Origin of the sequence: Paraburkholderia sp. BR14320 (assembly GCF_040948665.1) — a bacterium.
GTDB classification, from domain to species: Bacteria; Pseudomonadota; Gammaproteobacteria; order Burkholderiales; family Burkholderiaceae; genus Paraburkholderia; species Paraburkholderia youngii.
In genome coordinates this window covers 1-56514 of record NZ_JBFPKG010000044.1, presented here as the reverse complement: position 1 = coordinate 56514, position 56514 = coordinate 1, and the positions used below count along the sequence as shown (strand labels likewise).

51 protein-coding genes and 2 tRNA genes (1 of these 53 only partly in view) are annotated in these 56514 nt (G+C 64.2%); 32 read left to right on the top strand and 21 right to left on the bottom strand.

All coding sequences use genetic code 11. The features are described 5' to 3' along the window. On the top strand, positions 1-88 hold the 3' portion of the coding sequence (locus AB3X89_RS30135) for a hypothetical protein (RefSeq protein ID WP_368586537.1). It extends 65 nt beyond the left edge of the window; 88 of the gene's 153 nt are visible here — the last part of the coding sequence; its start codon lies beyond the left edge, outside the window; the stop codon is at positions 86-88. A 19-nt stretch (positions 89-107) separates the two neighbouring features. Here AB3X89_RS30135 and AB3X89_RS30130 read toward each other — a convergent pair whose 3' ends face one another. The 4 genes from AB3X89_RS30130 to wrbA are packed head-to-tail and all read right to left on the bottom strand — an operon-like array spanning position 108 to position 3549. Continuing rightward, the gene (locus AB3X89_RS30130; RefSeq protein ID WP_368586536.1) at positions 108-914 is read right to left on the bottom strand and encodes a metallophosphoesterase; all 807 of its coding nucleotides are present in this window, start codon (positions 912-914) and stop codon (positions 108-110) included. Between the two features lie 52 nt (positions 915-966). Continuing rightward, on the bottom strand, positions 967-2385 hold the full coding sequence (locus tag AB3X89_RS30125) for an FAD-binding oxidoreductase (RefSeq protein WP_368586535.1): 1419 nt from the start codon (positions 2383-2385) through the stop codon (positions 967-969). Positions 2386-2417: 32 nt separating this feature from the next. Beyond that, positions 2418-2936 (bottom strand): DUF2069 domain-containing protein, encoded by a 519-nt coding sequence (locus AB3X89_RS30120; RefSeq protein WP_368586534.1) that lies wholly within the window; start codon positions 2934-2936, stop codon positions 2418-2420. Positions 2937-2946: 10 nt separating this feature from the next. Further along, positions 2947-3549, bottom strand: coding sequence for an NAD(P)H:quinone oxidoreductase (gene wrbA / locus AB3X89_RS30115; RefSeq protein ID WP_368586533.1), 603 nt, complete (start codon positions 3547-3549; stop codon positions 2947-2949). Positions 3550-3691: 142 nt separating this feature from the next. On the opposite strand from wrbA, the gene AB3X89_RS30110 reads away from it, so the two are divergent. Next, the gene (locus AB3X89_RS30110) at positions 3692-5002 is read left to right on the top strand and encodes a YihY family inner membrane protein (RefSeq protein WP_368586532.1); all 1311 of its coding nucleotides are present in this window, start codon (positions 3692-3694) and stop codon (positions 5000-5002) included. Between the two features lie 34 nt (positions 5003-5036). Here the strand turns inward: AB3X89_RS30110 and AB3X89_RS30105 are convergent, their stop codons facing one another. From AB3X89_RS30105 to AB3X89_RS30095, 3 genes are all read right to left on the bottom strand, one after another. Continuing rightward, on the bottom strand, positions 5037-5357 hold the full coding sequence (locus tag AB3X89_RS30105) for an Mpo1-like protein (RefSeq protein ID WP_368586531.1): 321 nt from the start codon (positions 5355-5357) through the stop codon (positions 5037-5039). A gap of 117 nt (positions 5358-5474) precedes the next feature. Next, complete coding sequence (locus AB3X89_RS30100) at positions 5475-6308, bottom strand: alpha/beta fold hydrolase (protein ID WP_368586530.1); 834 nt, start codon at positions 6306-6308, stop codon at positions 5475-5477. Beyond that, positions 6305-7642 (bottom strand): O-acetylhomoserine aminocarboxypropyltransferase, encoded by a 1338-nt coding sequence (locus AB3X89_RS30095; protein WP_368586529.1) that lies wholly within the window; start codon positions 7640-7642, stop codon positions 6305-6307. The genes AB3X89_RS30100 and AB3X89_RS30095 overlap by 4 nt, the downstream gene beginning before the upstream one ends. Positions 7643-7929: 287 nt before the next feature. Between AB3X89_RS30095 and AB3X89_RS30090 the strand changes: the two genes are divergently transcribed. From AB3X89_RS30090 to aroC, 3 genes are all read left to right on the top strand, one after another. After that, positions 7930-8397, top strand: coding sequence for a CBS domain-containing protein (locus AB3X89_RS30090; protein ID WP_176108073.1), 468 nt, complete (start codon positions 7930-7932; stop codon positions 8395-8397). A 154-nt stretch (positions 8398-8551) separates the two neighbouring features. Then, the gene (locus tag AB3X89_RS30085) at positions 8552-10489 is read left to right on the top strand and encodes an MFS transporter (protein WP_368586528.1); all 1938 of its coding nucleotides are present in this window, start codon (positions 8552-8554) and stop codon (positions 10487-10489) included. Between the two features lie 139 nt (positions 10490-10628). Then, a complete protein-coding gene (gene aroC / locus AB3X89_RS30080) occupies positions 10629-11729 on the top strand; it encodes a chorismate synthase (RefSeq protein WP_008924141.1) in 1101 nt (366 codons plus the stop codon). 174 nt (positions 11730-11903) lie between these two features. On the opposite strand, the gene AB3X89_RS30075 is transcribed toward aroC, so the two are convergent. Further along, a complete protein-coding gene (locus AB3X89_RS30075) occupies positions 11904-13577 on the bottom strand; it encodes an electron transfer flavoprotein-ubiquinone oxidoreductase (protein ID WP_368586527.1) in 1674 nt (557 codons plus the stop codon). Positions 13578-13765: 188 nt separating this feature from the next. Between AB3X89_RS30075 and AB3X89_RS30070 the strand changes: the two genes are divergently transcribed. Further along, on the top strand, positions 13766-14542 hold the full coding sequence (locus AB3X89_RS30070) for an SDR family oxidoreductase (RefSeq protein ID WP_013089927.1): 777 nt from the start codon (positions 13766-13768) through the stop codon (positions 14540-14542). A 56-nt stretch (positions 14543-14598) separates the two neighbouring features. Next, the gene (locus AB3X89_RS30065; RefSeq protein ID WP_368586526.1) at positions 14599-15030 is read left to right on the top strand and encodes an acyl-CoA thioesterase; all 432 of its coding nucleotides are present in this window, start codon (positions 14599-14601) and stop codon (positions 15028-15030) included. Between the two features lie 48 nt (positions 15031-15078). Here AB3X89_RS30065 and AB3X89_RS30060 read toward each other — a convergent pair whose 3' ends face one another. After that, positions 15079-15624 carry a LuxR C-terminal-related transcriptional regulator gene (locus tag AB3X89_RS30060; RefSeq protein ID WP_176108078.1) on the bottom strand — a complete coding sequence of 182 codons (546 nt, stop codon included), beginning with the start codon at positions 15622-15624 and terminating at the stop codon, positions 15079-15081. Positions 15625-15852: 228 nt separating this feature from the next. Here AB3X89_RS30060 and AB3X89_RS30055 point away from each other — a divergent pair, with 228 nt between their 5' ends. From AB3X89_RS30055 to AB3X89_RS29985, 15 genes are all read left to right on the top strand, one after another. Then, positions 15853-16557, top strand: a complete 705-nt coding sequence (locus AB3X89_RS30055; RefSeq protein ID WP_368586525.1) for a CoA transferase subunit A — start codon at positions 15853-15855, stop codon at positions 16555-16557. A 2-nt stretch (positions 16558-16559) separates the two neighbouring features. Beyond that, positions 16560-17201: a CoA transferase subunit B gene (locus AB3X89_RS30050; protein ID WP_013089923.1), complete on the top strand. Its 642-nt coding sequence runs from the start codon at positions 16560-16562 to the stop codon at positions 17199-17201. A 227-nt stretch (positions 17202-17428) separates the two neighbouring features. Further along, a complete protein-coding gene (locus AB3X89_RS30045) occupies positions 17429-18343 on the top strand; it encodes an alpha/beta fold hydrolase (protein WP_368586524.1) in 915 nt (304 codons plus the stop codon). Between the two features lie 78 nt (positions 18344-18421). After that, positions 18422-18775 (top strand): RidA family protein, encoded by a 354-nt coding sequence (locus tag AB3X89_RS30040; RefSeq protein WP_018435253.1) that lies wholly within the window; start codon positions 18422-18424, stop codon positions 18773-18775. A 69-nt stretch (positions 18776-18844) separates the two neighbouring features. Next, positions 18845-21088 (top strand): bifunctional (p)ppGpp synthetase/guanosine-3',5'-bis(diphosphate) 3'-pyrophosphohydrolase, encoded by a 2244-nt coding sequence (locus tag AB3X89_RS30035; protein ID WP_368586523.1) that lies wholly within the window; start codon positions 18845-18847, stop codon positions 21086-21088. 105 nt (positions 21089-21193) lie between these two features. Then, positions 21194-21270, top strand: a tRNA-Val gene (locus AB3X89_RS30030). A gap of 252 nt (positions 21271-21522) precedes the next feature. Continuing rightward, positions 21523-23430 carry a threonine--tRNA ligase gene (gene thrS, locus AB3X89_RS30025; RefSeq protein WP_368586522.1) on the top strand — a complete coding sequence of 636 codons (1908 nt, stop codon included), beginning with the start codon at positions 21523-21525 and terminating at the stop codon, positions 23428-23430. 49 nt (positions 23431-23479) lie between these two features. Further along, positions 23480-24004 (top strand): translation initiation factor IF-3, encoded by a 525-nt coding sequence (infC, locus tag AB3X89_RS30020; RefSeq protein WP_075643713.1) that lies wholly within the window; start codon positions 23480-23482, stop codon positions 24002-24004. A 258-nt stretch (positions 24005-24262) separates the two neighbouring features. After that, positions 24263-24460: a 50S ribosomal protein L35 gene (rpmI, locus tag AB3X89_RS30015; RefSeq protein ID WP_006052501.1), complete on the top strand. Its 198-nt coding sequence runs from the start codon at positions 24263-24265 to the stop codon at positions 24458-24460. Between the two features lie 29 nt (positions 24461-24489). After that, positions 24490-24849 (top strand): 50S ribosomal protein L20, encoded by a 360-nt coding sequence (gene rplT / locus AB3X89_RS30010; RefSeq protein ID WP_006052502.1) that lies wholly within the window; start codon positions 24490-24492, stop codon positions 24847-24849. Between the two features lie 157 nt (positions 24850-25006). Continuing rightward, positions 25007-26020, top strand: coding sequence for a phenylalanine--tRNA ligase subunit alpha (gene pheS / locus AB3X89_RS30005; protein WP_018435256.1), 1014 nt, complete (start codon positions 25007-25009; stop codon positions 26018-26020). A gap of 179 nt (positions 26021-26199) precedes the next feature. Continuing rightward, a complete protein-coding gene (gene pheT / locus AB3X89_RS30000) occupies positions 26200-28635 on the top strand; it encodes a phenylalanine--tRNA ligase subunit beta (RefSeq protein ID WP_368586521.1) in 2436 nt (811 codons plus the stop codon). 69 nt (positions 28636-28704) lie between these two features. Then, complete coding sequence (locus AB3X89_RS29995; protein WP_176108086.1) at positions 28705-29115, top strand: integration host factor subunit alpha; 411 nt, start codon at positions 28705-28707, stop codon at positions 29113-29115. 43 nt (positions 29116-29158) lie between these two features. Then, positions 29159-29575 (top strand): MerR family transcriptional regulator, encoded by a 417-nt coding sequence (locus AB3X89_RS29990; RefSeq protein WP_368586520.1) that lies wholly within the window; start codon positions 29159-29161, stop codon positions 29573-29575. 77 nt (positions 29576-29652) lie between these two features. Then, positions 29653-29729: transfer RNA gene (locus AB3X89_RS29985), tRNA-Pro, on the top strand. 101 nt (positions 29730-29830) lie between these two features. Here AB3X89_RS29985 and AB3X89_RS29980 read toward each other — a convergent pair. The 3 genes from AB3X89_RS29980 to AB3X89_RS29970 are packed head-to-tail and all read right to left on the bottom strand — an operon-like array spanning position 29831 to position 34365. Further along, entirely contained in the window at positions 29831-30994 is a 1164-nt protein-coding gene (locus tag AB3X89_RS29980) for an acyl-CoA dehydrogenase family protein (RefSeq protein ID WP_368586519.1), read from the bottom strand. Between the two features lie 12 nt (positions 30995-31006). Continuing rightward, positions 31007-32215: an acyl-CoA dehydrogenase family protein gene (locus AB3X89_RS29975; protein ID WP_368586518.1), complete on the bottom strand. Its 1209-nt coding sequence runs from the start codon at positions 32213-32215 to the stop codon at positions 31007-31009. Positions 32216-32244: 29 nt separating this feature from the next. Beyond that, a complete protein-coding gene (locus AB3X89_RS29970; RefSeq protein WP_368586517.1) occupies positions 32245-34365 on the bottom strand; it encodes a 3-hydroxyacyl-CoA dehydrogenase NAD-binding domain-containing protein in 2121 nt (706 codons plus the stop codon). 127 nt (positions 34366-34492) lie between these two features. Here AB3X89_RS29970 and AB3X89_RS29965 point away from each other — a divergent pair, with 127 nt between their 5' ends. After that, the gene (locus AB3X89_RS29965) at positions 34493-35401 is read left to right on the top strand and encodes a LysR family transcriptional regulator (RefSeq protein WP_368586516.1); all 909 of its coding nucleotides are present in this window, start codon (positions 34493-34495) and stop codon (positions 35399-35401) included. A 10-nt stretch (positions 35402-35411) separates the two neighbouring features. Here AB3X89_RS29965 and AB3X89_RS29960 read toward each other — a convergent pair whose 3' ends face one another. Then, positions 35412-36278 carry a hypothetical protein gene (locus AB3X89_RS29960; protein ID WP_368586515.1) on the bottom strand — a complete coding sequence of 289 codons (867 nt, stop codon included), beginning with the start codon at positions 36276-36278 and terminating at the stop codon, positions 35412-35414. 322 nt (positions 36279-36600) lie between these two features. Between AB3X89_RS29960 and AB3X89_RS29955 the strand changes: the two genes are divergently transcribed. Further along, positions 36601-38277 (top strand): acyl-CoA synthetase, encoded by a 1677-nt coding sequence (locus AB3X89_RS29955; RefSeq protein WP_368586514.1) that lies wholly within the window; start codon positions 36601-36603, stop codon positions 38275-38277. A 49-nt stretch (positions 38278-38326) separates the two neighbouring features. Continuing rightward, positions 38327-38707: a DUF5594 family protein gene (locus AB3X89_RS29950; protein WP_368586513.1), complete on the top strand. Its 381-nt coding sequence runs from the start codon at positions 38327-38329 to the stop codon at positions 38705-38707. 118 nt (positions 38708-38825) lie between these two features. Here the strand turns inward: AB3X89_RS29950 and AB3X89_RS29945 are convergent, their stop codons facing one another. The 5 genes from AB3X89_RS29945 to AB3X89_RS29925 all read right to left on the bottom strand — a co-directional run bounded on the left by AB3X89_RS29945 (position 38826) and on the right by AB3X89_RS29925 (position 44498). Further along, positions 38826-40943, bottom strand: coding sequence for a phosphocholine-specific phospholipase C (locus tag AB3X89_RS29945; RefSeq protein WP_368586512.1), 2118 nt, complete (start codon positions 40941-40943; stop codon positions 38826-38828). Positions 40944-41063: 120 nt separating this feature from the next. Next, entirely contained in the window at positions 41064-41375 is a 312-nt protein-coding gene (locus tag AB3X89_RS29940; protein WP_368586511.1) for a hypothetical protein, read from the bottom strand. Between the two features lie 121 nt (positions 41376-41496). Next, the gene (locus tag AB3X89_RS29935) at positions 41497-42357 is read right to left on the bottom strand and encodes an alpha/beta fold hydrolase (protein ID WP_368586510.1); all 861 of its coding nucleotides are present in this window, start codon (positions 42355-42357) and stop codon (positions 41497-41499) included. Between the two features lie 11 nt (positions 42358-42368). Beyond that, positions 42369-43958 (bottom strand): benzoate-CoA ligase family protein, encoded by a 1590-nt coding sequence (locus AB3X89_RS29930; RefSeq protein ID WP_368586509.1) that lies wholly within the window; start codon positions 43956-43958, stop codon positions 42369-42371. A gap of 72 nt (positions 43959-44030) precedes the next feature. After that, positions 44031-44498, bottom strand: a complete 468-nt coding sequence (locus AB3X89_RS29925; RefSeq protein WP_368586508.1) for a DUF4863 family protein — start codon at positions 44496-44498, stop codon at positions 44031-44033. A 251-nt stretch (positions 44499-44749) separates the two neighbouring features. On the opposite strand from AB3X89_RS29925, the gene AB3X89_RS29920 reads away from it, so the two are divergent. The 5 genes from AB3X89_RS29920 to AB3X89_RS29900 all read left to right on the top strand — a co-directional run bounded on the left by AB3X89_RS29920 (position 44750) and on the right by AB3X89_RS29900 (position 51312). Further along, positions 44750-45748, top strand: coding sequence for a helix-turn-helix transcriptional regulator (locus tag AB3X89_RS29920; protein WP_368586507.1), 999 nt, complete (start codon positions 44750-44752; stop codon positions 45746-45748). A gap of 114 nt (positions 45749-45862) precedes the next feature. Further along, positions 45863-47542, top strand: a complete 1680-nt coding sequence (gene boxC / locus AB3X89_RS29915; RefSeq protein ID WP_368586506.1) for a 2,3-epoxybenzoyl-CoA dihydrolase — start codon at positions 45863-45865, stop codon at positions 47540-47542. A gap of 98 nt (positions 47543-47640) precedes the next feature. Continuing rightward, positions 47641-49068, top strand: coding sequence for a benzoyl-CoA 2,3-epoxidase subunit BoxB (gene boxB, locus AB3X89_RS29910; RefSeq protein WP_368586505.1), 1428 nt, complete (start codon positions 47641-47643; stop codon positions 49066-49068). Between the two features lie 77 nt (positions 49069-49145). Then, positions 49146-50384 (top strand): benzoyl-CoA 2,3-epoxidase subunit BoxA, encoded by a 1239-nt coding sequence (gene boxA / locus AB3X89_RS29905; RefSeq protein WP_368586504.1) that lies wholly within the window; start codon positions 49146-49148, stop codon positions 50382-50384. A 148-nt stretch (positions 50385-50532) separates the two neighbouring features. Continuing rightward, positions 50533-51312 carry an amino acid ABC transporter substrate-binding protein gene (locus tag AB3X89_RS29900; RefSeq protein WP_368586503.1) on the top strand — a complete coding sequence of 260 codons (780 nt, stop codon included), beginning with the start codon at positions 50533-50535 and terminating at the stop codon, positions 51310-51312. A 131-nt stretch (positions 51313-51443) separates the two neighbouring features. Here AB3X89_RS29900 and leuA read toward each other — a convergent pair whose 3' ends face one another. Continuing rightward, on the bottom strand, positions 51444-53150 hold the full coding sequence (leuA, locus tag AB3X89_RS29895) for a 2-isopropylmalate synthase (RefSeq protein ID WP_368586502.1): 1707 nt from the start codon (positions 53148-53150) through the stop codon (positions 51444-51446). Between the two features lie 330 nt (positions 53151-53480). Between leuA and AB3X89_RS29890 the strand changes: the two genes are divergently transcribed. Beyond that, entirely contained in the window at positions 53481-53813 is a 333-nt protein-coding gene (locus tag AB3X89_RS29890; RefSeq protein WP_368586501.1) for a hypothetical protein, read from the top strand. A 44-nt stretch (positions 53814-53857) separates the two neighbouring features. Here the strand turns inward: AB3X89_RS29890 and AB3X89_RS29885 are convergent, their stop codons facing one another. Continuing rightward, positions 53858-54484, bottom strand: a complete 627-nt coding sequence (locus AB3X89_RS29885) for a cadmium resistance transporter (protein ID WP_368586500.1) — start codon at positions 54482-54484, stop codon at positions 53858-53860. A 157-nt stretch (positions 54485-54641) separates the two neighbouring features. Here AB3X89_RS29885 and AB3X89_RS29880 point away from each other — a divergent pair, with 157 nt between their 5' ends. Beyond that, positions 54642-55085: a hypothetical protein gene (locus AB3X89_RS29880; RefSeq protein ID WP_368586499.1), complete on the top strand. Its 444-nt coding sequence runs from the start codon at positions 54642-54644 to the stop codon at positions 55083-55085. Positions 55086-55135: 50 nt separating this feature from the next. Here the strand turns inward: AB3X89_RS29880 and AB3X89_RS29875 are convergent, their stop codons facing one another. Next, positions 55136-56386 (bottom strand): DUF3443 domain-containing protein, encoded by a 1251-nt coding sequence (locus AB3X89_RS29875; RefSeq protein ID WP_368586498.1) that lies wholly within the window; start codon positions 56384-56386, stop codon positions 55136-55138. Positions 56387-56514: the final 128 nt, after the last annotated feature.

The window sequence follows — 56514 nt, the reverse complement described above, 5'->3', positions numbered from 1 at the left end:
TGATCTGTTGCGACGCATACGTGTACAGCAGCCGCGCCTCGTGCCGGTCGAGGTCGAGTCACAGGATGCGCCGCGGCGAGAGCGGTGAGCGGCCCCGCTAGAATCAGCTAGATCTCGACGACCTTGTTCCACGCAAACAGCGGATTTTCCCACTCGCGCTTGCGCCGGTCGAAATAGCCGCGCGGATTGCACACGACACGCGTGCCGTCCACCACATAGTCGAACGACGTATGCGTGTGGCCGTGAATCCATAACGCGACGGGCGCGCGCACGAGCTCCGGCAGGTGATTGACGAAGCCCGCCGACGCGCGGTCCTCGGCAAAGCGCTCGGCGAGACTCAGCCGATGCGGCGCATGGTGCGTGACCACGATCGTTTGGCCGGCGAACGGTTTGGTCAGCTCGCTTTCGAGCCACGCGCGCGCATGCTGGTGCAGCGCGAGCGAGTCGGCGGGCGTGAAGTCGCGCGCGGCGTCGCGCGGGTCGTGCGGCCAGTTCATCTGGATCAGCCCGCGATAGTCGAGCATGACGCGGCGCGCGGCGACGATCGATTCCTCGATAGCTTCGGGCGTCGCGCCGTACAGCGCGAAGTCGGTCCACAACGTCGTGCCGAGCACGCGCCAGCGCCCCTGGCTATCGACGAGCGTGGCGTTGTTCAGCACGTGCACGTTATCGACCTGCGCGGCCGCGTCGAGCGTTGCGCTCTCCAGCGCGCCGAACTCACCGTCGTAGTACTCGTGATTGCCGGGCACGTAGACGACCGGCACCGTGTCGTCGAACGCCTGTGCGGCCCAGCGCGGGCCGGCCCCATGGTTGTGAATGTCGCCCGCCAGCACGACCAGATCCGCCTGCGCATGCGGGATCAGTTCAGGCTCGTCGTTTTCCAGATGCAGATCGGACAGCACGCGAATCTTCACGGACGCGACTCCTGCGAAACGCCGCCGCGCCGGATCGCGGAGGCTTCAAACATTAGCGTAGCACCTTGCCCGGATTCATCAGGTTCAGCGGATCGAGCGCGTGCTTGATCGCGCGCATCATCCGCACCTCGACATCCTGCTTGTAGTGCGCGGCTTCGTCGATCTTCAGCTGGCCGAGTCCGTGTTCCGCACTGATGCTGCCGCGGTGCGCATTCACGCTGTCGTAGACGATCCGGTTGATCGGGCTCTGGTACTGCCGCAGAAACGCTTTCGCGTCGACGCCCTCGGGCGCCTGCACGTTGTAGTGCAGATTGCCGTCGCCCAGATGGCCGAACGTGACCATGCGCGCGCCCGGCGCGGCTTGCGCGATCGCGGCATCGGTCGCTTCGATGAAGTGGCCGATGCGTGAGATGGGCACCGCGATGTCGTGCTTGATGTTCAGCCCTTCCTCGGCCTGCGCGAGCGGAATGTGCTCGCGCAGATTCCAGAACGCGCGCGACTGCGCGAGGTTTTCCGCGACCACGGCGTCTTCGACGAGACCCTGTTCGAGCGCGGTTTCCATCAGCCCCTCGAACAGCGTGCGCGCGTGCTCTTCGCTTTCGCTGTCCGACAGTTCGAGCAGCACGACTTGCGCATGCGGCTCGGCGAACGGATAACGCATCTGTTCGAAATGCCGGCCGACGAGGCGCAGGCAGAAATCCGACATCAGCTCGAAGCCGGTCAGCAGCGGCCCGGCGACGCGTTGCGTGAGCGCGAGAAAATCGAGCGCCGCATGCGGCGACGCGAGCGCGGCGAGCGCCGTGACGCGCGCCGCCGGCTGCGGATGCAGCTTCATCACTGCCGCGGTAATCAGGCCGAGCGTGCCTTCCGCGCCGATGAACAGGTCGCGCAGATCGTAGCCGGTGTTGTCCTTGCGCAGCCCGCGCAGGCCGTCCCACAGTTCGCCTTGCGGCGTCACCACTTCGAGGCCGAGGCATAGCTCGCGCGTGGTGCCATAGCGGAGCACGCCGGTGCCGCCCGCGTTGGTCGACAGATTGCCGCCGATCGTGCAGCTGCCTTCGGCGGCGAGGCTCAGCGCAAACAGACGCCCGGCCGCTTCGGCGTGCTTCTGCACGTCGGCGAGGATCACGCCGGCTTCGACGGTGATCGTGTTGTTGTGCGGATCGATGTCGCGCACGCGATTCAATCGGCGCAGGCTGATGACCGCTTGCGCGCCGCTAGCGTCAGGAGTCGCGCCGCCCGCGAGGCCTGTGTTGCCGCCTTGGGGCACCAGCGCGACGCGATGTTCGACCGAGAGTGTGACGAGCGCGGCGGCTTCCGCGGACGTGGCCGGGCACAGCACAGCGCAGGCCGCGCCGGTGTAGCGGCGGCGCCAGTCGGTCAGAAAGGGAGCGGTGTCGTGCGGATCGGTCAGGACGTGAGCCGCGCCGATGGCGTCGCGGCAGGCGGCGAGAAAAGCGGTGTGGTTCATGTGGATCGGTTGACGGTTTTGAAGCTTGGACGTCAGGCGGGCGGGGTTGGTTCGCGGGTGGTTTGCTTTGCAGCCTGCTTTGCGGCTTGTTTCGCGGCGCGTTTCGCCGCGCGCTTGAACGGCCCCACATACGCGAGCGCGCAGGTGAAGAAGATCACGGCGAGCGCTGCTTGCAGCCAGCCGAGCCGCGCGCCCAGGCCTTGATCGCTCCAGCCGCGCACGACGCCTTCGGCGAAATACAGCAGGACCAGCATCGACGCCCATTGCATCGTATAGAGCCGACGCCGCCACACGCCCGGCAACGCGGAGAGCAGCGGCAACGCCTTCAGCACGAGCAGGGAGCCGCCAGGCCGCAACGGCGCGAGCCACCATTCCCATGCGACCGCCAGCACGATCATCGCGACCAGTGTGAAAGCGGCGACGAGCGCGGCGGCGGCTTTGGGCTGCACGGGTACGACGGTTGCGGCTGCCGACGTGCTTGCGAATTCCGCGCCGCTGGCGTCCCGACGGGCGTCGTCGCGGTCGGTTGGTTGCGGGTGCGGGTCGTTCACGGCTTTGCGCTCACGGCCTTTCGGACATCGACGCCGCCGTGCGCGCAACCCGCGCACCCAGCGCGATGGCGAGCGTCCGTTCGTCGGCGGAGATGCCATGGCCGGTCGTGCCCACGCGCGCGAAATGCGACGCGCCGTACGGCGTACCGCCGGTTTGCGTGGTGGACAGCACGCTCTCCGTGTACGGAATGCCGACGATCAGCATGCCGTGATGGAGCAGCGGCAGCATCATCGACAGCAGCGTGGATTCCTGGCCGCCGTGCAGGCTGCCGGTCGACGTGAACACGCAGGCCGGCTTGCCCGCCAGCGCGCCCGATAGCCACTGCGGCGTGGTGCCGTCGAGAAAGTATTTGAGCGCGGCCGCCATGTTGCCGAAGCGGGTCGGCGAGCCGAGCGCGAGGCCCGCGCATTCTTCGAGGTCACGCAGCTCGACGTACGGTGGTCCTTCGGCGGGGATGTCCGGCTCGCTCGCCTCGCAGACCGTGGAAACCGCCGGTACGGTGCGCACGCGCGCCTGCATGCCGGGGACGCTGTCGACGCCGTGCGCGATCGCCAGCGCGAGCTCGCGCGTGGCGCCGTGACGGCTGTAATAAAGCACGAGAATGTCTTTCATAGGCCTCATCATTGAACGGGTATTATAGGGGTTCGGTCCGTTGCACAGGCCATTCATAGCCGTCCGGCCAGCAGGTCCGGCCGAACGCCGCACGGGGTTCCCGCAGTCCCGTTCCGACGGTTCAGCAAGCAAGGAGGCAGGTTTGTTGGTTAGGGTGCGTTTCGATCTCGACACGCTCAAACGGCTCGCGGCATTCGCCGCGCAACGCATCGGCGAGGACCGGATTCCGCAGGTCGCGGGCAGCCTGACGTTCACCACGATGCTCGCACTCGTGCCGCTCGCCACCGTCGCGTTTGCGCTGTTCACCGCGTTTCCGATCTTCAGCTCGTTCCAGGCGTCGTTGCAGTTTTTTCTTGCCGATCACCTGATGCCCGCGCAACTGAACGATCAGATCTTCAAGTATCTGAACGAGTTCGCGTCGAAGGCCAAAGGGCTGACCACGATCGGCATGATCATCCTGTTCGTCACCGCGGTGATGACGATGATGACCGTCGAGTCCGCGTTCAACGTGATCTGGCGCGTGCGCAAGGCGCGGCCCGTCGCGCAGCGCATTCTCGTGTACTGGGCGATCATCACGCTCGGTCCGATCCTGATCGGCGTGAGCCTGTCCATCTCGTCGTATCTGTTCACGCAATCGATGTCGTTCAGCGCCGCGCAGCGCATCACACCGCTGATCGAATGGGCGCTCGCGAGCGCCACGCTGCCGTTCACGATGCTCGCGTTCACGATCCTTTACGTTTATTTGCCGAACTGCCGTGTCGAATGGCGCGACGCGGTGGTCGGCGGCGTGATCGCCGCGGTCGCGTTCGAGCTCGCCAAGCGCGGCTTCGGCTACTACGTGCGCCGTATTCCGACCTATACGGCCGTGTACGGCGCGTTCGCCGCGGTGCCGCTGTTCCTCGTGTGGATGTATCTGTGCTGGTTCATCACGCTGACCGGCGCGATGATCGCATCGGCGTTGCCGGCGATCCGCATCGGTCAGTTTCACCGCCCGGTGTTCTATGGCAGCAATCTGTTCGATTCGCTCGAATTGCTCGCGCGGCTGTGCGAAGCGCGTGAGGGCGGCAGACGCGGCTACACGATGCCCGAGCTTGCACGCATGCTTCGCCGCGACAAGGATACGACGCTGATTCTGTTGCAGCGTCTCGAGGAGATCGAATGGATCGCGCGGCTGGAGGAGGACCATACCGGCCCGCACTACGTGCTGCTCGCTAACCCGGCGCAGGTGACCGTGCAGCGGCTGTACGACCTGTTCGTGATCGACCGCGCGGAGCTCACGTATCAGCTCGAACTCGACTCCACGCGGGTTGACGGCGGCATGCTGCTCGCCGCGCTCGACAACGACCAGCTGAAGGTGACGCTCGCCGCGCTGCTCGCTTCGCGCGCGGCGGCAAGGGCGGCGCGACCCGGAGACGAACGTGCGGCGGCTTCGATGCCGCACCAGGCGGCATGACAGGTCGGCTCGACTTCGAGCCGACCTGGTAAAACTACAACGATATCTTCCCCACGCAGATGTCCTTGAACATCACCCAGTCGCCCATCAGGCTGTAAAGCGGATGACGGAAGGTGGCCGGCTTGTTCTTTTCGAAGAAGAAATGGCCGACCCACGCGAAGCCATAGCCGCACACCACCGCCGCCGGCAGCCATACCCAGCTGCCGGTGGCGAGCGCCATCGCGAGAAAGCCAATTACACCGAGCGAGCCGACGAAATGCAGCCGCCGCGACGCGATGTTGCGATGCTCGCTCAGGTAGTAAGGGTAAAACTCCGCGAAGCTCGCGAAGTGATCGGTATGTGCTGTATGAGCCATAACGGCCTCCGGAGGCTGAAAGAGACGCTTCAAATCATTCTCCGGCGATCGCCTGCCTAACGCAACCTGGCCATTTGGCCAATGGCGCGTCAGGTTCGGCGTGGATATCGTCGTGATTCAGCGCGCTTCGTGCGGCGCACGCGTAGCGAAGCTGTACAGCGCATCGAGCGTCGCGTCGGGTTGCTCGGTCATCAAAGCGTGGCCCGCATCGAGCATGACGGTGTCGACCGGCGTGCCCGCCTGCGCGAGCGCATCGGCGAGCGCTTTCGCCGCGCGCGGTGGCGTCATCGCATCGCGCCGGCCGACGATCAGGCGCGTCGCGCAACGCACCTGCGCCGCGCGGGCGAGGCCGTCCGCATAGGTATGGCATGCGGTGAAATCGGTGTGGAACAGATGCGGTTCGCCGCTCGCGGACACGTGCTCCATCAGCCGCTGGTTCATACCGTGCAGCCAGAAGCCGGGGCCGGGGCACGAGGGCTTCGCCGCGAGCGTCGAATGCGACCACTGATTGACCATGTCGATCGCCTCGGGCTCCCGATTGAACGCGGCGTCGAGCAGCGCGTCGGAAACCGTCATCGGCAGCGCGCTCGCGAGCAGCGCAAGATGCGTGGCGCGCTGCGGATAGCGGCCGGCGAAGTCGAGCGCGATCAGCGAGCCCATGCTGTGACCGGCGACGAATGCACGCGCGACGCCCACGGCATCGAGCAGCGCGGCGAGCCAGTCGGCCAGCGCGGCGATGCTGGCGAGCGCGGGGCCGGCGCTGCGCCGGTGGCCCGGCAGGTCGAGCGCGAGCACGCCGAAGCCGTGATGCGCGAAATAGCGGCTTTGCAGCGCCCACACGCTGTGATCGTGCTCGGCGCCGTGGATGAACACGGCGCTCGGCAGGCTCGCGTCGAAGGGTTTGCCGCCGGTGTAGGCGTAGGCCGGTTTGCCTTGGACGGTGACGATCATGCGGACTCCGGTCGGGCGGGGGCGTTCGTGGCGGCGGGCGCCGCAGCGGCGGTTTTTTGCGCGGCCTTCAGCGCGCGCTTGAGATCGTCGATCAGGTCATCCGGATCTTCGAGCCCGATCGACAGACGGATCGTGCCTTCGGTGATGCCGGCCGCGGCGAGCGCCGTGGCATCCATGCGGAAGTGCGTCGTCGATGCCGGGTGGATCACCAGCGAGCGCGCGTCGCCGACGTTCGCGAGGTGGGAGAACAGCGTCAGCGCTTCGATGAAGGCGCGCCCGGCCGCGCGGTCGCCGCGCAGGTTGAAGCTGAACACCGCGCCGGCGCCGCGCGGTAGCAGCCGCTTCGCGAGCGCGTGGTCGGGATGCGTCGGCAGCTCGGGATAGGCAACCGATTCGACCGCCGCATGACCGGCGAGAAACTCGACCACGCGGCGTGTGTTCGCGACGTGCCGCTCCATGCGCAACGGCAGCGTCTCGATGCCTTGCAGCAATTGCCACGCGGCCTGCGGATGCAGGCACGCGCCGAAGTCGCGCAAGCCTTCGCGCCGCGCGCGCAGCAGGAACGGCGCGACCGTGCTTTCCTCGGCGAACACCATGCCGTGGAAACCGTCGTACGGCTCGGTGAATTCGGGAAAGCGGCCGGAAGCCTCGAAGTCGAACGTCCCCCCGTCGACCAGCACGCCGCCGATCGTCGTGCCGTGGCCGCCGAGAAACTTGGTCGCCGAGTGGTAGACGAAGTCGGCGCCGTGTTCGAACGGGCGCAGCAGGTAGGGGGTCGTGAAGGTCGAGTCGACCAGCAACGGCACGCGGTGCGCGTGCGCGATCTGCGCGAGCGCGGCGATATTGAGCACCTCGAGGCCCGGATTGCCGAGCGTTTCGCCGAACAGCAGCCGCGTATTGGGGCGCAGCGCGGCGCGCCACGCGTCGAGGTCGCCGGGTTTCACGAAGGTCGTCTCGATACCGAAGCGCCGCAGCGTGTAATGCAGCAGATTGTGCGAGCCACCGTACAGCGCGCTCGACGCGACGATGTGCGAGCCGGCGCCCATCAGCGTCGCGATCGCCAGATGCAGCGCGGCCTGGCCGCTCGCGGTGCCGATCGCGCCGGCGCCGTTTTCGAGCGCGGCGACGCGCTCTTCGAACACGGCGACGGTCGGATTCGAGATGCGCGAGTAGACGTGGCCGGCGCGCTCCATGTTGAACAGCGCGGCGGCGTGGTCCGAGTCGCGGAACGAAAACGACGTGGTCTGGTAGATAGGCGTCGCGCGCGCGCCGGTGGCGGGGTCGGGGGCAGCGCCGGCGTGCAGCGCAAGCGTATCGAAACGGTTGGCGGACATCGTGTGCGGCGGGCCGGGAGGGGCCACGCGAATGATCAGGGTGGGCCGGCCATCCTATCATTGGCGCGCGCCGCTTCAAGCGCAATTTTCCCGCGGGGCGGAGCACGGGTTTGTGCGGCTCGTGCCGGGAGCGGGGCATGCTCGCTATCTGGAAGTCAGATGAATTGGAGCCTCCGAAAGCCCGCCGAGCCTTGGCTGGCGGGCCGCTTTCCTTTTATGGGCCTTTCCGATAGGATCGAAACAACCATTTAATGCACTGCAAGATTGGCGGTACCAGGAGATAGATGATGCGAGTCAGCGACATTCTTAAAGTCAAGGGCAACACCCTTTTTACGGTCACGCCGGATACCACGCTGCATGACGCCGTCATCACCATGGCCGAGCACGACATCGGCTCGCTCGTCGTGATGGAGTACGGCGACCTCGTCGGCATGCTGACGTTTCGCGAAATCATTCTGACCTTGAGGGAGAACGGCGGCAGCGTCGGTACGTCGACGATCCGCAAGGTGATGGACGACCATCCGCTCACCTGCACGCCCGAAACCGACGTCAACGAAGTGCGCCGCATGATGCTCGAGCATCACGTGCGTTATCTGCCGGTCATGGAAAGCCGCACGCTGATGGGCGTCATCTCGTTTTACGACGTCGCCAAGGCGGTGGTCGAGGAGCAGGGGTTCGAGAACCGCATGCTGAAGGCCTATATCCGCGACTGGCCGGAAGAGCAGGAAGGACAGGACCAGCAGCCGGCGCGTTGATGCGCGTGGCTCGAACGTCGCGCTCCGGCCGCCGCCGCGAGCGCGAATCCGCCGACAGGGCGCGCGCGCAAGCGGGCGCTTTTTTTGTGTCCGGGCCGTTTGTCCGCCGCTCCGCGCGCTTCATTGCCATTTTCCGCGCCGTTGTTCTGAATTCATGAACGATCGTCCGTTGCCTGCCGCCCGGCGCGCCGCTCGCGCGCATGAAGCGCACGAATCCCAGTTCCGCCTGCTTCGCCAGCGTCGTTTCGCGCCGTTCTTCTGGACGCAGTTTCTCGGCGCGATGAACGACAACGTGTTCAAGATCGGCTTCACGTCGCTCGTCACGTATCAGGCGGCGCGGTTTTCGGGCGTCGACCCAAAAACCGCGGCGTTCCTGATCTCGGCGATTTTCATTTTGCCGTTCGTGCTGTTTTCGGCCACTTCCGGCCAGATCGCGGACAAGTACGACAAGGCGTTGCTCACGCGTCTCGTCAAGACTTTCGAGATCGCGGTGATGCTGGTCGGCGGCGCGGGCTTCTGGCTGCATAGCGCACCGTTGCTGTATCTCTGCACGTTCCTGATGGGCGTGCATTCGACCGTATTCGGGCCGGTCAAGTATTCGTATCTGCCGCAGCATCTGTCGAAGGCGGAGTTGGTCGGCGGCAACGGCATGATCGAGATGGGCACCTTCGTCGCGATCCTGGTCGGCACGATCGTCGGAGGCGCGGGCGCGGGGTTCGCCGAGCATGGCGCGGTGGTGCTCGCTGGCGCGTGTATCGCGATCGCGCTGATCGGGCGCGCGGTCTCCGGCTTCGTGCCGGCTACGCCGGCGCCGCAACCCGGGTTGCGCATCAACTGGAACCCAGTCAGCGAAACGTGGCGCAATCTGAAACTGGCGCACGAGAACCGCACGGTGTTTCTGAGCCTGCTCGGCATTTCGTGGCTGTGGTTCGTCGGCGCGACGTTCCTCGCGTCGTTTTTCAATTTTGCGAAGGACGTGCTGTCCGCCGATCCGGACGTCGTGACCGTGCTGCTCGCCACGTTCTCAATCGGCATCGGCATCGGCTCGCTGCTGTGCGAACGGCTGTCGAAGCGGCGGATCGAAGTCGGCCTCGTGCCGCTCGGCTCGATCGGCATGAGCGTGTTCGCGATCGATCTTTTTTTCGCGAGCCACGCGCTGCCGCCGGCGGGGCATCTGCTCAGCGTCGGCGAATTTCTCGCGCGGCTCGCGCATTGGCGCGTGCTCGCCGATCTGTTCCTGCTCGCGATGTTCGGCGGCTTCTACAGCGTGCCGCTCTATGCGCTGATTCAGAGCCGTAGTCAGCCGAGTCATCGCGCGCGCATCATCGCCGCGAACAATATCCTCAACTCGCTGTTCATGATCGTGTCGGCGCTGATGGCGATGGCCCTGACCGCCGCGGGCTTCAGCATTCCGGCAATTTTTCTCGTCACCGCGCTGCTGAACGTGGTCGTCGCGGGCTACATCTATTCGCTCGTGCCCGAGTTCCTGCTGCGCTTCGTTGCGTGGCTGCTCGTGCATACGTTTTACCGGATCCGGCTCGTGCACGCGGAGCGCATTCCGGAGCACGGCGCGGCGGTGCTCGTGTGCAACCACGTCAGTTTCGTCGATGCGATCGTCATCATGGCCGAAAGCCCGCGGCCGATCCGCTTCGTGATGGACCATCAGATCTTCCGCTCGCCGTTCATCGGCTGGCTGTTCCGGCATGCGAAGGCGATCCCGATCGCGCCCGCGCATCAGGACGCGGCGCTGCTCACGCGTGCCTACGATCTGTGCGCGCAGGCGCTCGCGGACGGCGAGCTCGTGTGCATCTTTCCCGAAGGCAAGCTGACGCGCACCGGCGAACTGAATCCGTTTCGCCACGGCGTCGCCGAGATCGTCAGGCGCACGCCGGCGCCGGTTATTCCGATGGCGCTGCGCGGTCTGTGGGGCAGCGTGTTTTCGCGCGCGGTCGACGCCCACTGGCCGCGTCCGCTCAGAAAGGGCGTGATGACCCGGCTGAGCCTCGCGGTCGGCGAGCCGATCGACCCGGCGCTCGCGACGCCGGAAACACTGCAGCAGATCGTGACCGGGCTGCGCGGCGCGCGCAAATAGCCTTGGGCCGGTGCGCGGATGCTGAGGTCGCCAATTGCCCAGTATCACCCGCATTCGGCAGCGCTGTCGCCCAGCCCCGTCTTAGAGGCGAGCAGGCTGGCATAATAGCGTTCTCCCCGAATTTCTTTGGACGACGCTCATGTCCGGCAACACGCTCGGTACGCTTTTCACTGTCACGACCTTCGGCGAATCGCACGGCCCCGCTATCGGCTGCGTGATCGACGGCTGCCCGCCGGGCATGGCGCTCAACGAAGCCGATATCCAGTTCGAACTCGATCGCCGCAAGCCGGGCACGTCGCGCCACGTGACGCAGCGCCAGGAAGAGGACAAGGTCGAGATCCTGTCGGGCGTGTTCGAAGGTCAAACCACCGGCGCGCCGATCGCGCTGCTGATTCGCAATACCGACCAGCGCAGCAAGGACTACGGCAACATCGCCGAGACGTTCCGCCCCGGCCACGCCGATTACACCTACTGGCAGAAGTACGGCATTCGCGATTACCGCGGCGGCGGCCGCTCGTCGGCACGGCTGACGGCGCCGACGGTCGCGGCGGGTGCGGTCGCGAAGAAATGGCTGCGCGAGAAGTTCGGCACCGAGATTCGCGGCTATATGGCCGCGCTCGGCGAGATCGACGTGCCGTTCGTCGATTGGGCCCAGGTGCGCGAAAACCCGTTCTTCGTGCCGAATGCCGAGATCGTTCCGCAGCTCGAGGCGTATATGGACGCGCTGCGCAAGGACGGTGACTCGATCGGCGCGCGCATCAACGTGGTTGCCTCCGGTGTACCGGTCGGCCTCGGCGAGCCGCTGTTCGACCGCCTCGACGCCGACATCGCGCACGCGATGATGGGCATCAACGCGGTGAAAGGCGTCGAGATCGGCGCGGGCTTTGCGAGCGTCGCGCAACGCGGCTCGGTGCATGGCGACGAGTTGACGCCGGAAGGGTTCGTCGGCAATCACGCGGGCGGGGTGCTCGGCGGTATATCGACGGGGCAGGACATCACGGTATCGATCGCGATCAAGCCGACCTCGAGCATTCGCACGCCGCGCCGTTCGATCGACAAGGCGGGGCAGCCGGTGGTCGTCGAAACCTTCGGGCGGCACGACCCGTGCGTCGGCATTCGCGCGACGCCGATCGCCGAGTCGATGCTTGCGCTCGTGCTGATCGACCACGCGCTGCGCCATCGCGCGCAATGCGGCGATGTGGCCGTGAGCACGCCAAAGATCGCGGCGAGCGCGCCATAACGCCGACGCGGCCCGAGATTGGCGGCGAACGAGCCGCCATGAAAAAGAATAGGGAAGGGGACCAACGAAACGCGCAACAATGCGCGCAGACGAAAGCGCGAGCGCGCTATCGGAATTTGCCTTCGCGACGCTGCCGCTTATCGCACAGCGCCGCAAAGGCAAACAGCACAACAGTTACATATTCGGATAGTTCGGCCCGCCACCGCCTTCCGGCGTAACCCACACGATATTCTGCGTCGGGTCCTTGATATCGCAGGTCTTGCAGTGCACGCAGTTCTGCGCATTGATCACGAGTCGCTCGTTGCCTTCGTCGTTCTTCACGAACTCGTACACGCCAGCCGGGCAATAACGCGACTCCGGTCCGGCGTAGGTCTGCCAGTTCACGTTGACCGGTACGGTCGGATCTTTCAGCGTCAGATGCGCCGGCTGATTTTCCTCGTGATTCGTGTTCGAGATGAACACCGATGAGAGCCGGTCGAACGTCAGCTTGCCGTCCGGCTTCGGATACGTGATCGGCTTGCACTGCGAAGCCGGCTTCAGCATCTCGTGGTCGGAATGCTGATGATGCAGCGTCCAGGGCACGTTACCGCCGAGCAGCTTCTGCTCGACGCCGACCATCAGCGTGCCGAGGTAGAGACCCTTGCTCATCCACTGCTTGAAGTTACGCGCGCGATACAGCTCCGTGTAGAGCCACGACGTCTTGAAGGTTTCCGGATAAGCGGTCAGTTCGTCCGACTGACGGCCGGCCTGGACGGCGGCGAACGCGGCGTCGGCGGCGAGCATGCCGGTCTTGATCGCGGCGTGCGAACCCTTGATGCGCGACGCGTTCAGGAAGCCCGCGTCGTCGCCGACCAGCGCACCGCCCGGGAACACCAGCTTCGGCAGCGACATCAGGCCGCCCGCGGTGATCGCGCGCGCACCATACGACACGCGCTTGCCGCCTTCGAGAATCGCGCGGATCGCGGGATGCGTCTTATAGCGCTGGAATTCCTCGAACGGCGACAGATACGGATTCGAATAGCCGAGGCCGACCACGAAGCCGACCACGACCTGGTTGTTGTCCATGTGATAGAGGAACGAGCCGCCGTACGTGTCGTTTTCAAGCGGCCAGCCGGCCGTGTGCATCACCAGACCCGGCTTGTGCTTCGCGGGATCGATCTCCCACAGCTCCTTGATACCGATGCCGTACACCTGCGGATCGACGCCGTCGCGCAGCTTGAACTTCTCGTTCAGCTGGCGGCCGAGGTGGCCGCGCGCGCCTTCGCAGAACAGCGTGTACTTCGCGTGCAGTTCCATGCCGAGCTGGAAGTTCTCGGTCGGCTCGCCGTCCTTGCCGATGCCGAGGTTGCCGGTCGCGACGCCCTTGACCGAGCCGTCTTCGTTGTACAGCACTTCAGCGGCCGGAAAGCCCGGGAAAATTTCGACGCCGAGCGCCTCGGCCTGTTGGCCCAGCCAGCGCGTCACGTTCGCGAGGCTGATCACGTAGTTGCCGTGGTTCTTGAAATTGTCCGGCAGCGCCCAGTTCGGCACGCTCTTCGCGCCCGTCGCCGACAGAAACAGGAAGCGGTCTTCGGTCACCTCGACCGTCAGCGGCGCGCCTTTGTCCTTCCAGTCCGGGATCAGCTCGGTCAGCGCGCGCGGGTCCATCACCGCGCCCGACAGAATATGCGCCCCGATCTCAGAGCCTTTTTCGAGTACGCATACGCCAAGCTCGACGCCTTGTTCGGCGGCGCGCTGCTTCAGACGAATGGCAGCCGACAGGCCCGCAGGGCCGCCGCCGACGATGACGACGTCATACTCCATCGACTCGCGCGGGCCGTACTGCTCAATGAGACTTGCGGGGGTCATTGATGCTCCTCTTACCGTTAGAATGCTTTTTTCGGGTTCGTATTGTGGGCGATCGATTCCTGCGCCGCAACCCAAAAGCCACAGATTAGCACGAGCGTACTATTTCATGATACGGTATAGACCCTTAGTTGCGGTCGTACCAAACCCCGTCAACCGCAGTTGTCCTTACAACCGAACAAGGAAAGACAATGGGCCGTTCGATCAATCTGGAAGGCAAGGTCGCGCTGATCACTGGCGCCTCGAGCGGGTTGGGCAAGCGCTTCGCGCAGGTGCTGTCGCAGGCGGGCGCGAAGGTCGTGCTTGCGAGCCGACGTACCGAGCGGCTCAAGGAGCTGCGTGCGGAAATCGAGGCGTCCGGCGGCGCCGCGCACGTGGTGTCGCTCGACGTGACCGACTACCAAAGCATCAAGTCGGCGGTCGCGCACGCGGAAACCGAAGCCGGCACCATCGATATCCTCGTCAATAACTCGGGCGTGTCGACTACGCAGAAGCTGTCCGAGGTCACGCCGGCGGACTTCGAATACGTGTTCGACACCAATACGCGCGGCGCTTTTTTCGTCGCGCAGGAAGTCGCCAAGCGCATGATCATGCGCGGCAACAACGCGCAGAAGCCGTCGTACCGGATCATCAACATCGCGTCGATGGCGGGCTTGCGCGTGCTGCCGCAAATCGGCCTGTATTCGATGAGCAAGGCCGCGGTCGTCCACATGACGAAGGCGATGGCGCTCGAGTGGGGCAAGCACGGCATCAATGTGAACGCGATCTGCCCCGGGTATATCGACACCGAGATCAACCATCACCACTGGTCGACCGATCAGGGGCAGAAACTGATTGCGATGCTGCCGCGTCATCGGGTTGGCAAGCCGGAGGACCTCGACGGGCTGCTCCTGCTGCTCGCGGCGGACGAATCGCAATTTATCAACGGCTCGGTGATCGCCGCCGACGACGGTTTCGGGCTCGCGTGAGCGGGCCGTCCTAAGTTTCAACAGTCAGGCAGCAAAAGCAAGAACGGAAGTACAGCATGAGCGATTTTCACGCAGTTTTCGAAATGACGATGCCGATTCGATGGCGCGACATGGACGCCTTCGGTCACGTCAACAACACGGTTTATTTCCGCTACATGGAGCAGGTGCGGATTTCCTGGTTCGAACAGATGGACTTTCTCGGCGAGCGGCCGGACGGCCAGGGGCCGGTGATCGTCAATGCGTCGATGGAGTTTCTGAAGCAGCTGCACTATCCAGGTGACGTGATCGGCCGGATGTCGGTGGCCACGCCGGGGCGCAGCAGCTTCGATACGGCTTTCGAGCTTCTGCGTGCCGATGAGCCGGATACGCTCTATGCGCGGGGCGCCGCGCGATGCGTGTGGATCGACTACGCGGCAGGCAAGTCGATGCCGGTGCCCGACGTGCTGCGCGCGGCCATCGAGAGCGCGGCGCTCGTCAAGGCGGCCTGACGGCGCTACCTGAGGGCGCGGTCGCGCGCCTCATACTCTCTTTCTCTGTCAATCTCCGAGCAGCCGCTGCAACAGCTCGGTCGCATTGCCCGTATCGTATTTGCGCATGAGCCGCGCACGGTAGACGTCGACCGTGCGCGGGCTGATGTCGAGCACGCGGCCGATCTGCTTGCTGGTCTTGCCCGTCACCAGTTGCGCGGCGATTTCGCGCTCGCGTGGCGTCAGTTCCACCGCCACCCGGCGGGTCGCGCTCAGATCCTCGAAGGTCCAGACACCCGCCGCGTGCGGGTCGGTGCGCTGCTGAGCGCGGCCCGTCACGTGACACCAGAACAGCTCGCCGTTCGCGCGTTTCATGATGCGGTCGTCCGCGTAACTGCCTTGCGCGGTCATGATCGGCGGGATGCGCGCGCCGATCCGCTCGAACTCATCCGCCGATGGATATAACACCTGGAATGACTGACCGATCAGCGCGTCTCGCGCGTAGCCGAAAATCGACGCGAGTTCGTCGTTGCAGTCTTCGATGGTCCGCTCGCGCGACAGCACGAGTCCGATCGGCGCGAGGTGAAACGCAGTGCGGTAATCCAGGGAGGGCATGGGCGGGGCGGCAAGTACTTATGTATTTTTGCGTATTGTGCCGTATGGCGGGCCCAGCGTACTCTTTCGCGCAGATGACAACGCGGCGCATGCCGCGGATGACTACTAGAATGACGTAGCGGTATCGTGAGGCGACGTGAAGTTCGCCAGTTGCGATATCAGCCGCAATGATCCGGCGGCCTGCGTACAGGTTTGGTTTCGGGTTTCCATAGAGGAAGGGACATACAGATGAACAAAGTCTATCCAGGCGCCGCCGAGGCGCTGAAGGACATCGTCAAGGACGGGCAGACGTTCGCCGTCGGCGGCTTCGGATTGTGCGGCATTCCCGAGGCGCTGATCGCGGCGCTGCGCGATTCGAAGGTGCGGGGCATCACCTGCATCAGCAATAACGCGGGCGTCGACGGTTTCGGCCTCGGCCTGCTGCTCGAGACGCGTCAGATCAGGAAGATGATCTCGTCGTACGTCGGTGAGAACAAGGAGTTCGAGCGCCAGTACCTGTCCGGCGAACTCGAGCTCGAATTCACGCCGCAAGGCACGCTCGCCGAGAAACTGCGCGCGGGCGGCGCGGGCATCCCGGCGTTTTTTACGAACACCGGCTTCGGTACGCAGATCGCCGAGGGCAAGGAAACCCGCCAGTTCGGCGAGAACCACTACGTACTCGAACATTCGCTGACCGCCGATATCGCGCTCGTCAAGGCGTGGAAGGCCGACAAGGCCGGCAACCTGATCTATCGCCGCACCGCGCGCAACTTCAATCCGATGTGCGCGATGGCGGGCCGCATCACCGTCGCGGAGGTCGAAGAGATCGTCGAAGTGGGCGAACTCGATCCGGACGCGATCCATACGCCTGGCATCTTCGTGCAGCGCATCGTGCTGAATGCGCATCCGGAAAAACGCATCGAACAACGCGTCGTCCGCGCGAAAGGAGACTGATCATGGCATGGACTCGTGACGAAATGGCCGCGCGCGCGGCGAAGGAACTGCAGGACGGCTTTTATGTGAACCTCGGCATCGGCTTGCCGACGCTGGTCGCGAACCACGTGCCGGCGGGCGTCGAAGTGTGGCTGCAGTCGGAAAACGGTCTGCTCGGCATCGGCCCGTCGCCGACCGAAGACGAAGTCGACGCGGACCTGATCAACGCCGGCAAGCAGACGGTGACCACGCTGCCCGGTTCGTCGATTTTCTCGTCGGCGGATTCGTTCGCGATGATTCGCGGCGGCCACATCAATCTGGCGATCCTCGGCGCGATGCAGATCAGCAAGAAGGGCGATCTCGCGAACTGGATGATCCCGGGCAAGATGATCAAGGGCATGGGCGGCGCGATGGACCTGGTCGCGGGCGTCAAGCGCGTGGTCGTACTGATGGAGCACGTCGCCAAGGGCGATCAGCACAAGATCCTCGAAGAATGCACGCTGCCGCTGACGGGCGTGGGGGTGGTCGACGAGATCATCACCGATCTCGGCGTGATCGAAGTGACCGAAAACGGCTTGAAAGTGACCGAACTTGCACCTGGCGTGAGCGTCGACGAAATCAAGGCGAAGACCGGCGCGCCGCTCGATGTGAGCGCGGTGAGCTGACGAGGGTTCAAACGCCGCTGCGCGCGTCGATGCGACCACGCGGCGGCAACGATGTTTTCGGACGGGCGAGACGCGAGTCTCGCCCGTTCCATTTTTTGGCGCGCGGCGCCGGATGCGCCGGACGGTTTGCACGACCTTCCTACGCCTTCTGGCCGATGCTTGCCGCGCGACGAAGCGGTTTACAATCGTTCGCAGCCCAATCCGCAGCGTCTTTGCAAGGACACCAGATGAGCGCAACGACTTCCGCTTCCCCCACCGGGCGGCCCGAGCCGCGTCAACGTTACGTGCAGTGCGCGAGCGCTGCCGGCCTGCATCGCGTCGCCTACACCGAGTGGGGCGATCCGGACAATCCGCGCGTGCTGCTGTGCGTGCACGGACTGACACGATCGGGGCGCGATTTCGACCGGCTCGCTGCCAACTTCGCGGAAACCTATCGCGTGGTGTGCCCGGACGTGGTTGGCCGGGGCTTGTCGTCGTGGCTCGCGAACCCCAACTTATATGCGGTGCCGCAGTACGTCGCCGACATGGTCACGCTGATCGCGCGGCTCGACGTCGAGACCGTCGACTGGTTCGGCACCTCGATGGGCGGCCTGATCGGCATGGGGCTCGCCGGTCTGCCGGACACCCCGATCCGCAAGCTGCTGCTGAACGACGTCGGGCCGCATCTGGAGCCGGTCGCGGTCAAGCGCATCGGCGATTACCTCGGCAAGCCCGCACGCTTCGATACGCTGCAGCAGGGTGTCGACTACGCGGCGCAACTCGCGCAGGGCTTCGGCCCGCTGACGCCTGACGAATGGCGCGAAGTCAATTCGCCGTTGCTGCGCGAAGACGACGGCGCGTGGGTGCTGCGCTATGACCCGCGCATCGCCCAGCCGTTCGAGGCGGTCACCGAGGAAGCGGCGAAGCTCGGCGAAGCGGCGCTGTGGCATTCGCTCGCGTCGTTTCAGGGGCCGGTGCTCGTGGTGCGCGGTGAGCATTCGGATTTGCTGTCGCGTGAAACGGTCGCAAAGATGGTGGCGGCCGGGCGTGCCGTAGCGAGCGTGGAGATCGCGGGCGTCGGTCATGCGCCGGCGTTTCTCGCGGCGGACCAGATCGCGCTCGCGAGGGAGTTCTTCATCGGTTCGGCCGCGAACGGGTCATAATATTGAGTTCCGCATGAAGCTTTTATCAGCAGTGTCGTGCGGCATGTAGTTCGATCAACCCTCAGCTCAGGACATTTCATGGCAGTCATTCGTTATCACGTCGGCAAGCGTCTCTCGGAAATGGCCGTGCACAACGGCACTGTGTACCTCGCGGGTCAGATCGCCGAGGACGACGATCAGGACATCACCGGCCAGACGCGTGAAGTGCTCGGCCACATCGACCGTCTGCTCGCTGAAGCGAACAGCGACAAGTCGCTGCTGCTGTCGGTGCAGATCTATATCTCGGACATGGCGCATTTCGCCGGCATGAACGCCGTGTGGGACGAGTGGGTCGCGCAGGGCGACACGCCGCCGCGCGCGACCGTCGAGGCAAAGCTCGCGAATCCGAAGTGCCTCGTCGAAATCGTCGTGATCGCGGCGCAGCGCAGCTGACTTGCGGTTGCGAGGCCGCACCGTTGCTGATTTTCCGTTGAATCGTCTGGCCCGGCGGGCCGTCGCACCATGAATACCGAAACCGTTCCGAACGCGCCTCACCCCCATCGTTCCTTCGACGAAGCGATGGCGTTCGTGCGCGAACATGCGGGCGAGGTGCGGCTGTCGTCGGGCGAATTGCTCGCGGATCACGCGGCGGGCACCGCGTCGATCATGCGCAAGCTCAACGTCGATCCGCCGGCGGTGCTGGCCGCGGCGCTGTTCGCGCTAACACCGCATCTGCACGATCCGGAGCGGGTGATCGCCGACAACTTCGGCGAAGAAGTCGCGCAACTGGTCGGCGACGTGCGCAAGCTGCTGCGGCTCGGCACGGTCAGTTTGCGTGCGGCGCAAAACGCGATGCCCGAGGCCGGGCGTGACGCGCAGGCTGCGCGCCGCGCGCAGGTCGAGGCGCTGCGCAAAATGCTGCTCGCGTTCGCGCAGGACATTCGCGTCGTGCTGATCCGCCTCGCGTCGCGGCTGCAATCGCTGCGTTACTACGCAGCCGCGAAGATCACGCCGTCGCCGGACGTCGCGCGCGAAACGCTCGATATCTACGCGCCGCTCGCAAACCGCCTCGGCATCTGGCAATTGAAGTGGGAGCTCGAGGATCTCGCGTTCCGTTTCGAGGAGCCGGACACCTACAAGCGCATCGCGAAGCTGCTCGACGAGAAGCGCGTCGAGCGTGAGAGCTATGTCGCGCAGGCAATCGAACGCCTGCAGCAGGAGCTGGCCGCCGCGCATATCCGCGCCGAAGTGAGCGGCCGGCCGAAGCATATCTACAGCATCTGGCGCAAGATGCGCGGCAAGCAGCTCGACTTCGCGGAGCTGTACGACGTGCGCGCGTTTCGCGTGATCGTGCCGGACATCAAGGACTGCTACACCGTGCTCGGCATCGTGCACAACCTGTGGCAGCCGGTGCCGAAGGAGTTCGACGATTACATCTCCCGGCCGAAGCCGAATGGCTACAAGTCGCTGCACACGGTCGTGATCGGCGACGACGGCCGCGCGTTCGAAGTGCAGATCCGCACGCAGGAAATGCATCGCTTCGCCGAATACGGCGTTGCCGCGCACTGGCGCTACAAGGAAGCGGGTGCGCGCGGCTATGGCGGCACGTTCACCGCGAGCGAGAAATACGACGAGAAGATCGCCTGGCTGCGACAGCTGCTCGCATGGAAGGACGAGGTGTCCGAGGGTGAGCATGGCGAAACGGGCGCGGTGCAGCCATGGGAGCAGTTGCGCCAGGCGACGCTCGACGACGATCACATCTACGTGCTGACGCCGCAGGCGCGCGTGATTCCGTTGCCGCACGGCGCGACGCCGATCGACTTCGCGTATCACCTGCACAGCGAGCTTGGGCATCGTTGCCGCGGCGCGCGCGTCGACGGCGTGATGGTGCCGCTCAACACCGCATTGCAGAACGGCCAGACGGTCGAGATCGTGGCGGTGAAGGAGGGCGGTCCGTCGCGCGACTGGCTCAATCCGCAACTTGGCTATCTGCAAAGCGGGCGAGCGCGGCAGAAGGTGCGCGCGTGGTTCAACGCGGTCGAGTTGGAGGAGCACATCGCGAACGGTCGCGCGATGGTTGAAAAAACCCTGCAGCGTGAAGGCAAGACCTCGGTCAATCTTGATCAGTTGGCCGCGCGGCTTGGTTTCAAGACCACCGACGACCTGTTCTCCGTGGTCGGCAAGGAGGAATTCAGCCTGCGGCTCGTCGAGCAGGCGCTGCACGACGCGCCGCCGCCCGAGCCCGAGGTCGAGGCACCGGAAAAATTCGAGAAACGCAGCAGTGGCGCGAGCGTCGCGCGCGGCGCGTCTACCGGCGTGCTGGTGGTCGGCGTCGATGCACTGCTCACCCAGCTCGCGCGCTGCTGCCGCCCCGCGCCGCCCGACGATATCTGCGGCTTCGTCACGCGCGGCAAGGGCATGTCGGTGCATCGCAGTGACTGCGCAACGTTCCGCCGCATGGCAGAGCGCGCGCCGGAGCGTGTGCTGCAGACCGCGTGGTCGGCTGACGTGATGAGCGGCCGCGGCCAGTCCGTCTACCCGGTCGATCTCAGCATTGAGGCGACGGACCGACAGGGCTTGCTACGTGATATCTCCGAAGTGTTCGCGCGGGAAAAGATGAACGTGATCGGCGTGAAGACGCAATCACGCCGCAATGCCGCGTTCATGCAATTTACCGTCGAGGTATCGAGCTCTGCGCAGATCCAGCGCGCGTGTACGTTGCTGGGCGAAATCACGGGAGTGGTGCGGGCGACGCGCAAGAACTGAGGCCGGGACGATTGAAAAAAGGCCTGCTGACGGCGAGACGAATTAAAGTCGCTGCATAAAAGTACTTGCCAAGCTGCGATATACCCCATATACTCTCGTTTCTTCAGGCTCGTAGCTCAGCTGGTTAGAGCACCACCTTGACATGGTGGGGGTCGTTGGTTCGAGTCCAATCGAGCCTACCAACGAAATGAAATTCCGGCTTCGCCGGGGTTTCGCAAACTGCAGTAAGCGCTTGGAGCGCAAGAGGCGAATACGGTTATGACACCGCGAACGTTGACCGAAACCACTTCGGAACGACGCTAGTCGAGGACCACTTTCGCCAGTGATGTTTGCATAAAATGTGAATGCGGCCCCTCGAAAGCGGGGCCGCATTTTTTTTGTCTTTTTGACCCTGGTTGTATGTGCCGCCGCCGGTCGGCACCACGGAGAACGCAATGGTTTCGATACGTTTGCCTGACGGTTCTGTTCGACAGTACGAGCATCCGGTGACCGTCGCCGAAGTGGCCGCTTCGATCGGCCCCGGCCTCGCGAAAGCCGCACTCGGCGGAAAGATCGACGGGGAGTTGGTCGATACCTCCGCGCTGATCGATCGCGACGTGGCGCTCGCCATCGTCACGGAGAAGGACGCGGACGGACTCGATATCATCCGCCACTCGACGGCGCACCTGCTCGCGTATGCGGTGAAGGATCTGTACCCCGAAGCGCAAGTTACGATCGGCCCGGTCATTGACAACGGCTTCTATTACGACTTCTCGTACAACCGTCCTTTCACGCCGGAAGACCTCGAAAAGATCGAAAAACGCATGCAGGAGCTGGCGAAGAAGGACGAGCCGGTGTCGCGTCGCGTGGTGTCGCGCGACGAAGCGGTCGAGTACTTTAAGAGCATCGGCGAAAAGTACAAGGCCGAAATCATCGAATCGATCCCGGCCAGCGACGAAATCAAGCTGTACTCGCATGGCGGCTTCACGGACCTCTGCCGTGGCCCGCACGTGCCGTCCACGGGCAAGCTCAAGGTGTTCAAGCTGATGAAAGTCGCGGGTGCCTACTGGCGTGGGGACTCGAAGAACGAGCAGTTGCAGCGCATTTACGGCACGGCCTGGACGAAGAAGGAAGACCAGGAAGCGTACCTACACATGCTCGAAGAGGCCGAAAAGCGCGACCATCGGAAGCTGGGCAGGCAGCTCGACCTGTTCCACATGCAGGACGAGTCGCCGGGCATGGTTTTCTGGCATCCGCGCGGCTGGACGCTGTGGCAGCAGGTCGAGCAGTACATGCGCCGTCGCGTGAACGACGCCGGCTACCTTGAAATCAAGACGCCGTTGATCATGGACCGCTCGCTCTGGGAAGCGTCGGGACACTGGCAGAACTATCGTGAAAATATGTTCACGACCGAATCGGAAAAGCGCGACTACGCGATCAAGCCGATGAACTGCCCCGGTCATGTACAGGTATTCAACCACGGTCTGCGCTCGTATCGCGATCTGCCACTGCGTTACGCGGAGTTCGGTTCGTGCCATCGCAACGAATCGTCGGGCGCGCTGCATGGTCTGATGCGCGTGCGCGGCTTCGTGCAGGACGACGCCCATATTTTTTGTACTGAAGACCAGTTCATCAGCGAATCGATCGCGTTCAATACGCTGGCGATGAGCGTCTACCGAGACTTCGGCTTCGACAACGTCGAGATCAAGCTGTCGCTGCGTCCGGATGCGCGCGCCGGTACCGACGAAACGTGGGCTCGCGCGGAGCAGGGGCTCCGCGAGGCGCTGACGGCCTGCGGCGTCACGTGGGAAGAACTGCCCGGCGAGGGTGCGTTCTATGGCCCGAAGGTCGAGTATCACATCAAGGACGCGCTCGGCCGATCGTGGCAGTGCGGTACGCTGCAGCTCGACATGGTGCTGCCGGAGCGTCTGGGCGCCGAATACGTCGCCGAAGACAACAGTCGCCGTCGCCCGATTATGTTGCACCGGGCAATTGTCGGATCGATGGAACGCTTCCTCGGAATTCTGATCGAGCACCATGCTGGTGCAATGCCCGCCTGGCTCGCGCCGATGCAGGTCGTCGTGATGAATATCGCGGAAAGCCAGGCCGAATATGCGCAGTCGCTAGCCCAATCGTTGCAAAAACAAGGGGTTAGAGTCGAGGCTGATTTGCGCAACGAGAAGATTAGCTATAAAATACGCGAGCACACGCTGGAAAAGGTGCCGTACCTACTGGTGGTCGGCGACAAGGAGCGTGAAGCGCAAACGGTAGCCGTGCGTGCCCGTGGTGGTGTCGATATGGGTGTGATGCCTGTTGACGCCTTCATTGAGCGTCTGCGCCAGGACGTGCAGTCGTTCAACTAATCCACTTGGTACCCGGCTCGTTTTTTTTAATTTTTAGAGGAAACGTAACATCGCTACTGATAAGTCTGCGCACCGCATCAACGGTGAAATTACAGCACCCGAGGTGCGACTGGTCGGCGTCGAGAACGAACCGCTCGGCATTGTGAAACTCGCTGATGCGTTCCGCATGTCGGAACAGCAGGACGTGGATCTGGTCGAAATCGCCCCGCAGGCGGTTCCGCCGGTTTGCCGCTTGATGGACTACGGCAAGTTCAAGTACCAGGAAGCGAAGAAGCAACACGAGGCCAAGCTCAAGCAGAAGGTCATCCAGGTCAAGGAAGTCAAATTCCGCCCGGGTACTGACGACGGTGATTACAACGTCAAGCTGCGCAACCTCGTCCGCTTCCTCGAAGACGGCGACAAGACGAAAATCACGTTGCGTTTCCGTGGCCGCGAAATGGCTCACCAGGAAATCGGCATGCGCATGCTCGAACGCCTGCGCACCGATCTCGACGAAGTCGGTCAGGTCGAGCAGATGCCGAAAATGGAAGGGCGCCAGATGATCATGGTGCTCGCTCCGAAGAAAAAGAAGTAAGCACGAAGCAGTTGGCCGGAGCGGCGGCGTGCCATGTGGCCCGCGCTCCGGTAGCGCAAGGTTGCTTGATGCTGTGCTAGGTGTCCAGCGCGGTGTTGGAAAGTTTCGGAACGTCGCCCATGCAAGCGCGCAGTCGTTCCCGAAAAGCGGCCGCTGGCGGTATCGGCGGTCTGCATACCAAGTGGAATGGGTTTCGAAGGGCGGGAAATGGTCATCTGGCCGACCGCACACCCATGTCCATCTAATAATGGAGTTGTCATGCCGAAGATGAAGACCAAGAAGAGCGCTGCAAAGCGCTTCGTGGTGCGTCCGGGCGGTACCGTCAAGCGCGGTCAGGCCTTCAAGCGTCACATTCTTACTAAGAAGACCACCAAGAACAAACGCCATCTGCGCGGCTCCACGGCAGTTCATGATTCCGATCTGAACTCCGTTCGCGCAATGCTGCCGTTCGCTTAACCCTTAACCGACACTCATAGGAGCGAAACATGCCTCGAGTAAAACGTGGGGTTACCGCACGGGCCCGTCACAAGAAGATCATCAAGCTGGCCAAGGGTTACCGCGGCCGTCGCAATAACGTCTATCGCATCGCCAAGCAGGCGGTCATGCGCGCAGGCCAGTACGCCTACCGCGATCGCCGCAACAAGAAGCGTGTGTTCCGCGCACTGTGGATCACGCGTATCAATGCGGCGGTGCGTCAGCACGACATGACGTACAGCGTGTTCATCAACGGCCTGAAGAAAGCGTCGATCGAACTGGACCGCAAGGTGCTGGCCGACATGGCTGTGTTCGACAAGGCTGCTTTTGCTGCGATCGTTCAGCAGGTGAAAGCCGCCGTTGCAGCCTGATTGCGCTTCTGGCAATTAAAACTGCGTGGTTCGTTGCAGCGAACACCGGTCGTCTCGGTGACGCTGCAACAAAAACGGGGCTCCTCACCGAGCCCCGTTTTTGTTGGTAGAACCAGTTTTGTTTCGATAGAACACTGACGTTGAAATGATGGGATCAATGGATCTGGACCAGATTGTCGCCGACGCGCAAAAAGCCTTCGCAGAAGCCCCCGACGTCACCACCCTCGAGAACGAGAAAGCGCGCTTTCTCGGTAAGGCGGGTGCGCTGACCGAGCTGTTGAAGGGTCTTGGCAAACTCGATCCTGAAACGCGCAAGACAGAAGGCGCTCGGATCAACCTCGTCAAGCAACAGGTCGAAGCGGCGCTGACGGCACGTCGTCAGTCGCTCGCCGACGCGCTTCTGAACCAGCGCCTCGCCGCTGAAGCGATCGACGTCACGCTACCGGGCCGCGGCGCCAATGCAGGCAGCCTGCACCCCGTGATGCGCACCTGGGAGCGCGTCGAGCAGATTTTCCGTACGATCGGATTCGACGTGGCCGACGGCCCCGAGATCGAAACCGACTGGTACAACTTCACTTCGCTGAACAGCCCGGAAAACCATCCGGCGCGTTCCATGCAGGATACCTTCTACGTCGACGGCAAGGACGCCGACGGCCGCCCGCTGCTGCTGCGTACGCATACGAGCCCGATGCAGGTACGCTACGCGCGTACCAACACGCCGCCGATCAAGGTGATCGTGCCCGGCCGCACGTATCGCGTGGATAGCGACGCCACGCATTCGCCGATGTTCAACCAGGTCGAAGGCCTGTGGATCGACGAAAACATCAGCTTCGCGGACCTGAAGGGTGTCTATACCGACTTCCTGAAAAAATTCTTCGAGCGCGACGACATTCTCGTGCGCTTCCGACCGTCGTATTTCCCGTTTACCGAACCGTCGGCCGAGATCGACATGCAGTTCGAAACGGGCAAGAACGCGGGCAAGTGGCTCGAAATTTCGGGCTCCGGCCAGGTGCATCCGACAGTGATCCGCAACATGGGTCTGGACCCGGAGCGCTACATCGGCTTCGCTTTCGGCAGCGGCCTCGAGCGTCTCACGATGCTGCGTTACGGCGTGCAGGACCTGCGCCTGTTCTTCGAAAACGACCTGCGTTTCCTGCGTCAATTCGCATGAACCGGCGCGCACGAGCGTGACAAAGCATAGAACGCGGTAGCGCACCCGGTGCGCACCGCGAGCGTCCCCGGCAGAGCTCGCTGAACCGGCGCAAGATCACCGGCTTTACGAAGAGATTACCGGCTTTACGAAGCACCTGCCGGACGTGGACCTAACCTGATCAGAACGTACACAGAACCATGCAATTTCCGGAATCCTGGCTCAGAACTTTTGTCGATCCGCGACTGACCACCGACGAGCTGTCGCACGCGTTGACGATGGCGGGTCTCGAAGTCGAAGACCTGCGGCCGGCCGCGCCGCCGACCTCGAAGATCGTCGTCGGCCAGGTGCTGGAAGTCGTCAAGCACCCGGATGCGGACAAGCTCAACGTGTGTCAGGTCAACGCCGGCACCGGCGCGACGCTGAACATCGTATGCGGCGCTCCGAACGTGGCGCCCGGCATCAAGGTGCCGGTCGCGCTGGTCGGCGCGCAACTGCCGCCGGCCGAAGAGGGCGGCGCACCGTTCGCGATCAAGCTGTCGAAGCTGCGCGGCGTGGAAAGCCAGGGCATGCTGTGCTCGGCGCGCGAGCTGAAGCTCTCCGAAGATCACAGCGGTCTGATGATCCTGCCGGAAGATACGCCGATCGGCCAGGACATCCGCGAGACCCTCAACCTCGACGACACCGTTTTTGAAATCAAGCTGACGCCGAACAAGGCCGACTGTTTGTCGGTTTTCGGCGTCGCGCGCGAAACGTCGGCGATTACCGGCGCGCCGTTGCGCCCGCTCGACATCAAGCCGGCTCCAGTCAAGCTCACTGAAACCCTGCCCGTGAAAATCTCGGCGCCCGATCTGTGCGGCCGTTTCTCGGGCCGCGTGATCCGCGGCGTCAATGCGCGCGCGAAGTCGCCGCAATGGATGGTCGAGCGTCTCGAGCGCTCAGGCCAGCGCAGCATCTCCGCGCTCGTCGACATCTCGAACTATGTGATGCTCGAGCTGGGGCGTCCGTCGCACGTGTTCGATCTCGACAAGATCCACGGCGGCATGGACGTGCGCTGGGCCCGCAAGGGTGAAACGCTGAAGCTGCTGAACGGCAACACGGTCGAGCTCGATGAAACGGTCGGCGTGATCGCCGACGAGCAGCATATCGAAAGCCTCGCGGGCATCATGGGCGGCGACAGCACCGCGGTCACGCTCGACACCACCAATATCTATCTCGAAGCCGCATTCTGGTGGCCCGATAGCATTCGTGGCCGCTCGCGCAAGTACAACTTCTCGACCGATGCAGGTCATCGCTTCGAGCGCGGCGTCGACTACGCGACGACCGTCGATCATATCGAGCGCATCACGCAGTTGATCCTCGACATTTGCGGCGGCGAAGCGGGTCCGGTCGACGATCAGATCGTCAACGTGCCAAAGCGCGCGCCCGTGAAGATGCGCGTTTCGCGCGCGAACCGCATCATCGGCGTCGCGATCGGCGCCGATGAAATCGCACAGATCTTCACGCGCCTCGGCCTGTCGTTCGAGCGCGACGGCGATACGTTCTCGGTGATGCCGCCGTCGTACCGCTTCGATATCGAAATCGAAGAGGACCTGATCGAAGAAGTCGCACGTATCTACGGCTTCGAAAAGATTCCGGCGCGCCCGCCGGTCGCGACCAGCGAAATGCGCGCGACCAACGAGACGCAACGCTCGATCCACGCGATCCGGCATGCACTCGCCGCGCGCGACTACGCGGAAACGGTGAACTTCACCTTCGTCGATGCCGAGTGGGAGCAGGACTTCGCAGGCAACAGCAACCCGGTGCGTCTGATCAACCCGATCGCCAGCCAGCTGTCGGTGATGCGTACGACGCTGTTCGGCAGCCTGATCCATGTGCTGCGCACGAACCTGAACCGTCGCGCGGCGGACCGTGTACGCGTGTTCGAAGCGGGCCGCGTGTTCCTGCACGATCCGTCGATCAAGGCTGGCGAGCTGACCGTCGAAGGTTTCGCGCAGCCGAAGATGATCGGCGCGCTCGCTTATGGTCCCGCGCTCGACGAGCAGTGGGGCGCACCGACGCGTGCTGTCGACTTCTTCGACGTGAAGGGAGACATCGAAGCGCTGGTCGCACCGGCGGTCGCGCGGTTCGTGAAGGCCGAGCATCCGGCGCTGCATCCGGGACGCAGCGCGCGTATCGAATTGAATGGTCGCGCAGTGGGCTGGATTGGCGAATTGCATCCGCGCTGGATGCAAAAATATGATTTGCCGCATGCGCCGATTCTGTTTGAAATCGAAGCGGAAGCATTAATGCAGCGGGTATTGCCGATTCCGTCGGAAGTTTCAAAATTCCCGCCGGTACGACGTGATATTGCGGTGGTCGTCGATCAGAAAATCGAGGTTCAGGCGCTGCTCGACGAGCTGCAGAAGGCCCAGTCCGAGCCGGCCTGCAAGGCTGTCCAGAAGATTGCACTTTTCGACGAATTTCGTCCAAAATCAAACACTTCCGGTGGTCTGGCCGCGCACGAGAAAAGCCTTGCGTTCCGGGTGACCTTGCAAGATACTGGCGGAACCCTTCAGGATGAAACGGTCGATCTGGCTATTCAAACTCTGGTGGAACGTCTGGCTCGAGTATATGGCGCACGGTTGCGCGGATAACCCGCATTTATCATTTGCACGGCTGTTTCCGCATCCATTGTTTTACGCTTGGCGCGCCATTTGATAGATATGAATGAAATGAACTCGAGTGATTTCGAAGCGCTTCTTACGGCGCAACGCAGCGCCATGATTCGAGAAATTCCGACATCACCCGCCGTCGTTTCCAATGAAACGCCGACGCTCACCAAGGCGGAACTTGCCGAGTTGCTGTTCGACAATGTCGGGCTCAACAAGCGGGAAGCGAAGGACATGGTCGAGGCGTTCTTCGAGGTGATCCGCGATGCGCTCGAGAGCGGAGACAGCGTCAAGCTGTCGGGCTTCGGCAACTTCCAGTTGCGCGACAAGCCGCAGCGTCCCGGCAGAAATCCGAAGACGGGCGAGGCGATTCCGATCGCGGCGCGTCGCGTGGTGACGTTTCATGCAAGTCAAAAGCTGAAGGCGCTCGTCGAAAACGGCGCCGAAGCGAGCTTCGCGCGCTGATCGACTGGCGCGCTTCCGGGCAACCCATCACGGCTAACTGACGATGACAGCGACGATCGAAAAAGTCGTCTTGCCTCCGATTCCGGCGAAGCGCTACTTCACGATTGGTGAGGTCAGCGAACTTTGCGGCGTGAAGCCCCACGTGCTGCGTTACTGGGAGCAGGAGTTCACCCAGTTGAGGCCGGTCAAGCGGCGCGGCAATCGTCGGTATTATCAGCATCACGAGGTGCTGCTGATCAGGCGGATTCGAGAGTTGCTGTACGAGCAGGGTTTTACGATCAACGGGGCGCGCAACCGGCTCGATTCGCATAGCGGCGGTGGGCCGGAAGCGGCGGTCGAAGAAGGTGAGGCCGCCGGCGCAGCCGCGGGGCAGGTGCAGGCATCGGCGGCAACGGTTGCTGTCGATGTCGAGAAGTTGCGCGAGGAACTGCAGAGCGTAATCGATCTGCTGGGCCACTAGTTCCATCGGCTCGTTCGTTTTGTTCGCGTCGGGCAGTTCTAATCGAATGAAGTGTCTGTTATAATTTTTTTTCTGTTCGGGGCGTAGCGCAGCCTGGTAGCGTACCTGCATGGGGTGCAGGTGGTCGGAGGTTCAAATCCTCTCGCCCCGACCAAGATCAAAAAGGACTTACGGTGAAAGCCATAAGTCCTTTTTTCTTGCCCGTCGCGGATAACTGCGACGCCGCTCGTCTCCGTCAAGCAGGTCGCCTCATGATCAGACCTGCGCGAGCGAAACCGCAGCCCCCAACGCCACGAACCGCTCCAAATGATGATCCTCATCCCCAAGCTGATGATCGATCATCACGAGCCGCTTCGCGTAATGCGCAAGCGGCAACTCCCAGGTCATGCCGATCCCGCCATGCAGCTGGATGCATTCCTCCGCGACTCGCGTGCCGATGCGGCCGATGCTGTACTTCGCCGCCGACACCGCGCGCTCGCGCGCATTGCGTTCACCATCGAGCACTGCCGCCGCATTGATCACTGCCGAGCGCGCCTGCTCGATTTCGAGCAGCAAATCGGCCATGCGATGCTGCAATGCCTGGAAGCTGCCGATCGGCACGCCGAACTGCCTGCGCGTGCGCAGATAGTCGAGCGTGTAGTCTTTCGCGACGTCCATGGCGCCGACGGCTTCCGCGCACAGCGCGAGCACGCCGCAGCTCACCGCATATTCGAGCGTCGCAAAGCCCTGGTCCACTGAGCCGAGCACGGAGTCGTCGCCGAGCGTGACATTGTCGAGCGTCACTTCGGCCGCGCGTCCTCCGTCGATCTTCCGATAGCCGCGCACGCTCACTCCCGCCGCGTCCCCCGGCACCAGAAACAGCGTGATGCCAGCTTCGGCATCCTCCTCGCCGCTCGTGCGTGCCGAGACGAGGAACACCTGAGCATGCTCGCCATGCTGAACGACGGCCTTCGCGCCATGCAAAGTCCACACGCCGCTGTTGCCCTCAACGCTGCGCCGCGCGCGCGTCGTTGCGACCCGAGCCAGTTCGTAATGACTGTCCGGTTCGCCATGCGCGAGCGCAACGATCCGCGAACCGTCGATCAACGAGCCGAGCGCCGCTTTTTGCGCGTCACTGCCGCTGCGAGCGATCGCCCGTCCGACGATCAGCGTATCGAGAAACGGCTCGACGACGAGCCCCCGGCCGATACTCTCGAACACGACGGAAATATCGAAGCCGCCGCCGCCAAAACCGCCGCTCGCTTCATCGAACAGTGCGCCGATCACGCCAAGCTCCGCGAAGCGCGCCCACAGATCGGGGCTGAAGCCTTGCGTCGAGCGCGCGATCTGATCGCGCGTCGCGAAGCCGTACTGCTCGCTGATAAACCGGTTCAGCGTATCCGCCAGCATGCGGCGATCTTCGGTGTGCTGGAAATTCATGACGTGCGCCTTTTACAGTCCGAGGATCATTTTGGAAATGATGTTCTTCTGGATTTCGTTCGAGCCGCCGAAGATCGACAGCTTGCGATTATTGAAGTACTGCGACGCGGCACTCGCGGCTTCGTCCGGGCCGACCGGCACGCCATCGAAGCCTTCGTACAGCGCTTCCTCGACGAATGGCTGCGCATAAGCGCCCATCGCGCGCCGCGTCAGCGACGAGATTTCCTGACGGATTTCGGTGCCGCGAATCTTCAGCATCGAACTCTCGGCACCGGGCACGCCGCCGCCCGCCACGGCCGCGATCACGCGCAGGTTGGTCGTCTTCATGTTCTCGAGGTCGATCTCGACGCGCGCCATGCGTGCCGCGAACGCGGGATCCTCGGCGAGCGGCCGGCCATTGCGGAGCTGTTTCGCGGCGATCTTGCGCAGACGATTGAACGCGGCGACCGAAAAGCCGACGCCCGCGATATTGGTGCGCTCGTACGTAAGCAGATATTTTGCGTAAGTCCAGCCCTTGTTCTCCTCGCCGACGAGATTCTCGGCAGGCACGCGCACGTCGGTGAAAAACACTTCGTTGACTTCATGCTCGCCGTCGAGCGTGATGATCGGCCGCACTTCGACGCCCGGCGTGTTCATGTCGATCAGCAGAAAGCTGATGCCTTCCTGTTTGCGCACGTCGGTCGCGGTGCGCACGAGGCAGAAGATCATGTTCGCGTAATGCGCGAGCGTGGTCCACGTCTTCTGGCCATTGACGATGTAGTGTTCGCCCTGCACATCCTTGCCGCGCACCGCCGTCGTCTTGACCGACGCAAGGTCGGAGCCCGCGCCCGGCTCCGAATAGCCCTGGCACCACCAGTCGGAACCATCGAGAATGCGCGGCAGCCAGTGACGCTTCTGCGCGTCGCTGCCGTACCTGATCAGCACCGGCCCGAGCATGTTGACGCCGAACGGTACGACGCGCGGCGCGCCGGCCAGCGCGCATTCGTTCTCGAAGATGAACTTCTGCACCGCGTTCCAGCCCGGGCCGCCGAACTCCTTCGGCCAGTGATTCGCGAGCCAGCCTTGCGCGTTCAGAATCGCGTGCCACCCGGCCATGTCGTCGCGCGTCAGACGCCGGCCGCCGTGCACCTTGTCGGCGAGGCCTCGCGGCAGCTTGTCGCGCAAAAACGCCAGCACGCTGGCGCGAAACGCTTCTTCTTCGGGGGTGAAGTTCAGATCCATCGCAGTCGTTCCGTCCGGTTCGTGGCGGCTCAGGCCGTCGTGTTCAGGCTCGCGAAATCCGCTCCGCGCTCGACCAGTTCGACGAGCAGCGGCGACGGCCGCCAGAACAGCGGGTCTTCCTTCGCGAACTCGCGGATGTCGGCGAGGATCGTCGCCAGCCCGACGCTATCCGCGTATTTCATTGGACCGCCGCGGTAGCGCGGAAAGCCGTAGCCGTACAGCAGCGTCACGTCGACGTCGAGCGGGCGCAGCGCGATGCCTTCGTGCACGACGTTCGCGCCTTCGTTGATCATCGCGGCCATATAGCGGCGCATGATCTGCTCGTCGGTGAAGCTGCGCGGCGTGACGCCCGCGCGCTTGCGTTCGGCGTCGATGATCGCCTCGACTTCGGGATCGGGCATGCCGCCGCGCGATCCTTCGGGGTACAGATAGAATCCGCGGCCGGTCTTCTGGCCGAACCAGCCACGCTCGCACAGGCGGTCGGCGATCTGCACGTAGCGTGCGTTCGGGTCGCGCGTGGCCGCGCGGCGTTTGCGCGCCGCCCAGCCGATGTCGCCGCCCGCGAGATCGACCACCTGGAACGGGCCCATCGGCAAGCCGAACGCGCGCACGGCCGCGTCGATCTGATACGGCGACGCACCGTCTTCCATCAGCGCGTCCGCGGCGGCGCGATAGACGGCGAGCAGCCGATTGCCGATGAATCCGTCGCACACGCCCGCGCGCACCGGCGTCTTGCGCAGCTTCTTCGCGAGCTCGAACGCGGTCGCGACGACGTCGGCGCTGACCTGCTTCGGCACCACGACTTCGAGCAGCTTCATGATGTTGGCGGGGGAGAAGAAGTGCAGACCGATCACGTCGGCGGGGCGCGAGGTGCTGGCCGCGATCGCTTCGATATCCAGATACGACGTGTTGGTCGCGAGCACCGCGCCGGGCTTGCAGACACGATCGAGCTCGGCGAACACGGCCTTTTTGACGCCGAGATCTTCGAACACGGCTTCGATCACGAGGTCGACGTGAGCAAGCGCATCGTACGACGTGCTGCCGCTCCAGCGCGCCATCGTCGCGGCTTTCTTCTCGGCGGTGAGGCGGCCCTTGGCGATCAGCCCGTCGTAGACCTTGTCGATGTGCGCGCGGCCGCGCGCGAGCGACGCTTCGTCGCGTTCGATCATCGTGACGGGCAGACCCGCGTCGAGCACCGCGACCGCAATGCCCGCGCCCATCGTGCCGCCGCCGATCACGCCGATCGCCCCGAGCGCGCGCGGTTTCGCGTCGCGCGTTTCGGGCGCTTTCAGCACTTCGCGCTCGGCGAAGAACGCGTGCACGAGACCTGCGCGCTGCGGGCTGTCGAGGCATTGCAGGAACAGCTTGCGTTCGAACTTCAGGCCTTCGTCGAAGGGCTGTTCGATCGCGGCTTCGACCGCGTCGACGATTTTCAGCGGCGAGAACAGGCCCCGCGCTTTCTTCGCGGTTTCGTCACGAGCTTTCGCGACGGCGGCGAGGCTCGCGGCGCGATCGCTCAATGCGGCGGCGTCGCGCGTACGACGCATCGGCGCGTGCGCGGCGAGCAGTTCGTGCGTGTAGGCGAGTCCTTCGGCGAGGATGTCGCCGCTGTCGCCGAGACGGTCGATCAGACCTAGCGCGAGCGCTTCCTTCGCGCTCGCATGACGGCCGCTCAGGATCAGATCGAGCGCGGCCGGCGCGCCGATCAGGCGCGGCGTGCGTTGCGTGCCGCCCGCGCCGGGCAGCAGACCGAGCTGCACTTCGGGCAGGCCGAGCTTCGCGCCGTCCACGGCGATCCGGTAATGCGCGGCGAGCGCCACTTCGAGCCCGCCGCCGAGCGCGGCGCCATGCAACGCGGCAATCACGGGTTTCCCGCAGGCCTCGATGCGATTGCACACCTCCGGCAGCGAAGGCGGCACCGGAGGCTTACCAAACTCGCGAATATCGGCACCGGCGATGAAGTTGCGCCCCGCGCCGACGATCAGCACGGCTTCGACGGCGCGCTCGGCGTCGGCGGCTTCGATCGCGTCCAGCAGGCCGCGCCGCACCTCGGCCGAGAGCGCGTTGACCGGCGCGTGGTCGATCGTGACGAGCAGTACCTTGCCGCGCAATTCGCGCGTGACGACGTCGGCTGAAGAGGATTGGTTCATCGTGGGTGTCTCCGTATCCAGGGTGGCGAATTGCGCCGGATCGTCCCATTCTGGAGTGGTCAACGTTCATTGACAATCACATGGTTGATTGACAGACTGTCAAAATTATTTTGACAACGACGCGGCCATGGACGTCAACTCGCTGACCCTGCTCGTCGACATCCTCGACGCCGGCAATCTGAGCGAAGCGGCGCGCCGGCTCAAGATGAGCCGCGCGAACGTTAGCTATCACCTGAACCAGCTCGAGCGTTCCGTGGGCCTGCAATTGGTGCGGCGCACCACGCGCCGCGTCGAGCCGACCGAGATCGGTCTACGGCTCTACGAGCACGGCCGCACTATTCGCAACGCGTTGCTCGCCGCGCGCGAGTCGGTGGCGACGCTGGGCCAGAGCCTGCAGGGGCGGGTGCGGCTGAGCGTGCCGAGCGGCTATGGCCAGCTCGTGATGTCCGACTGGCTGATCGCGTTCAAGCGGTTGTATCCGGGCATCGTGCTAGACGTGATGTTCGAGAACCGCGTCGAGGATCTGATGCGCGACGAAATCGACATCGCGGTGCGCGTGATGTCGGAGCCGCCGCAAAACCTCGTCGCGCGGGACATGGGGCCGGTCCGGTACGTGGCCTGCGCATCCCCCGAATTCGCGCGGACGCACGGCATGCCCGCGACGCTCGACGACCTGCGCGCCGCGCCGCTGATTACCGCGGCCGTGATCGGCAAGCAGTTGCGGCTCGCCGCATATTTGCGCGACGAGCGTCATGAAGTGCTGCTCGAACCGACGATTATTTCCGAGAACTTTCTATTTTTACGGCAGGCGGTGCTGGCCGGTCTGGGCGTCGGACTCGTACCCGACTATGTGGTGCAGGACGATCTGAAGCGCGGCGCGGTGCTGACCGCGCTCGATGCCTGGCGGCTCAGCATCTTCGGCACCCACATGTACATGCTGTACATGCCGAACCGGCACCACACGCGCGCGGCCGCGACGTTCATCGACTTCGTGCTGGAGCAGGCGCAGGGCTCGGGCAGGGGCGCTGCGAACTGAAGCGGCGAACTCAGGCGCCGAGTCTGCGCGCGATGGCCGTCGTGACCATCGGCACGCCGACGCGCAGCAGCTTGCGCACGCCTTCGTCGCTGCCGACTTTCTCCACCGCGTTGTCGATCATCGCCTGCATCACGCTCGCCGGATAAAACTCGCGAAACAGCTCGTTGGCGCCGGTTTGCTCGAACAAGTGATGCAGGAACGACCCGACGGGCGGCCCGATGCGCTTGAAGAGCCCCATCTTGACGATCCGGTTGTTCCACAGATGCAGCGTGTACGTGTCGGAACAGAGCGCCGCGCACTCTTCGAAATAGCGCGGCAGGAACACCTTGTAGTAATCGTTGAAATGCACCGGATAGAACAGGCTCTCGGGAAGCCCGGCCTTCACGCCGTAGACGGCGGTCAACAGACGAGGGCCGGTGTCGCCCCACTTCAGTGCGGTGCCTTTCATCGCTTCGATCCGTTCGATTGCCTCGTGCAAGCGCGGCTGATCCGGATCGAGCCTCAGAATCGCATTGCAGATGCTCGTCTGGTTTTCCCGTCCGATCAGATCGCCCTTGGCGTTGAGATCGAAATCACGAAGCAGCAGCATGTCGGTGTCGACCCAGATCTCGTCGGTCTTCGTGAACATCACGAAGCGGAAATAGTCGGTGAAATGCTGCATCGACGGCACCCCGCAAATCGGGAAGTCGTTCAGCGAATCGCGCGGCAATATCGTGGTCGCGTCCTTCGCGGCTACGCCGGGCGGCAATCCGGCGATCGGCTCGTAGCTATAAAGCGCGACCTCGCTGCCGTACTGCGTGAACGAACTTAGGCAGGCGACTTCATAGGGAGAAAGTTCCGGGCCGTGCCAGAACGATGCAAATCTTGCCTTGCGCATATGTCATCCGGGGGGAGCGATCATGCGGCGCAACATAGGCGCCGAAGCTGTGTAACGATCCTAGACGGGGACGGCACAGGTCAGACGTAAAGGGCTTGAATCACACAGGAGTTGTCGCAAAACGTTGAGTTCAGTGCGACCGGTCGGCGATTATGGGCGGGACTATGTCGTATTTGGCGAATCCAGTTGCGCAAGGCGACGCGTCGAACGGGACAGGCAAGATCGTGGGCTAAACTGCGGAACACCGGCCACGCGCGGAAGTAGCAAGCGATGGGCCATGCGGCAGCCCATGCAGCGATAACGACGATATTCAGGAGACACGATGAACCTCGACGGCGAGACTTACGATTCGCTCACGACCAATTTCACGTGGCGCATTCCACCGCGCTACAACATCGGCGTCGATGCATGCGACAAGTGGGCCGATGGCTCGGGGCGTCTCGCGCTGATCTATGAAGATGCCGAAGGCCGCGCGACCCGCTATACGTTCGATGAACTGAAAGCGCTGTCCGACCGCTTCGCCAATGCGCTGCTCGCGGCGGGCGCACGACGCGGCGAGCGCATCGGCATCTTCCTGTCGCAATCGATCGAAACGGCCATCGCACATCTCGCTGCCTACAAGGCCGGCATGGTCGCGGTGCCGCTGTTCGCGCTGTTCGGCGTGGACGCGATCGAGCATCGGCTCGGCGACAGCGGTGCGGTCGCGCTGATCACCGATCACGCCGGCGTCCAAAAGATCGACGAAATCCGCGGCGCGCTGCCGGAGTTGCGACATGTGTTCAGCGTCGATATCGAGGAGGATGACGAAGCATCGGACGCGCCCGTGCGGTCGTTCTGGCAGGCGTTGCATGGCGCTCCTGCTGAATTCACGCCGGTCGATACCGCTGCGGACGAGCCGGCGATCATCATCTATACGTCGGGCACGACCGGAAAACCGAAGGGCGCGTTGCACGGGCATCGCGTGTTGCTCGGCCATTTACCCGGCGTCGAGATGTCGCAGCAGGGCTTTCCCGCGCACGCGACGCTGATGTGGACGCCCGCGGACTGGGCGTGGATCGGCGGTCTGTTCGATGTGCTGCTGCCGTCGTGGCATCACGGCGTCGCGGTGCTCGCGCGCCGTTTTGCGAAATTCGACGGCCACGCCGCGTTCGATTTGCTCGCGCGTCACGCGGTCTCCCATGCGTTTTTACCGCCGACCGCGCTGAAGATGATGCGCGGTGTCGAGCGGCCCGCTCATCTGCGGCTCGCGTTGCGCTCGGTCGCGAGCGGCGGCGAATCGCTGGGCGAGGAACTGATCGGCTGGGGGCGCGACGCGCTCGGCGTGACGATCAATGAGTTCTACGGGCAGACCGAGTGCAACGTCGTGGTGTCGTCGTGCGCGGCGCTGTTCGAGCCGCGCTTCGGCGCGATCGGGCGCGCGGTGCCGGGGCACCATGTCGCGATCGTCGATGCCGCCGGCAACGAACTGCCGCCCGGCGCGATCGGCGATATCGCGGTGGCCGCGCCTGACCCGGTGATGTTTGTCGGCTACTGGCGCAACGAAGCGGCGACGCGCGAGAAATTTCGCGGCAAGTTTCTGCTGACCGGCGATCTCGGCACGCGCGACGCGGACGGCTTCATTCGCTTCGTCGGCCGCGGCGACGACGTGATCACGAGCGCCGGCTACCGGATCGGCCCCGCATCGATCGAAGATTCGCTGCTGCGTCATCCGGCCGTCGCGATGGCCGCCGTGGTCGGCGCGCCCGATAGCGAGCGCACCGAAATCGTGATGGCGTTCGTCGTGCTGAAAGCGGGCTTCGTCGGCGACGATGCGCTGGTGCGCGAGATCCAGCAGCACGTCAAGACGCGTCTGGCCGCGCACGAATATCCGCGCGAGATTCGCTTCGTCGAAAGCCTGCCGATGACGGCCACCGGCAAGGTGATCCGCAAGGCGCTGCGCGAGGCGTTGGGGGAGACCGGCGCGCACGACCCGGACGCGGTCCCACCGGCAAAAAACTGAGTCTGCTACGATGACCCACCCACGATGAGAATCACAGCGGAGACATGGAATGCGCCCCGAGAGTGCCATTCGTTTCGATCAGGAGTTCGCGCCGCGCATTGCCGAGGCGATCGCCGCGTGCGTCGCGACGACCGTTCACACCGACGTGCTGCCGCATGGCGAGCCGGGGCAGCCCACCCGCGTGCGGATTCACGCAACGCCGCTCGATGAACTCGGTCATTACCCGCATCCGTTGAATCTGTATCTGACCTGGGACAGCGATGAAATAGAAAGACTGATGGGCGAGCAGGGCGTGACGCGCTTCGCCAGATATCTGGCCGCGCTGCCGCGCAAGCTCAATGCGTGGACCCAGGCGCGCGAACTCGATTTCTCCACGCACACGCAGGGTGAGCCGGTTACGTTGATCGGCGGGCTCGATTTCGAAGCGTAGACGCCCGCGCGCGATTGCGGGTTGGCGGGTGTGCGCTCGAGATAGCTGGATAAAAAACGGCCGCTGTGCTCGAAGAGCCAGCGGCCGTTACTTTTGCAGCGTTGGCTGACAGCGGCGTTCAGCCGCCCAGCGCCGGATCGCTGATGCTGTCATTGCCCGTCTCGACGTGACCGGCGATGCGGCGTGCGAACGTCGGGTCGGTATCGACGGTGATCGCGAGATCGTACCAGCCGTATGCTTTGCGCAGATCGAGGTACAGATTGTCGGTGTCGCCGCCGCGCACCCAATGCTTGATCACATGGTTCCTGTCGTACGCGTTGACGATCGTGAACTGGCAACGCGCGCTGCCGACGTTCTCGAGCCGCAGTTGGAGATTGCCGTTCGCGACATCGTAGCCTTCGGCGACGGCGGGCCGTGCGGTATCCGAACCATTCCACCAGTTCCGCGCAACCACTTTGCCCGCGAAGCGGCGCAGGAAGCCGTTCGGTCCGTGCACGCTGAAGTCGTAGCTGCCATCGGCATTGAGCATCAGCGTGTCCTGCAGATGCTTGCCCGCTTCGACGGTATAGCTGCGCGGCGCGTCTGCGCTATTGGCCGCGTACACGAGGAACACGGCGCCCGCGCGGCCCGTGTTGACGAAGCGCATCGTCAGCTTGCCGTTCGCGCCTTCGTCGACGCGCACGAACAGTTCGTACGGCAGCGCGCGTGCCGGGCGCACGCCCGCTTCCTGCTTCGGCACCGTCTGCACCGTCGGCGCTTGCGGCACGTAGTCCGGGTGACGGTTCTGGTCGGGCGGCACGTAACCGCTCGTGCTCGGCAGCGACGGCACCGACGCGTTCGGATTCGCGAAGTTGAACGCGGAGGTCAGATCGCCGCACACCGCGCGACGCCACGGCGTGATGTTCGATTCGCCGAGATTGTGCCGGTGACCAAAGCGCTTTTCGATGAAGCGGATCACCGACGAGTGGTCGAATACTTCCGAGCATACGTAGCCGCCTTTGGACCACGGCGACACCACCAGCATCGGCACGCGCGGTCCGAGCCCGTACGGCCCGGCGACGTTCTTCGGATCGCCCGCATAGATCTCGTTCGTGACGTCGACGGTCGACAGACCGTTCGCGCTCGACGCGGCCGCGAACGGCGCGGCGATGTGATCGAAGAAGCCGTCGTTTTCGTCGTAGTTGATCAGCAGCACGGTCTTGCTCCACACGTCCGGGTTCGACGTGAGGATCTGCAGCACCTGGTCGATGTACCACGCGCCGTAGTTGGTCGGCCAGTTCGGGTGTTCGCTGTACGCTTCGGGCGCGACGATCCACGACACCTGCGGCAGCGTGCCGTTTTGCACGTCGCGCTTCAGGATGTCGAAGTAGCCGTCGCCGTTCGCCGCGTTGGTGCCGGTACGCGCATTGTCGTACAGCGGGTTGCCCGGCTGCGCGTTGCGGTACTGGTTGAAATAGAGCAGCGAGTTGTCGCCGTAGTTGCCGATGTACGCGTTCTGCGTCCAACCCCACGAGCCGTTCGCGTCGAGCCCGGTGCCGATGTCCTGATAGATCTTCCACGAGATGCCCGCGTCCTGCAGCACTTCGGGGAAGGTCGACCAGCCGTAGCCGAGCTCCGAATTGTCGATCACCGGGCCGCCGCCGCTGCCGTCGTTGCCGACCCAGCCGCTCCACATGTAGTAGCGGTTCGGATCGGTCGGACCCATCAGCGAGCAGTGGTACGCGTCGCAGATCGTGAATGCGTCGGCGAGCTGATAGTGGAACGGGATGTCATCGCGCGTCAGGTAGGCCATCGTGGTCGCGCCTTTCGACGGCACCCACTGATCGTTGCGGCCGCCGTTCCATGCGGCGTGCGTGGTGCCCCAGTCGTGCGCGAGATCCTGCAGGAATTGCAGGCCGAGGTTCGGCGCGCTCGGACGGAACGGCAGCACGTAGCTGGCGCCGGTGGTATCGGTGGTGAGCGGCTGATACCACACCGGCTGGCCATTCGCGAGCTTGATCGCGCGCGTGTCGCCGAAGCCGCGAACGCCCTTGAGCGTGCCGAAGTAGTGGTCGAACGAGCGGTTCTCCTGCATCAGCACGACGATATGCTCGACGTCGCGGATCGTCCCGGTGCGGTTGTTGGCCGGAATCGCGAGCGCATTGCGGATGCCGGGCGGCAGCATGCTCAACGCGGTAAAGGAACCGGCGGCTTGCGCGGCCGAGCGCAGAAAATCACGGCGATTTGTTGAGGTCATGGTTGTGGCTTAGATCTTCGGTGGAGGAAAAAGGCACGGGGAAGACGACTTGCGGTACTGAAACGGCAATGCTGCGTCGGACGCGCGAAGGCAGGCTAGTCTCCCCGCGCGGCGCGATTCTCAATCGACGGTATGGATGACGGGGCGGGCAAGCGGCGGCGCAGCGGCGGACAAGGCCGTGCCGGCTTCGGATGCCGGTGCCGCTGGTGTCTGGATCGTCAGCGTCGGCGGCGCGGGGTCGGCCGGCGGCGGGGCGATCGATGGGTCGCCCGGGCTGGCGGCGGAATGTTCCGTTGAACTGATCGTATCCGTGCTCGGGGGCGGGTCGTCGTTGCTGCACGCTCCCGCTAGCGCGCACAGCGCGATGACCGCCACGGCGCCGGTCAAACGTTTGCGGCGCGGCGCACGAATCGGCTTCGACACGAAAGGCATGGCACTGTCTCCGGGCGAGGAAGGGATGCCTCGCCATCGATGTGCCGAGGTCAGCGATGCGCAAGCATAATCGCCGAACCGTGTAATTTTTATGAAGTATCGGTAACAGCCACGGCGCCGCTTATCGCTGCGCGCGGACGAACGCAGCGATCGCGTCGTTGAGCGCGGCGGGCGCATCGCGATGCGGCGAGTGTCCGCACGCGTCGAGCTTCACGAGTTTTGCATGCGGCACGCGCGCGCCGATCCTATCGATCTGCGCCATCGTGCCGTAGTTATCGTCGTGGCCCTGGATCGCGAGCAGCGGTCGGCGGATCGGCGCGAGCGCCTCGACGATCGACCACTGCCTGAACTCGGGATCGAGCCAGATATCGTTCCAGCCGTAGAACGCGGAATCGACGTCCGCGTGATAGCGGGCGAGCTTCGCGCGTAGATCGGTTGTTTCGTAAAGCTGCTTCATCTGGGCGATGCTTTGCACCGAGATGTCTTCGACGAATACGTGCGGTGCGATCACGACCGCGCCCGCGAGCGCACCGGGATACAGCGCCGCGTACAGCAGAGCGATCGAACCGCCGTCGCTATGGCCGATCACCCACATGCGCTGGCGTTGCCGCAAGCCGATATCGAGCGCGTCGAGCAAGGCGGGGAGAATGTCGCGCGCCTGCGCGGTCATGAAATCGACCGGCCATTTCTCGTCAGGCGCACGCGGTGTCGAGAGTCCGTAACCGGGCCGCGAATAGACGAGCCCGCGCATGCCGAGCCGCTCGCACAACGTCTGCGGCCAGTCGCGCCACATCGCGATCGAGCCGAGCCCTTCATGCAGGAAGACCGCGATCGGTGGATCGTCGTGTTGAGCATTCGCCTGCTCGTTGACCCATTGGTACTCGATGCGCAGCGGCCCATGCGACGTGGTCGCCGGCAGTTCGGCGAAGCCGCTGGCGGGATTCGTGGAGGGAGCAGCAGGGGCGGTACCTCGGTTCTGCATCAATGAAACACCTATGACAGTTCGCGTAGTTTGAAGCGTTGAATCTTGCCGGTGGCGGTTTTCGGCAGATCGTCGGTGAACACGATATCGCGCGGATACTTGTGCGGCGCGAGCCGTTCCTTGACGAAGGCCTTCAGTTCATCGGCGAGCAGGTCTGAAGGCATGAAGTCGCGCTTGAGCACGACGAACGCGCGCGTTTTCACGAGTCCGCCATGATCGACGCCGACCACCGCCGCTTCGAGCACCGTCGGATGCGCGACGAGGACCATCTCGACCTCGACCGGCGACACATACTGGCCGCTTACTTTCAGCATGTCGTCGCTGCGGCCCGCGTAAACATAACAGCCGTTCGCGAGACGCCGATACTTGTCGCCGCTTCTGATCCATTCGCCGAGAAACGTCGCGCGTGTTTTCTCGCGATTGCTCCAGTACATCAGCGCCGCGCTCGGCCCCTTGATGAACAGATCGCCGACTTCGCCGTCGGGCACCGGCCGCCCGGCCTCGTCGCGCAACTCGACTTCGTAGCCCGGCACGGGGCGCCCGGTCGTGCCGTATTCGACTTCGCCCGCGCGATTCGACAGGAAGATGTGCAGCATTTCCGTCGAGCCGATGCCATCGAGAATCTCAGCGCCGAAGTGCTCGGTGAAGCGTTCGCCGACATCGCGCGGCAACGCCTCGCCGGCCGACGCGCACACGCGGATCGCGACGTCGGCGCGCGCGGGCAGATTCGGCGACACCAGCATGTTCGCGTACAGGGTCGGCACGCCGTAGAACACGGTCGGGCGATGCTTGACGAGGCGCGCAAAAATCGCGTCGGCGGTCGGGCGCTCGGCCATCAGGATCGCGGTCGCGCCGACCGACAGCGGAAACGTCAGCGCATTGCCGAGCCCATACGCAAAGAACAGCTTCGCCGCCGAAAACACCACGTCGCTCTCGACGATCCCCAGCACCGGCTTCGCATACAGCTCGGCGGTCCAGTACAGATTCGCGTGCGTGTGGACGGTGCCTTTCGGCTTGCCGGTCGAGCCCGACGAATAGAGCCAGAAGGCGATGTCGTCCGCGTTGCTCGCGCAGCCTTTGACGGCGGGTGTGGCGGTATCGACCAGCGTTTCGAAGCGGGGCGCCGCGAGCGGCTCTCCAGGGGAAGCGTCAGGCTGCGAGACGATCAGCTGGCAGCCGTCGTCGTCGATGCTGCTCAGCGCCTCCGTCAAGTTGGGCAGCAACGGTTCCGACACGATCACCGCGCGCGCATGGCTGTGCGTCAGCATGTACGTATAGTCGGCGGCGGTCAGCAAGGTGTTCGCGACGACCGGCACGATGCCCGCGTACAGCGCGCCAAGAAACGCGACCGGCAACGATATGGTGTCGAGCATCACGAGCAGCACGCGCTCCTCGGGATGCACGCCGAGCGCGCGCAGTGCGCTGGCGCAACGCCGCGCGCGCTGTTCGAGCTCGCCGTAGGTCATCGCGCCGTGGTCGTCGATATAAGCGACCTTGCGCGCGCGCGCTTCGTTCAGCCGGAACAGATGCGTCGCGAAGTTGAACAGCGGGGGCGGCGGCGCAACCGGCTCGCGCATGCTCGTTTCCAGCAGGGCTTCCATATGTCTCCTCGGTCCGTGGACGCGTCCGGCTTTTGTATGCGCGTGATCCGCTCGATGCTTGCCGCTCGCGGCTCACGCGCGCGTGAATTCGATCGCCCCTTGCGGCAGCAGATACAGCACCAGCGCCTGGCCATTCGCGACGGTCGGACGATGCGCGGAGCCGGGGCCGTACACGCACCAGCCGGCCGGATGGCCGTCGAACGTCGCGCCTTCGGTGAGCGGCATGATCAGATCGATCTCGCCGTGCGGATGGACGTGGTGCGGACCGGCAATGTCCTGCATGTCGACGACGTCGGCGGAAAAGCCGTGCGTGTCGGGCAGCGCCTTGAAGATGCGGCCGTAGCGGATGCCGCCGGCCTCGCGGTTGCACAGCCAGCCTTCGGCGACGCCTGTACGGCATGCGCTCGCAAGTTCGTGAAAGGTGGGGCTATCGGGGGGCCAGATGTCGTTCAGCCAGTCGGCGAGCGAAGCGTCGAGCGGCCGCCCGGCGAGTTGCCCAGTGACGCCTGCGATCAGGCGCTGGAATTCCTGTGCGGACATGCGAGCCTCCAGAAGCGCGCTCACGCAGGCCGGAGGGCCGGCCCCGGGTGGCCGGCCGCCGGCCGCCGGATGGCCGGCCCCCGGAACTTTGTTGCATGCGTGGTGCGGCGCCGTCTCCGTGACGCGGCCGGAATGCAGGGTGGCGCGCGACTGTGTTTGTGATTGGATCAGCTTTTGGCGAAAATTAAACCGTTCACCTGGTGCGTGTCAAGCACTATAGTACATGTCTCGTAGTCAAGAGGTCGCAGAACATGAACCAAAAGTATCCACCCGCACCGTTGGACGCAACCGACGACGCGGCCCGCGCCGAGCGCACCGAGCGCGCGGGCGACCGCGCGGCCGAACGCGGCGGCGAGCGCGAAGAGCGCGACCCGTTTCTGACCGCGATGGGCGAGCGCGTGCGTTTGCTGCGCGCTCGCCGCGGCATGACACGCAAGACGCTGGCGGCCGAAACCGGTTTGTCGGAGCGGCATCTCGCGAATCTCGAATCGGGCGTCGGCAATGCGTCGGTGCTGGTGCTGCGGCAGCTCGCGGCCACGCTGAACTGCCCGCTCGCCGAGGTGATCGGCGACGAAACCACTGCGTCCGCCGAATGGCTGCTGATCCGCGAACTGCTGCACGGGCGCGACCAGGCGGCGCTACAGCGCGCGCGCATCGCGCTTGCGGAGATGTTCGCGCACGCGCCGGGTGACCCGCATCGCAAGGACCGCATCGCGCTGATCGGTCTGCGCGGCGCGGGCAAGTCGACGCTCGGACGCATGCTCGCGCAGGAGCGCAAGGTGCCGTTCATCGAGCTCACACGCGTGATCGAGCAACTGGCGGGTTGTCCGCCGTCGGAGATTCATTCGCTGTACGGCGCGAGCGCGTATCGACGCTACGAGCAGCGCGCGCTCGAGGCGGTGATCCACGAGCATTCGCGCGCGGTGATCGCATCGCCGGGCGGCCTGGTGTCGGAATCGGGCACGTTCAACGTGCTGCTGTCGCACTGCTTCACCGTGTGGTTGCAGGCGACGCCCGAGGAACATATGCGCCGCGTCGTCGCGCAAGGCGATCTGCGGCCGATGTCCGGCAACCGCGAGGCGATGGACGACCTGAAGCGCATCCTCGCGGGGCGCGCCGAGCTGTACGGGCGCGCCGACATGACGTTCGACACCAGCGAAAAGACGCTCGCCGATGCCTACCTGCAGTTGCGCGACCGTCTCGCCGCGCGGCTCGCGGCGGAAGCGCCTGACGAAGCGCGCGTGAACTGACCGATCGGGCAGTAGGGTTTCCACTTAAAAATGCATTAAAGTGCTTTACGGTGGTATGGCGATGCACTATTGTTCAAAAAAAACAGATTGCATCGTCCACTCAGGAGACGCCCCATGTCCACAGTACCTGCCGTCGTTGCCGAGGCGGCGCCGGTCGACTACCGCACCGAGCCGTCGCAGTACAAGCACTGGAAGCTCAGCTTCAACGGTCCGGTCGCGACACTCGGCATCGACATCGCCGAGGACGGCGGCATTCGCGACGGCTACAAGCTGAAGCTCAATTCGTATGACCTCGGCGTCGACATCGAGCTGCACGACGCGATCCAGCGGATTCGCTTCGAGCATCCGGAAGTTCGCACGGTGGTGGTGACGAGCCTGAAGGACCGGGTGTTCTGCTCGGGCGCGAACATCTTCATGCTGGGCCTGTCGTCGCACGCATGGAAGGTCAACTTCTGCAAGTTCACGAACGAAACGCGCAATGGCCTCGAAGATTCGTCGCGCCATTCGGGGCTGAAGTTTCTCGCCGCGGTGAACGGCGCGTGCGCGGGCGGCGGTTATGAACTCGCGCTCGCCTGCGACGAAATTTATCTGATCGACGATCGTTCCTCTTCGGTGTCGCTGCCAGAAGTGCCGCTGCTCGGCGTGCTGCCCGGCACTGGCGGTCTCACGCGCGTGACCGATAAACGCAAAGTGCGCCACGACCGCGCGGATATTTTCTGCACGGTGGTCGAGGGAGTGCGTGGCGAGCGCGCGAAGGCATGGCGTCTCGTCGACGAAGTCGTGAAGCCGAACCAGTTCGAGCAGGCCATTCAGGCGCGCGCGCTCGAACTCGGCGCGCACAGCGATCGTCCGGCCGATGCACAGGGTGTCGCGCTCACGCGCATCGAACGCACGGATCGCGAAGACGGCCTCGGCTACCAGACCGTGGACGTGACCATCGATCGTGCGAAACGTGTGGCGACCTTCACCGCGCGCGCACCGCGCACCGAGCAACCGACCGAGCTCGCCGCGATCGTCGCGGCCGGCGCTAACTGGTGGCCGCTGCAATTCGCCCGCGAACTCGACGACGCGATCCTGTCGATGCGCACCAACGCGCTCGACATCGGCACCTGGGTGTTCAAGACCGAAGGCGACGCGCGCCATCTGCTCGCCGTCGATGCGACGCTGCTGCAGCACAAGGATCACTGGTTCGTGCGCGAAACGATCGGCATGCTGCGTCGCACGCTCGCGCGCCTCGACGTGTCGTCGCGTTCCATCTTCACGCTGATCGAGCCGGGTTCGTGCTTCGCCGGCACGTTCGCCGAACTCGCGTTCGCCGCCGATCGCACCTACATGGCGGCGCTGCCCGACAACGAGGACGAGGAGCCGGCGATCACGCTGTCGGAAGTCAACTTCGGTCTGTATCCGATGGTCACGCATCAGTCGCGGCTCGCGCGGCGCTTCTACGAGGAAGCCGAGCCGCTCGACGCGGTGCGCGCGCTGATCGGCCAGCCGGTCAAGGCGCTCGATGCCGAGCGCCTCGGTCTCGTTACCGCGTCGCCGGACGATATCGATTGGGCCGACGAAATCCGCATCGCGCTCGAAGAGCGCGCGGCGATGTCGCCCGATGCATTGACCGGCCTCGAAGCGAATCTGCGCTTCAACGGGCCGGAGACGATGGAGACGCGCATCTTCGGCCGTCTCACCGCCTGGCAGAACTGGATCTTCAACCGGCCGAACGCAGTGGGCGACAAGGGTGCGCTCAAGGTGTACGGCAAGGGCAGCAAGGCTCAATTCGATGTGTCGCGCGTGTAATCGGCATCGCGCTCACACCGACCAAACGACGCCGCTTGCCGATACGCGCCTCTCGCCACTGCAGCTTCCGAATAGGGAATCGACCCAGGGAACCGACCATGTCCTCGATCAACTACAGCGAAAAGATTCCGAACAACGTCAACCTCGCCGACGACCGCGCACTGCAGCGCGCGCTCGAACAATGGCAGCCGAACTTTCTGTCGTGGTGGGGCGACATGGGCCCGGAAGGCTCGCACAGCTACGACGTGTATCTGCGCACCGCGGTCAGCGTCGACGCGGGCGGCTGGGCGCACTTCGACTACGTGAAAATGCCGGAGTACCGCTGGGGTATTTTCCTCGCGCCGGGCGAGCAGGATCGCAAGATCCACTTCGGCGAGCACAAGGGCGAGGCCGCGTGGCAGGACGTGCCCGGCGAGCATCGCGCGAACCTGCGCCGCATCATCGTCACGCAGGGCGATACGGAGCCGGCTTCGGTCGAGCAGCAGCGTCACCTCGGCTTGACCGCGCCGTCGCTGTACGATCTGCGCAACCTGTTTCAGGTCAACGTCGAGGAAGGCCGGCATCTGTGGGCGATGGTGTATCTGCTGCATCGCTACTTCGGCCGCGACGGTCGCGAGGAAGCCGAAGCCTTGCTCGGCCGCCGCTCGGGCGACGAAGACAATCCGCGCATTCTCGGCGCGTTCAACGAGAAAACGCCGGACTGGCTCGCGTTCTACATGTTCACGTACTTCACCGACCGCGACGGCAAGTTCCAGTTGTCGGCGCTCGCGGAGTCGGGTTTCGATCCGCTCGCGCGCACCACGAAGTTCATGCTGACCGAGGAAGCGCATCATATGTTCGTCGGCGAGTCGGGCGTGTCGCGCGTGATCCAGCGCACCGCGCAGGTGATGAACGAGCTCGGCGGCGACGACGTCGCGAAGATTCGCGCGGCTGGCGTGATCGATCTACCGACCATCCAGCGCTATCTGAACTTCCATTACTCGGTCACGATCGACCTGTTCGGCGCCGATCATTCGTCGAACGCAGCGACGTTCTATAGCTCGGGCCTGAAGGGCCGTTACGAGGAAGGCAAGCGCGACGACGATCATCGGCTGAACGAGCATAGCTACAAGCTGCTCGACGTGCAGGACGGCAAGCTCGTCGAGCGCGAGGTGCCGATGCTAAACGCGATGAACGAAGTGCTGCGCGACGATTACATCAAGGACTCGGTCGCGGGCGTCGGGCGCTGGAACAAGGTGCTCGAGAAGGCCGGCATCGACTTTCGCATGACGGTGCCGCACAAGGCTTTCAACCGGCAGATCGGCACGTTCGCGGGCACGCGGGTGTCGCCCGATGGCCGCGTGATCAGCGAAGCCGAATGGGCCGCCAATGAAGCGACGTGGCTCGCCACGCCGGAAGACCGCGCGTTCGTCGCTTCGCTGATGGGTCGCGTGGCCGAACCGGGCAAGTTCGCGAACTGGATCGCGCCGCCCGCGATGGGCGTGAACCGTCAGCCGGTCGATTTCGAATACGTGCGCTTCAACTAGGGCCTGTGCGCAGGCCCTGGCAGCCGAAGCACGAAAGGCGCGCCACGCGCGCGCCGTATTGCGAGGTGGAGGAAGTCATGAACGGCCCAGTATCGGTCGAAGTTCTGCGGCAGCATCTAATCGATCCGGAGATCTGCATTCGCTGCAATACCTGCGAAGAGACCTGTCCGATCGATGCGATCACGCACGACGACAACAACTACGTCGTGAAGGCCGATGTCTGCAACGGCTGCATGGCCTGCGTGCCGCCGTGTCCGACCGGCGCGATCGACAACTGGCGCACGGTGCTGAAGGCCGACGCGTATTCGATCGACGAGCAGTTCACGTGGGACGTGCTGCCGGAGCAGAACACGATGGCCGTGCCGGCTGAAGAAACAGTGGCCGCTTCCGCCGCGGGCGACAGTTCCGCCGAAGCCGACGGCATCGAAGTCGACACCGTGCGCGGCGCGGTCGTGCCGCCGTGGTCGGCTGCGAAGCCGTACGTGAATCTGTACACGCACAAGGCGCCGACCACCGCGACGGTGGTCGGCAACTACCGGCTCACCGACAGCGCCACATCGAGCGACATCCATCACATCGTGCTCGACTTCGGCTCGATGCCGTTTCCGGTGCTCGAAGGCCAGTCGATCGGTATTCTGCCGCCGGGGGCTGCCGCCGACGGCCGCGTGCACCACGCGCGCCAGTACTCGATCGCGAGTCCGCGCGACGGCGAGCGGCCCGGCTATAACAACGTGTCGCTGACGGTGAAGCGCGTGTCGCAGCAGCGCGGCGACGCAATCGACGGCGTCTGCTCGAACTATCTTTGCGATCTGAAGAAGGGCGACGTCGTCAACGTGATCGGTCCGTTCGGCAGCACCTTCCTGATGCCCAATCATCCGAACTCGCATCTGCTGATGATCTGTACTGGCACCGGCTCCGCGCCGATGCGCGCGATGACCGAGTACCGCCGGCGCAAGCGCCTGAAAGGCGCGACCGGCAAGCTGATGCTGTTCTTCGGCGCGCGCACCAAGGAGGAGTTGCCGTACTTCGGTCCGCTGACGAATCTGCCGAAGGATTTCATCGACACCACGCTCGCGTTTTCGCGCACGCCGGGACAGCCGAAGCGCTATGTGCAGGACGCGATGCGCGAACGTTCGGCCGACGTTGCGAACCTGCTGAAAGACGACAACACCTATATCTACGTGTGCGGCCTCAAAGGCATGGAGGATGGTGTGCTGCAGGCGCTCGAGGATATCGGCGCGCAGCATCAGCTCGATTGGCAAGCGCTGTGGGCGAAGCTGAAGCGGGAAGGGCGGCTGCATCTCGAGACGTACTGACGTACTGACGGACTGATCGCGCGCGAATCATTTTGAAAATCGCGGACGATTTGCTACAGTCGGCCCACGCAGCCGGCCGCGCGCCGGCATCCCCTCGCCAAACGCGGCAGTCCGCCACCTGCGCAGCCACTCAGACCGGAGCCGTCCGATGAAACCGATTCGTTCACTCGCGATGGCAGCGCTATTGCATGCCGTCCTGGCGCATCCGGCGAGCGCCGACGAGCTCGCGCAGATCAAGGCGTCGGGCGTGTTCCGGATCGGCACCGAAGGCACGTACGCACCTTTCACGTATCACGACGAGGCGGGCAAGCTGACCGGCTTCGACGTCGAACTCGCCAGCGCGATCGCGCAGCGTCTCGGCGTCAAGCCGCAATTCATCGAAGGCAAATGGGATGGGTTGATCGCCGGTCTCGACGTCAATCGCTACGACGCGGTGATCAACGAGGTCGCGATCACCGACGAGCGCAAGCTCAAATACGATTACTCGGACCCGTACATCACGTCGCACGCGGTGCTGATCGTCGCCTCCGACAACACGACGATCAGATCTTTCGATGACCTGAAGGGCCGCAAGTCGGCCAACACCCTGACCAGCAACGTCGGCCGGATCGCGGCCGCGCACGGCGCGCAGGTGATTCCGGCGCAGGGCTTCGACGAATCGATCGATCTGCTCGTCACGGGCCGCGTCGATGCGACCGTCAACGATTCATTGTCGTTTCTCGACTATAAGAAGCGCGTGCCCGACGCGAGGATCAAGGTCGTCGCGGTCGATACGTCGCCCGATAGCAGCGACAAGTCGGCGGTACTGATCCGCAAGGGCAATCCGAAGCTGCGCGTCGCGATCGACGATGCGCTCGCCCGCATGAGAAAAGACGGCACCTATCAGCGGATTTCGCTCAAGTACTTCGGCCGGGACGTGTTTCAGTGAACCTCGGCCGACTTTGACGCGAATATATTCAGGTCAAAAAAGAAGGGGCGTCGTCGAGACGCCCCTTCTTCATTGCCATCAGCCCGTTGAACATGCGGCGTGCCGCGCGTTCAACGCGGCAGATCCAGGCGTCACACCGTCGCGTCGCTCAGCGCGGCGTCGAAGAAACGCTCCTGTGCATCCGCGTTCACGCGGGCATATGCGCGGTTCACGCCGCTGATCACCGCACGAATCGACGCGGTGATCAGGTTCGCATCCACACCGACGCCGAACGCGCTGCCGGCCACATCGGCGCCGGCCATTTCGGCGATCGCGATCGCGCGCGCATCGGCGCCCTGCGTGAGCGCGCGTTCCTCGTAGTGCTGGATGCGCACGGGCACGTCGAACGCGTTCATCAGCGCGTCGAGCGGGCCGTTGCCGGCGCCCGTCAGCACGCGCGGCGTGCCGTTGATTTCGACGTTGAGCCTGATGTGCTCGCGGCCGTCGTGCTCGGACAGGCTGTGGCCGACATAGCGGACCGGCTCCGCCGTGCGCACGTATTCCTGCTGGAACAGTTCCCAGATCTGCGCCGGCGTGACTTCCTGGCCGCTGTCGTCGGTGAAGCGCTGCACGGCCGAGCTGAAGTCGACCTGCAGGCGGCGCGGCAACACGACGCCGTAGCTCTGTTCGAGCAGATACGCGATGCCGCCCTTGCCCGACTGGCTGTTCACGCGAATCACGGAGTCGTAGGTGCGGCCGAGGTCGCTCGGATCGATCGGCATGTACGGCACTTCCCAGATCGCGTCCGGCTTCTGCGCGGCGAAGCCCTTCTTGATCGCGTCCTGGTGCGAGCCCGAGAACGCGGTGAAGACGAGGTCGCCGACATAAGGATGACGCGGATGGATCGGCAACTGCGTGCATTCCTCGGCCGTGCGCGCGACTTCGTTGATGTTCGAGAAATCGAGCTCGGGATCGACGCCTTGCGTGTACAGATTCAACGCGAGCGTGACGAGATCGACGTTGCCGGTGCGCTCGCCATTTCCGAACAGGCAACCTTCGACGCGATCCGCGCCCGCCATCACGGCGAGTTCCGCAGCGGCGACGGCCGTACCACGGTCGTTATGCGGGTGGACGGAGACGATCAGCGAATCGCGACGCGCGAGATTGCGGTGCATCCATTCGATCTGGTCCGCGTAGACGTTCGGCGTGGCCATTTCGACGGTGGCCGGCAGATTGACGATCGCCTTGTGCTCAGGGGTCGGTTGCCAGATGTCGAACACCGCGTCGCAGACTTCCTTCGCGAATTCGAGTTCGGTGCCGCTGAACACTTCCGGGCTGTATTGCAGCGTGAAGTGCGTTTCCGGCTGCGCGTCGGCGAGGCGCTTTACCGTGCGCGCGGCCTTCTGCGCGAGCTCGATCACGCCGCTCTTTTCGAGGCCGAACACGATCTTGCGGAAGTCCGGCGCGGTCGCGTTGTACACGTGGACGATCGCGCGCGGAGCGCCGCGCAACGATTCGAACGTACGCTCGATCAGATCGTCGCGCGCCTGCGTGAGCACTTCGATCGTCACGTCGTCGGGAATATGGCCGCCCTGGATCAGCTCGCGCACGAAGTCGAAATCGGTCTGCGACGCCGACGGAAACCCGACTTCGATTTCCTTGAAGCCGATCTGCACCAGCGTCTTGAACATGCGCATCTTGCGCTCGGCGTTCATCGGCTCGAACAGCGCCTGGTTGCCGTCGCGCAGGTCGGTGCTCATCCAGATCGGCGCGCGCGTGATGGTGCGCGACGGCCACTGGCGATCCGTCAAATTGATCGGCTTGAACGAACGGTACTTGGTAGCGGGGTTTTTCAACATTTTCATCATCCGAGGGAGAGACCGTGGAACGGGTGTCGACCGGACGACGAAAACGCGATACTGGGCCGCCGGTCGGAAACCGGGGCTGGGTCAGTTACTGGGGATTCAAGCGATGCTTCGGTGTATCAGAGAGAAGCGGACGCGCGCAGCAGCAGACCTAGCCCGGTAGAGCGGGCTAGTAGTAGCGATAGGGTGGTCTGGGCGCGGTACATAGTGCGCAATGGGAACATATTATTGAGATTGCGTCAAGGGCACGCAGTGTGCTCGTGCCGCGTTCGATTCACGGGTGAGCTCACGAGGCGTCGTCAATTCATTGAGCAGGAGGCGAACATGAACAGGGTAGCGTGGATATCCGCCGTCGCAAGGATCTGCGCGTGCGCGGCGTTGGCGTGCGGGTTCGTCGGGCAGGTCGGCGCGCAGGGGCTCAGCGCGCAGAACGACATGAACGCGCCGCAGAACAGCACGCGCCTGATGCCACATGCGGCGCTCGGCAGCGAGTATCCGACGCACGGCAACCAGCAGGCGGGCGAGCTGAATCTGAATCCGACCGATCCGCGCGCGCAACTGGTCAACGGCTTGCCGAACAACCCGAGCGCGGGCGGCTATGGCGCGCCGCTGGCGGGCGTGCGCACTTATGTGCAGCCGCCGCGGCCGGCGGATTGAATTCGTCGACGCCGGGACAGTGTTTCATCCGGGCCCCGCGTTGCTCATCCGCCGGACAAAAGCCGCAGCGTATCGTTGTTCAACAACACCGATAAGCCTATCGCGAGCAGGATCGGCGGCAGCAGCGCCGAGCCGTACCGCCGGATTGGCGCGCCGAGCAACGGATGATCGACGAGCCATGCCGCGCCCGCGCACCACAATCCGATCATCAGGATGAACACGAGCGAAACCAGCGCGTTCTCGGCGGGGGTATGGCTTGCGTACAGCGGCACGTAGACGGCGAGGTTGTCCGAGCCGTTGGCGATGGCGACGCTCGCGACGGTCCAACTCGATGAGCCGCGAATGGATGGCGAAGCGCTTGTGCGGCCGTCCTCGCCATCCTCGTTGGCGTCATGCCGAGCGTGGCCAGGACCGAAGCGCTGCCACGCCTTGTACAGGCCCACGACGATCGGCATCAAGCCGAGCAGGCCCACATAACCGGCCGGCAGGCGCGTGAGCAAGGCCGCTAGTACGAGCGCCGCGGCGACCAGGATCAACGATCCCGCGTACTGTCCCGCGATCACGCGGCGTCGCTCCGCGCCCGCTTCGGTCAGAAAGCCGAGCAGCACGAACAGGTTGTCGATATTGGTCGCGGCGTAGGCGACGATTGCGAGCAGGACGAGGCTGAGCATGAAGAAGCCAGAGTCGTTACCGAGGGAGAGTCGCCTGGAATTCGCCGCGCCATATGGGCAACGGGCGGCCGGTCAACACGATGCCGATGCGCGGCGTCAAGGTCAAGGTCAAGGTCAAGCGGCTACAATGACCGGGGCTTCGAACAACGGAACATCGATGAAGATTCGCCTTCTCTCTATTGCCTGTCTCGCATGCGCCGCGGCGCTGCTGGGGGCCTGCACGATCGTCACCCGCAACTCGAGCGCCTGCGAGCAATTGATGCGCAGCAAGCTGGCCGAGCCGTCGTCGGGAATGTCGTCGGATAGGCTGCGGGTCACCCATCGCGGGGCCGCGATTCGCGGCTCGCGGGTCGTGGTGGAGGGGACGATCGAGCATGCGGTGAGCACGTCCGCGACGGCGGCTTCCGCGCCGCTCACCGCGTCGGCGTCGCAAGCGGCCTCCGAGGTCAAGGTGGCCGCCAAGCCGGCCCAGCCGTCGAAGGTCCGCACGCCGGCCGCCGCCGAATGCACATTCCATGGCGAACAGCTCGACGTATTCCGCTGGCTCGCGCCGCCGCAGCTGGCCACGCCGGCTGCACAACCGGCCAGCTCGGCGGGCTGAGTTCGCGCCCGCGCGGCGCACCGTTGCTGCGCATCTAACCCAGGCAAACCTTAGAACGCGTAATACGGCCCCTGGCCTGCCGACGTATTGCGCGTCGCAATCGCCGTGTAAATGCGTTTGCCGTAAAAGAACGGCAAGCCCCAGCCGAAACCGAGGCTCGAATTGCCGGCGAGATTGTCGAACGCGTTGTTCGACGACGCGAACAGCGTGTTCGAATTGGCGATGTCGAACGACACCGTGCTCGACACGCCATCGACGCCGGTGATCGACGCGCTCGCCGACTGCGTCGAAGTCGGGCAGTACCAGAAGCCGCACAACGGGAACTGCGCCGAGTGGAAGAAGAGGCCGTTCGAGCCGCTATCGAGATAGCTCACCGCATAGGTGAGACCGCCCGAGTTCGTCGTCACGTAGCCCGTCACCGCGTTCGCCCTCAGAACGTTCGTGCCCGTCAGCGTATTGTTCGACTGGGTGCCGATGCCGAAAATCAGTGAGCCCGACACGCTCGCCACACCCGCATCGGCGACGGCCGGCAGGTCGATCACCACACCGTTGTTATCGAGTGCGAAGCTGCTGACCGGGTTGGTCACCTGCTGCGCGAGCGGCTGCGCGGTCGCGCTGCAGCCGCCCGTCGTGCAGCTGTAGTACCAGCGCGGCAACGCGGAATTGGCGCAGCCGTTGCCGCAGTCGACCGGGAACAGGCCCACGCCGAGGATGCCGTTCGCGTGCAGGCTCGATACGGTCAGCAGCGACGCGCCGCCGGAGTTCGCGCAGTCGGCGGGCGCCCCGGGCAGCGCGCTGTCGGCAATCAGCTGGATCGGAATCGATGACGCCTGTTGGCCAGCCATGCGCACGTCCGCGGTGCGGATCGAGCCCCATGCGTAGCCGCTGCCGAACACCGCACATTCGGCGCTTACGCCGCTGCCCGCGGCGATGGTCGGCAGCGACAGCGTCGTCGGCAGCGCCGAAGCGAGGATGCGCAGGCCGTTCGAGCCGGTGTCGACCTGGATGTCGTCGATCGTCGCGCAGTTGCCGGTGCCGGCCTGGCAGACGGTGACGCTCGTCATCAGCATGTTGCGCGTGTTGCCGGGTGATACGCCGACCGTGACCGGCTGCACGTTGGGCGTGGTCGATTGCGGCACGTTCGCGCTGGCGGAACTGGTCGGCGCGCTCGCGGACGGCGTCGAGCCCGAGCCGGACGAGCCGGACGAGCTGGATGAGGAACTGCCGCCTCCGCCGCCGCAGCCGGCCAGGGCCGCGCAGACGATCAGAAGCAGGGCATGGAAACGCAAGGCGGATGTCATGGCGTGGCGGTCCGTCTGGTGGAACTCAGGCGTGAAAGGGGCGCGAGCGACGCGTGCGGGGCGCGCGCGTCACTGGATGTCGTCGGATGTGACGCCGGCGGGCAAAGCCGCCGGCAGCCACGCGCGGC

What these genes read in the sequence shown, in the direction of transcription:
- AB3X89_RS29950 (WP_368586513.1), top strand. Translation starts at nt 38,327, where the DNA reads ATGCGCCCCGAGAGTGCCATTCGTTTCGATCAGGAGTTCGCGCCGCGC.
- AB3X89_RS29890 (WP_368586501.1), top strand. Translation starts at nt 53,481, where the DNA reads ATGAACAGGGTAGCGTGGATATCCGCCGTCGCAAGGATCTGCGCGTGC.
- boxA (WP_368586504.1), top strand. Translation starts at nt 49,146, where the DNA reads ATGAACGGCCCAGTATCGGTCGAAGTTCTGCGGCAGCATCTAATCGAT.
- AB3X89_RS29945 (WP_368586512.1), bottom strand. Translation starts at nt 40,943, where the DNA reads ATGACCTCAACAAATCGCCGTGATTTTCTGCGCTCGGCCGCGCAAGCC.
- AB3X89_RS29970 (WP_368586517.1), bottom strand. Translation starts at nt 34,365, where the DNA reads ATGAACCAATCCTCTTCAGCCGACGTCGTCACGCGCGAATTGCGCGGC.
- AB3X89_RS30040 (WP_018435253.1), top strand. Translation starts at nt 18,422, where the DNA reads ATGGCAGTCATTCGTTATCACGTCGGCAAGCGTCTCTCGGAAATGGCC.
- AB3X89_RS29920 (WP_368586507.1), top strand. Translation starts at nt 44,750, where the DNA reads ATGAACCAAAAGTATCCACCCGCACCGTTGGACGCAACCGACGACGCG.
- wrbA (WP_368586533.1), bottom strand. Translation starts at nt 3,549, where the DNA reads ATGAAAGACATTCTCGTGCTTTATTACAGCCGTCACGGCGCCACGCGC.
- AB3X89_RS29980 (WP_368586519.1), bottom strand. Translation starts at nt 30,994, where the DNA reads ATGAATTTCCAGCACACCGAAGATCGCCGCATGCTGGCGGATACGCTG.
- AB3X89_RS30085 (WP_368586528.1), top strand. Translation starts at nt 8,552, where the DNA reads ATGAACGATCGTCCGTTGCCTGCCGCCCGGCGCGCCGCTCGCGCGCAT.
- boxB (WP_368586505.1), top strand. Translation starts at nt 47,641, where the DNA reads ATGTCCTCGATCAACTACAGCGAAAAGATTCCGAACAACGTCAACCTC.
- pheT (WP_368586521.1), top strand. Translation starts at nt 26,200, where the DNA reads ATGCAATTTCCGGAATCCTGGCTCAGAACTTTTGTCGATCCGCGACTG.
- AB3X89_RS29940 (WP_368586511.1), bottom strand. Translation starts at nt 41,375, where the DNA reads ATGCCTTTCGTGTCGAAGCCGATTCGTGCGCCGCGCCGCAAACGTTTG.
- AB3X89_RS29925 (WP_368586508.1), bottom strand. Translation starts at nt 44,498, where the DNA reads ATGTCCGCACAGGAATTCCAGCGCCTGATCGCAGGCGTCACTGGGCAA.
- AB3X89_RS29880 (WP_368586499.1), top strand. Translation starts at nt 54,642, where the DNA reads ATGAAGATTCGCCTTCTCTCTATTGCCTGTCTCGCATGCGCCGCGGCG.
- thrS (WP_368586522.1), top strand. Translation starts at nt 21,523, where the DNA reads ATGGTTTCGATACGTTTGCCTGACGGTTCTGTTCGACAGTACGAGCAT.
- AB3X89_RS30090 (WP_176108073.1), top strand. Translation starts at nt 7,930, where the DNA reads ATGCGAGTCAGCGACATTCTTAAAGTCAAGGGCAACACCCTTTTTACG.
- leuA (WP_368586502.1), bottom strand. Translation starts at nt 53,150, where the DNA reads ATGTTGAAAAACCCCGCTACCAAGTACCGTTCGTTCAAGCCGATCAAT.
- AB3X89_RS29900 (WP_368586503.1), top strand. Translation starts at nt 50,533, where the DNA reads ATGAAACCGATTCGTTCACTCGCGATGGCAGCGCTATTGCATGCCGTC.
- AB3X89_RS30065 (WP_368586526.1), top strand. Translation starts at nt 14,599, where the DNA reads ATGAGCGATTTTCACGCAGTTTTCGAAATGACGATGCCGATTCGATGG.
- AB3X89_RS30035 (WP_368586523.1), top strand. Translation starts at nt 18,845, where the DNA reads ATGAATACCGAAACCGTTCCGAACGCGCCTCACCCCCATCGTTCCTTC.
- AB3X89_RS29885 (WP_368586500.1), bottom strand. Translation starts at nt 54,484, where the DNA reads ATGCTCAGCCTCGTCCTGCTCGCAATCGTCGCCTACGCCGCGACCAAT.
- rpmI (WP_006052501.1), top strand. Translation starts at nt 24,263, where the DNA reads ATGCCGAAGATGAAGACCAAGAAGAGCGCTGCAAAGCGCTTCGTGGTG.
- aroC (WP_008924141.1), top strand. Translation starts at nt 10,629, where the DNA reads ATGTCCGGCAACACGCTCGGTACGCTTTTCACTGTCACGACCTTCGGC.
- AB3X89_RS29955 (WP_368586514.1), top strand. Translation starts at nt 36,601, where the DNA reads ATGAACCTCGACGGCGAGACTTACGATTCGCTCACGACCAATTTCACG.
- AB3X89_RS29965 (WP_368586516.1), top strand. Translation starts at nt 34,493, where the DNA reads ATGGACGTCAACTCGCTGACCCTGCTCGTCGACATCCTCGACGCCGGC.
- AB3X89_RS29975 (WP_368586518.1), bottom strand. Translation starts at nt 32,215, where the DNA reads ATGGATCTGAACTTCACCCCCGAAGAAGAAGCGTTTCGCGCCAGCGTG.
- AB3X89_RS30095 (WP_368586529.1), bottom strand. Translation starts at nt 7,642, where the DNA reads ATGTCCGCCAACCGTTTCGATACGCTTGCGCTGCACGCCGGCGCTGCC.
- boxC (WP_368586506.1), top strand. Translation starts at nt 45,863, where the DNA reads ATGTCCACAGTACCTGCCGTCGTTGCCGAGGCGGCGCCGGTCGACTAC.
- AB3X89_RS30105 (WP_368586531.1), bottom strand. Translation starts at nt 5,357, where the DNA reads ATGGCTCATACAGCACATACCGATCACTTCGCGAGCTTCGCGGAGTTT.
- rplT (WP_006052502.1), top strand. Translation starts at nt 24,490, where the DNA reads ATGCCTCGAGTAAAACGTGGGGTTACCGCACGGGCCCGTCACAAGAAG.
- AB3X89_RS30075 (WP_368586527.1), bottom strand. Translation starts at nt 13,577, where the DNA reads ATGACCCCCGCAAGTCTCATTGAGCAGTACGGCCCGCGCGAGTCGATG.
- AB3X89_RS30100 (WP_368586530.1), bottom strand. Translation starts at nt 6,308, where the DNA reads ATGATCGTCACCGTCCAAGGCAAACCGGCCTACGCCTACACCGGCGGC.
- AB3X89_RS30055 (WP_368586525.1), top strand. Translation starts at nt 15,853, where the DNA reads ATGAACAAAGTCTATCCAGGCGCCGCCGAGGCGCTGAAGGACATCGTC.
- AB3X89_RS29960 (WP_368586515.1), bottom strand. Translation starts at nt 36,278, where the DNA reads ATGCGCAAGGCAAGATTTGCATCGTTCTGGCACGGCCCGGAACTTTCT.
- AB3X89_RS30045 (WP_368586524.1), top strand. Translation starts at nt 17,429, where the DNA reads ATGAGCGCAACGACTTCCGCTTCCCCCACCGGGCGGCCCGAGCCGCGT.
- AB3X89_RS29990 (WP_368586520.1), top strand. Translation starts at nt 29,159, where the DNA reads ATGACAGCGACGATCGAAAAAGTCGTCTTGCCTCCGATTCCGGCGAAG.
- AB3X89_RS29935 (WP_368586510.1), bottom strand. Translation starts at nt 42,357, where the DNA reads ATGCAGAACCGAGGTACCGCCCCTGCTGCTCCCTCCACGAATCCCGCC.
- pheS (WP_018435256.1), top strand. Translation starts at nt 25,007, where the DNA reads ATGGATCTGGACCAGATTGTCGCCGACGCGCAAAAAGCCTTCGCAGAA.
- AB3X89_RS30050 (WP_013089923.1), top strand. Translation starts at nt 16,560, where the DNA reads ATGGCATGGACTCGTGACGAAATGGCCGCGCGCGCGGCGAAGGAACTG.
- AB3X89_RS29995 (WP_176108086.1), top strand. Translation starts at nt 28,705, where the DNA reads ATGAATGAAATGAACTCGAGTGATTTCGAAGCGCTTCTTACGGCGCAA.
- AB3X89_RS29930 (WP_368586509.1), bottom strand. Translation starts at nt 43,958, where the DNA reads ATGGAAGCCCTGCTGGAAACGAGCATGCGCGAGCCGGTTGCGCCGCCG.
- AB3X89_RS29875 (WP_368586498.1), bottom strand. Translation starts at nt 56,386, where the DNA reads ATGACATCCGCCTTGCGTTTCCATGCCCTGCTTCTGATCGTCTGCGCG.
- AB3X89_RS30060 (WP_176108078.1), bottom strand. Translation starts at nt 15,624, where the DNA reads ATGCCCTCCCTGGATTACCGCACTGCGTTTCACCTCGCGCCGATCGGA.
- AB3X89_RS30125 (WP_368586535.1), bottom strand. Translation starts at nt 2,385, where the DNA reads ATGAACCACACCGCTTTTCTCGCCGCCTGCCGCGACGCCATCGGCGCG.
- AB3X89_RS30070 (WP_013089927.1), top strand. Translation starts at nt 13,766, where the DNA reads ATGGGCCGTTCGATCAATCTGGAAGGCAAGGTCGCGCTGATCACTGGC.